The organism is Martelella radicis, from assembly GCF_014196625.1.
Classification (GTDB): Bacteria; Pseudomonadota; Alphaproteobacteria; order Rhizobiales; family Rhizobiaceae; genus Martelella; species Martelella radicis.
Window position 1 is genome coordinate 1 of record NZ_JACIDZ010000012.1, and the last position, 56605, is coordinate 56605.

General features: G+C 62.6%; 55 protein-coding genes (1 of these 55 cut by a window edge). 39 read left to right on the forward strand and 16 right to left on the reverse strand.

All coding sequences use genetic code 11. From position 1 onward, the window contains the following. Positions 1-295: 295 nt before the first annotated feature. Positions 296-2071, reverse strand: a complete 1776-nt coding sequence (locus GGR30_RS16400) for a TRAP transporter large permease (RefSeq protein ID WP_183488322.1) — start codon at positions 2069-2071, stop codon at positions 296-298. Beyond that, positions 2064-2642 carry a TRAP transporter small permease subunit gene (locus GGR30_RS16405; RefSeq protein ID WP_246413977.1) on the reverse strand — a complete coding sequence of 193 codons (579 nt, stop codon included), beginning with the start codon at positions 2640-2642 and terminating at the stop codon, positions 2064-2066. Before GGR30_RS16405 ends, GGR30_RS16400 begins: the two co-directional genes overlap by 8 nt. A 286-nt stretch (positions 2643-2928) precedes the next feature. Here GGR30_RS16405 and GGR30_RS16410 point away from each other — a divergent pair, with 286 nt between their 5' ends. From GGR30_RS16410 to GGR30_RS16430, 5 genes are all read left to right on the forward strand, one after another. Continuing rightward, positions 2929-3153 (forward strand): aa3-type cytochrome c oxidase subunit IV, encoded by a 225-nt coding sequence (locus tag GGR30_RS16410; protein WP_183488324.1) that lies wholly within the window; start codon positions 2929-2931, stop codon positions 3151-3153. Between the two features lie 98 nt (positions 3154-3251). After that, on the forward strand, positions 3252-4403 hold the full coding sequence (locus GGR30_RS16415) for a Re/Si-specific NAD(P)(+) transhydrogenase subunit alpha (protein ID WP_183488326.1): 1152 nt from the start codon (positions 3252-3254) through the stop codon (positions 4401-4403). Positions 4404-4441: 38 nt separating this feature from the next. Beyond that, a complete protein-coding gene (locus tag GGR30_RS16420) occupies positions 4442-4816 on the forward strand; it encodes a proton-translocating transhydrogenase family protein (protein WP_425488364.1) in 375 nt (124 codons plus the stop codon). A 12-nt stretch (positions 4817-4828) separates the two neighbouring features. Then, entirely contained in the window at positions 4829-6226 is a 1398-nt protein-coding gene (locus GGR30_RS16425; protein ID WP_183488330.1) for an NAD(P)(+) transhydrogenase (Re/Si-specific) subunit beta, read from the forward strand. A 141-nt stretch (positions 6227-6367) separates the two neighbouring features. Then, positions 6368-7144 (forward strand): extensin-like domain-containing protein, encoded by a 777-nt coding sequence (locus GGR30_RS16430; protein ID WP_183488660.1) that lies wholly within the window; start codon positions 6368-6370, stop codon positions 7142-7144. Positions 7145-7159: 15 nt separating this feature from the next. Here GGR30_RS16430 and GGR30_RS16435 read toward each other — a convergent pair whose 3' ends face one another. After that, positions 7160-7519, reverse strand: coding sequence for a SpoIIAA family protein (locus tag GGR30_RS16435; RefSeq protein ID WP_183488332.1), 360 nt, complete (start codon positions 7517-7519; stop codon positions 7160-7162). 159 nt (positions 7520-7678) lie between these two features. Then, positions 7679-8041: a SpoIIAA family protein gene (locus GGR30_RS16440; RefSeq protein WP_183488335.1), complete on the reverse strand. Its 363-nt coding sequence runs from the start codon at positions 8039-8041 to the stop codon at positions 7679-7681. Between the two features lie 210 nt (positions 8042-8251). Here GGR30_RS16440 and GGR30_RS16445 point away from each other — a divergent pair, with 210 nt between their 5' ends. From GGR30_RS16445 to GGR30_RS16455, 3 genes are all read left to right on the forward strand, one after another. Beyond that, positions 8252-8653 carry a DUF2325 domain-containing protein gene (locus tag GGR30_RS16445; protein ID WP_183488337.1) on the forward strand — a complete coding sequence of 134 codons (402 nt, stop codon included), beginning with the start codon at positions 8252-8254 and terminating at the stop codon, positions 8651-8653. Positions 8654-8894: 241 nt separating this feature from the next. Beyond that, a complete protein-coding gene (gene hmuQ, locus GGR30_RS16450) occupies positions 8895-9209 on the forward strand; it encodes a heme-degrading protein HmuQ (RefSeq protein WP_183488339.1) in 315 nt (104 codons plus the stop codon). Further along, positions 9210-9581, forward strand: a complete 372-nt coding sequence (locus GGR30_RS16455) for a bleomycin resistance protein (protein WP_183488341.1) — start codon at positions 9210-9212, stop codon at positions 9579-9581. Positions 9582-9591: 10 nt separating this feature from the next. On the opposite strand, the gene GGR30_RS16460 is transcribed toward GGR30_RS16455, so the two are convergent. Genes GGR30_RS16460 through GGR30_RS16470 form a run of 3 tightly spaced genes read right to left on the reverse strand, consistent with a single transcriptional unit; the run spans position 9592 to position 11167 of the window. Beyond that, positions 9592-9960 (reverse strand): DUF423 domain-containing protein, encoded by a 369-nt coding sequence (locus tag GGR30_RS16460; RefSeq protein ID WP_183488343.1) that lies wholly within the window; start codon positions 9958-9960, stop codon positions 9592-9594. Between the two features lie 3 nt (positions 9961-9963). After that, positions 9964-10356, reverse strand: a complete 393-nt coding sequence (locus GGR30_RS16465; RefSeq protein ID WP_183488345.1) for a group II truncated hemoglobin — start codon at positions 10354-10356, stop codon at positions 9964-9966. 46 nt (positions 10357-10402) lie between these two features. Then, positions 10403-11167 (reverse strand): DeoR/GlpR family DNA-binding transcription regulator, encoded by a 765-nt coding sequence (locus tag GGR30_RS16470; RefSeq protein WP_183488347.1) that lies wholly within the window; start codon positions 11165-11167, stop codon positions 10403-10405. A 247-nt stretch (positions 11168-11414) separates the two neighbouring features. On the opposite strand from GGR30_RS16470, the gene fba reads away from it, so the two are divergent. Beyond that, positions 11415-12479: a class II fructose-bisphosphate aldolase gene (fba, locus tag GGR30_RS16475; protein WP_183488349.1), complete on the forward strand. Its 1065-nt coding sequence runs from the start codon at positions 11415-11417 to the stop codon at positions 12477-12479. A 310-nt stretch (positions 12480-12789) separates the two neighbouring features. Here fba and GGR30_RS16480 read toward each other — a convergent pair whose 3' ends face one another. The 3 genes from GGR30_RS16480 to GGR30_RS16490 form a co-directional block, all read right to left on the reverse strand. Continuing rightward, a complete protein-coding gene (locus tag GGR30_RS16480) occupies positions 12790-13608 on the reverse strand; it encodes a carbohydrate ABC transporter permease (RefSeq protein WP_183488351.1) in 819 nt (272 codons plus the stop codon). After that, the gene (locus GGR30_RS16485; protein WP_183488663.1) at positions 13605-14498 is read right to left on the reverse strand and encodes a carbohydrate ABC transporter permease; all 894 of its coding nucleotides are present in this window, start codon (positions 14496-14498) and stop codon (positions 13605-13607) included. The genes GGR30_RS16480 and GGR30_RS16485 overlap by 4 nt, the downstream gene beginning before the upstream one ends. Before the next feature lie 135 nt (positions 14499-14633). Beyond that, positions 14634-15914, reverse strand: a complete 1281-nt coding sequence (locus tag GGR30_RS16490) for an ABC transporter substrate-binding protein (RefSeq protein ID WP_183488353.1) — start codon at positions 15912-15914, stop codon at positions 14634-14636. 207 nt (positions 15915-16121) lie between these two features. Here GGR30_RS16490 and GGR30_RS16495 point away from each other — a divergent pair, with 207 nt between their 5' ends. The 10 genes from GGR30_RS16495 to GGR30_RS16540 all read left to right on the forward strand — a co-directional run bounded on the left by GGR30_RS16495 (position 16122) and on the right by GGR30_RS16540 (position 28557). Beyond that, entirely contained in the window at positions 16122-17576 is a 1455-nt protein-coding gene (locus tag GGR30_RS16495; RefSeq protein WP_183488355.1) for an NAD(P)-binding domain-containing protein, read from the forward strand. 19 nt (positions 17577-17595) lie between these two features. Continuing rightward, the gene (locus tag GGR30_RS16500) at positions 17596-18627 is read left to right on the forward strand and encodes a questin oxidase family protein (RefSeq protein WP_183488357.1); all 1032 of its coding nucleotides are present in this window, start codon (positions 17596-17598) and stop codon (positions 18625-18627) included. 24 nt (positions 18628-18651) lie between these two features. After that, positions 18652-19842, forward strand: coding sequence for an amidohydrolase (locus tag GGR30_RS16505; protein WP_183488359.1), 1191 nt, complete (start codon positions 18652-18654; stop codon positions 19840-19842). Between the two features lie 3 nt (positions 19843-19845). Continuing rightward, positions 19846-21084: an amidohydrolase family protein gene (locus GGR30_RS16510; RefSeq protein WP_183488361.1), complete on the forward strand. Its 1239-nt coding sequence runs from the start codon at positions 19846-19848 to the stop codon at positions 21082-21084. Positions 21085-21168: 84 nt separating this feature from the next. After that, a complete protein-coding gene (locus tag GGR30_RS16515) occupies positions 21169-22167 on the forward strand; it encodes a LysR substrate-binding domain-containing protein (RefSeq protein ID WP_183488363.1) in 999 nt (332 codons plus the stop codon). A 179-nt stretch (positions 22168-22346) separates the two neighbouring features. Continuing rightward, positions 22347-23162 carry a creatininase family protein gene (locus tag GGR30_RS16520; protein ID WP_183488366.1) on the forward strand — a complete coding sequence of 272 codons (816 nt, stop codon included), beginning with the start codon at positions 22347-22349 and terminating at the stop codon, positions 23160-23162. A 4-nt stretch (positions 23163-23166) separates the two neighbouring features. Then, the gene (locus tag GGR30_RS16525) at positions 23167-24777 is read left to right on the forward strand and encodes a CocE/NonD family hydrolase (protein ID WP_246413980.1); all 1611 of its coding nucleotides are present in this window, start codon (positions 23167-23169) and stop codon (positions 24775-24777) included. Next, positions 24767-25792, forward strand: a complete 1026-nt coding sequence (locus tag GGR30_RS16530) for an ABC transporter ATP-binding protein (protein WP_183488370.1) — start codon at positions 24767-24769, stop codon at positions 25790-25792. Before GGR30_RS16525 ends, GGR30_RS16530 begins: the two co-directional genes overlap by 11 nt. Positions 25793-25819: 27 nt before the next feature. Then, on the forward strand, positions 25820-26872 hold the full coding sequence (locus GGR30_RS16535; protein WP_183488372.1) for an ABC transporter substrate-binding protein: 1053 nt from the start codon (positions 25820-25822) through the stop codon (positions 26870-26872). Further along, positions 26869-28557, forward strand: a complete 1689-nt coding sequence (locus GGR30_RS16540) for an ABC transporter permease subunit (RefSeq protein ID WP_183488374.1) — start codon at positions 26869-26871, stop codon at positions 28555-28557. Before GGR30_RS16535 ends, GGR30_RS16540 begins: the two co-directional genes overlap by 4 nt. 271 nt (positions 28558-28828) lie before the next feature. Here the strand turns inward: GGR30_RS16540 and GGR30_RS16545 are convergent, their stop codons facing one another. Next, positions 28829-29731 carry a LysR family transcriptional regulator gene (locus GGR30_RS16545; protein ID WP_183488376.1) on the reverse strand — a complete coding sequence of 301 codons (903 nt, stop codon included), beginning with the start codon at positions 29729-29731 and terminating at the stop codon, positions 28829-28831. 259 nt (positions 29732-29990) lie between these two features. Between GGR30_RS16545 and GGR30_RS16550 the strand changes: the two genes are divergently transcribed. The 5 genes from GGR30_RS16550 (at position 29991) to GGR30_RS16570 (ending at position 34478) form a co-directional block, all read left to right on the forward strand. Next, positions 29991-30419, forward strand: coding sequence for a cupin domain-containing protein (locus GGR30_RS16550; protein ID WP_183488378.1), 429 nt, complete (start codon positions 29991-29993; stop codon positions 30417-30419). Continuing rightward, positions 30419-31204, forward strand: coding sequence for a cysteine hydrolase family protein (locus tag GGR30_RS16555; protein ID WP_183488380.1), 786 nt, complete (start codon positions 30419-30421; stop codon positions 31202-31204). Before GGR30_RS16550 ends, GGR30_RS16555 begins: the two co-directional genes overlap by 1 nt. Next, positions 31201-31614, forward strand: coding sequence for an oxalurate catabolism protein HpxZ (gene hpxZ, locus GGR30_RS16560; protein WP_183488382.1), 414 nt, complete (start codon positions 31201-31203; stop codon positions 31612-31614). Before GGR30_RS16555 ends, hpxZ begins: the two co-directional genes overlap by 4 nt. Positions 31615-31726: 112 nt before the next feature. Next, a complete protein-coding gene (locus tag GGR30_RS16565; RefSeq protein WP_183488384.1) occupies positions 31727-32884 on the forward strand; it encodes an amidase in 1158 nt (385 codons plus the stop codon). Positions 32885-32891: 7 nt separating this feature from the next. Beyond that, the gene (locus GGR30_RS16570; RefSeq protein ID WP_183488386.1) at positions 32892-34478 is read left to right on the forward strand and encodes a gamma-glutamyltransferase family protein; all 1587 of its coding nucleotides are present in this window, start codon (positions 32892-32894) and stop codon (positions 34476-34478) included. Between the two features lie 3 nt (positions 34479-34481). Here the strand turns inward: GGR30_RS16570 and GGR30_RS16575 are convergent, their stop codons facing one another. Both GGR30_RS16575 and GGR30_RS16580 read right to left on the reverse strand, forming a co-directional pair. Next, entirely contained in the window at positions 34482-35444 is a 963-nt protein-coding gene (locus GGR30_RS16575; protein WP_183488388.1) for an NAD-dependent epimerase/dehydratase family protein, read from the reverse strand. 15 nt (positions 35445-35459) lie between these two features. Continuing rightward, a complete protein-coding gene (locus tag GGR30_RS16580) occupies positions 35460-36965 on the reverse strand; it encodes an amidohydrolase family protein (RefSeq protein WP_183488396.1) in 1506 nt (501 codons plus the stop codon). Positions 36966-37100: 135 nt separating this feature from the next. Between GGR30_RS16580 and GGR30_RS16585 the strand changes: the two genes are divergently transcribed. The 9 genes from GGR30_RS16585 to GGR30_RS16625 all read left to right on the forward strand — a co-directional run bounded on the left by GGR30_RS16585 (position 37101) and on the right by GGR30_RS16625 (position 45737). Next, on the forward strand, positions 37101-38084 hold the full coding sequence (locus GGR30_RS16585) for a LysR family transcriptional regulator (RefSeq protein ID WP_246413982.1): 984 nt from the start codon (positions 37101-37103) through the stop codon (positions 38082-38084). Between the two features lie 166 nt (positions 38085-38250). Then, positions 38251-39282, forward strand: coding sequence for an extracellular solute-binding protein (locus tag GGR30_RS16590; protein ID WP_183488398.1), 1032 nt, complete (start codon positions 38251-38253; stop codon positions 39280-39282). A 72-nt stretch (positions 39283-39354) separates the two neighbouring features. After that, complete coding sequence (locus GGR30_RS16595) at positions 39355-40203, forward strand: ABC transporter permease (RefSeq protein WP_183488400.1); 849 nt, start codon at positions 39355-39357, stop codon at positions 40201-40203. Next, entirely contained in the window at positions 40200-40994 is a 795-nt protein-coding gene (locus GGR30_RS16600) for an ABC transporter permease (RefSeq protein ID WP_183488402.1), read from the forward strand. Before GGR30_RS16595 ends, GGR30_RS16600 begins: the two co-directional genes overlap by 4 nt. A 13-nt stretch (positions 40995-41007) precedes the next feature. Further along, the gene (locus GGR30_RS16605) at positions 41008-41835 is read left to right on the forward strand and encodes a nucleoside phosphorylase (protein ID WP_183488404.1); all 828 of its coding nucleotides are present in this window, start codon (positions 41008-41010) and stop codon (positions 41833-41835) included. Beyond that, positions 41828-42931 carry an ABC transporter ATP-binding protein gene (locus GGR30_RS16610; protein WP_183488406.1) on the forward strand — a complete coding sequence of 368 codons (1104 nt, stop codon included), beginning with the start codon at positions 41828-41830 and terminating at the stop codon, positions 42929-42931. Before GGR30_RS16605 ends, GGR30_RS16610 begins: the two co-directional genes overlap by 8 nt. Continuing rightward, positions 42928-43863 (forward strand): carbohydrate kinase family protein, encoded by a 936-nt coding sequence (locus GGR30_RS16615; protein ID WP_183488409.1) that lies wholly within the window; start codon positions 42928-42930, stop codon positions 43861-43863. Before GGR30_RS16610 ends, GGR30_RS16615 begins: the two co-directional genes overlap by 4 nt. 3 nt (positions 43864-43866) lie before the next feature. Further along, positions 43867-44919 carry an ADP-ribosylglycohydrolase family protein gene (locus tag GGR30_RS16620; RefSeq protein WP_183488410.1) on the forward strand — a complete coding sequence of 351 codons (1053 nt, stop codon included), beginning with the start codon at positions 43867-43869 and terminating at the stop codon, positions 44917-44919. Then, the gene (locus GGR30_RS16625) at positions 44916-45737 is read left to right on the forward strand and encodes a creatininase family protein (protein ID WP_183488412.1); all 822 of its coding nucleotides are present in this window, start codon (positions 44916-44918) and stop codon (positions 45735-45737) included. Before GGR30_RS16620 ends, GGR30_RS16625 begins: the two co-directional genes overlap by 4 nt. A gap of 197 nt (positions 45738-45934) precedes the next feature. On the opposite strand, the gene putA is transcribed toward GGR30_RS16625, so the two are convergent. After that, positions 45935-49345: a bifunctional proline dehydrogenase/L-glutamate gamma-semialdehyde dehydrogenase PutA gene (gene putA, locus GGR30_RS16630; RefSeq protein WP_183488414.1), complete on the reverse strand. Its 3411-nt coding sequence runs from the start codon at positions 49343-49345 to the stop codon at positions 45935-45937. 113 nt (positions 49346-49458) lie between these two features. Between putA and GGR30_RS16635 the strand changes: the two genes are divergently transcribed. Further along, entirely contained in the window at positions 49459-49917 is a 459-nt protein-coding gene (locus tag GGR30_RS16635) for an Lrp/AsnC family transcriptional regulator (protein ID WP_183488416.1), read from the forward strand. Positions 49918-49936: 19 nt separating this feature from the next. On the opposite strand, the gene GGR30_RS16640 is transcribed toward GGR30_RS16635, so the two are convergent. Then, the gene (locus GGR30_RS16640; protein ID WP_183488419.1) at positions 49937-50542 is read right to left on the reverse strand and encodes an exopolysaccharide biosynthesis protein; all 606 of its coding nucleotides are present in this window, start codon (positions 50540-50542) and stop codon (positions 49937-49939) included. Between the two features lie 149 nt (positions 50543-50691). Here GGR30_RS16640 and GGR30_RS16645 point away from each other — a divergent pair, with 149 nt between their 5' ends. Then, the gene (locus GGR30_RS16645; protein ID WP_183488421.1) at positions 50692-50946 is read left to right on the forward strand and encodes a hypothetical protein; all 255 of its coding nucleotides are present in this window, start codon (positions 50692-50694) and stop codon (positions 50944-50946) included. Positions 50947-51136: 190 nt separating this feature from the next. Then, the gene (locus GGR30_RS16650; RefSeq protein ID WP_183488423.1) at positions 51137-51409 is read left to right on the forward strand and encodes a DUF7218 family protein; all 273 of its coding nucleotides are present in this window, start codon (positions 51137-51139) and stop codon (positions 51407-51409) included. Positions 51410-51419: 10 nt separating this feature from the next. Here the strand turns inward: GGR30_RS16650 and GGR30_RS16655 are convergent, their stop codons facing one another. After that, the gene (locus tag GGR30_RS16655) at positions 51420-51902 is read right to left on the reverse strand and encodes a MarR family winged helix-turn-helix transcriptional regulator (RefSeq protein WP_183488425.1); all 483 of its coding nucleotides are present in this window, start codon (positions 51900-51902) and stop codon (positions 51420-51422) included. Positions 51903-52116: 214 nt separating this feature from the next. On the opposite strand from GGR30_RS16655, the gene GGR30_RS16660 reads away from it, so the two are divergent. The 3 genes in view from GGR30_RS16660 to GGR30_RS16670 are tightly spaced (at most 10 nt apart) and all read left to right on the forward strand, a layout consistent with a single transcriptional unit that may run on beyond the window. Then, positions 52117-53892 carry an N-acetylglutaminylglutamine amidotransferase gene (locus GGR30_RS16660; RefSeq protein WP_183488427.1) on the forward strand — a complete coding sequence of 592 codons (1776 nt, stop codon included), beginning with the start codon at positions 52117-52119 and terminating at the stop codon, positions 53890-53892. 10 nt (positions 53893-53902) lie between these two features. Further along, on the forward strand, positions 53903-55726 hold the full coding sequence (ngg, locus tag GGR30_RS16665; RefSeq protein WP_183488429.1) for an N-acetylglutaminylglutamine synthetase: 1824 nt from the start codon (positions 53903-53905) through the stop codon (positions 55724-55726). Positions 55727-55729: 3 nt separating this feature from the next. Further along, a protein-coding gene (locus GGR30_RS16670; protein ID WP_183488431.1) for an osmoprotectant NAGGN system M42 family peptidase crosses the window boundary here: on the forward strand, positions 55730-56605 show its 5' portion. 318 nt of this gene lie beyond the right edge of the window; 876 of the gene's 1194 nt are visible here — the first part of the coding sequence; it begins with the start codon at positions 55730-55732; its stop codon lies off the right edge, out of view.

Sequence of the window (56605 nt, forward strand, 5' to 3'; positions counted from 1 at the left end):
ACGAAAAATCCTAACCCTTGCAAACGCAATGCTAAGAGATCAGACCATGTACAAACCAGCCTGAACAGGTACAAAACAATACAGTTGCCAGGGCCGTATGGCAAGGCCATCGCAGGCTGCGTTGCTGATTGCTGAGTCTTCGTCCTGCGGCCCTGGATCCCGGCTCAAGGCCGGGATGACGGCGGTGCGGGGATGGGGCGTTGGCAGCGTTGCGGTCCAAATATCCGCCGAAAAATGACAACACCCCGAAAGCGACCGCTTTCGGGGTGTCGTTTGTTCTGCTTGCGTAAGCGCCTCAGTTGAAATTCAGGCTCGGCGGATCATCGAGATTGAGGCCGTCGCCGTTCGAACCGCCGTCCGGATTGTCGCCGAAGTCGGGGAGCGCGAAGGGATCGCTCGTACCGCCGTCTCCGCCGCCGAAATCGAGGTTGAACGGATCGTCGACGCTGCCGCCGAAGGAGGGCATCTCGATCGTCACCGAATCGGGATCAACCGTCACGACCTCGTCCTTGTAGTGGGTGACGAGCTTCGGGAAGAAGATCACCGCCAGGATGGCGAGGAACTGGATCACGATATAGGGGATGATGCCCTTGTAGATCTGCAGCGTGCGCACGCCCTGCATGATCCGCCCCGTGCCCTTGTCCGTCCACTCGCCTGCCGGCGTGACCGAGCGCAGGTAGAACAGCGAGAAGCCGAAGGGCGGCGTCAGGAACGAGGTCTGCAGGTTAAGGCCCAGGATGATGCCGAACCAGATCAGATCGATCCCCAGCGCCTGCGCCGGCGCCACCAGAAGCGGCACCATGATGAAGGCAATCTCGAAGAAATCGAGGAAGCAGCCGAGGATGAAGACGATGATGGTGACGACGATCAGGAAGCCGTATTCGCCGCCCGGCAGGCCCGTCAGCAGTTCCTCGATCCAGACATTGCCGTTGATGCCGTAGAAGGTGAGGCTGAAGACGCGCGCGCCCATCAGGATCATCATCACGAAGGCGGAAAGCTTGGTCGTGCTGTCGAGGGCGTTCTTCAGCGACTTCAGGTCGAGCCGGCCCTTTGCGAGCGCCAGGATGAGTGCGCCGGTGGCGCCCATGGCGCCGCCTTCCGTCGGCGTCGCGATACCGAGGAAGATCGTGCCGAGCACGAGAAAGATCAGCGCCAGCGGCGGAACCAGGACAATGATCACCTGCTGGCTGAGCCGCGACAGGAGATTGAGCTTCATCCGGTCGTTGGCAATTGCCACCAGATAGACGATGACGACGCCGAAGACCATGGCCGCGACAAGCCGCCAGGCATCGCCGAGCCCGGTGAACAGGACATGATAGCCGAGGAAATAGAGCGCGACGGCAACCGCGATCATGACGAAGAGCGAGATGACGCCGCTGCCAAGCGTGCGTGCGGCCGCCGGCATGGCGGGTGCCGCCTTGGGGCGGACCATCGTGACGATGAAGACGTAGAGGCAGTAGGCGGCAATCACCATCAGCGAGGGATAGAGCGCGCCGACATACATGTCGCCGACCGAGCGGCCGAGCTGGTCGGCCATGACGATCAGCACGAGAGAGGGCGGGACGATCTGCGCCAGCGTGCCGGACGCGGCGATCGTGCCGGTGGCAAAGGAGCGGTCGTAACTGTAGCGCAGCATGACCGGCAGCGAGATCAGGCCCATGGCCATCACCGAGGCGGCAACGACGCCGGTGGTGGCGCCAAGAAGCGCGCCGACAAGCACCACGGCATAGGCAACGCCGCCGCGCACGGGGCCGAACAGCTGGCCGATCGTGTCCAGCAGGTCCTCGGCCATGCGCGAGCGCTCGAGGATGATCCCCATGAAGGTGAAGAATGGCACCGCCAGCAGCGTCTCGTTCGACATGATGCCGCCGAAGAAGCGGTCGGGGTGGGATTGCAGCAGCGGCCAGAACAGGGTGATCTCGGGCGAGATCGAGGAAAACTCGACGCCGAGCACGAAAAAGGCGAGCCCGCCGGCGGCGAGCGTGAAGGCGACGGGATAGCCCAGCAGCAGCATCGCCATCACGGTGATGAACATGATGGGGGCGAGGTTATGCGCGATCAGATTAATCATTCGGCATGTCCTCGGTCATCATGTGGGCGGCATTGCCGGCGTCCGAATAAAGCGCATCGTCTTCCTTGAGATGTCCGGAGAGAACGGCCGCGCGCTTGATGATTTCCGAAAAGGCCTGCAGCAGGAGCAGGATGAAGCCGATCAGAATGAAGGATTTCGCCGGCCAGAGGATCAGCCCGCCGGCATTGGTCGAATGCTCGCCGCTTGCAAAGGAGCGCCAGAACCATGGCCAGGCCAGATAGATCATCATCCCGGCAAAGGGCACGAGGAAGATGATATGCAGCACCAGGTCGATCCAGTCGCGGGTGCGTTTGCTCCACGATGAGGACAGAATGTCGATACGGATATGCTCGTTCTTCAAGAGCGCATAGGCGGCCGCCAGCATGAAGACGGCGCCGTAGAGATACCATTGCAGTTCCAGCATGGCGTTGGACGAAAGCGAGAAGAGCTTTCGGCTCACCGCATTGCCGGCGCTGACGAGGACTGCCACAAGGAGCAGCCAGGACACCGAATGTCCGATGAATTCATTCAGCCTGTCGATCGTACGGCTTATTGTTATCAGTGGTTTCATTGGGGCCTCCAAACCGTCCGACCTCCATAGTGGAAGTTGTCAAGGTCACGCAACATGCCTTTGGTACAATATGGGATGAAAACGGCCCTCATTTTGTATTTTTCCGTCGGTTCCGGCCGGTCGGACGGAAATGAATTTCTTTTCGGCGCGTTTCGCCTCCGCCAGGATGCCGCCGCATTGTTGCCCGCAGCGCGCCAGATGTGGTAATCGGAAAAAGGATCGGGACATATGTCCGGAAAATGGCTGGTGCCGGAGGCCGGCAACGCCGGACTGACAGGAGGGATTGATGCAGAATGTTGATACGGGCGCCACGAAGCCCGCGGACGAGATGGACTATGCGGAGCACGCGAACACCTACAAGCTTTTCCTGAACGGCGCCAAATACGGCACGGTCATCATCGGGGCGCTTCTGGTGGCCATGGCCGCAGGGCTTGTCGGTCCGTTCGGATTTATCAGCAGCTTGATCATTTTCATTCTCATCAGCGCGATCGGTCTTTATATTCTTCGCTGAGCGTCCGTCCGGACGTATCTTTTCCTTGAAACGCGGCATGACAGACGCATTGCTGCGGACCTCTGTCGCGCGTTTCGATCTGTCTTTGGGAGACAAGCTTGAGCAAGACATTATTTGTGCCGAAAGAGACGGCCTTCGCGGAAACGCGGGTGGCGGCCTCGCCCGACACAGTGAAAAAACTGAAAGCGCTTGGCCTTGATATCGTTATAGAGACCGGCGCAGGCTTTGCCTCGGGGATCGATGACGATGCCTTCAGGGATGCCGGCGCTGAAATCGCGGGCCTCGATGCCGCCGCCAATGCCGACGTGGTCTTCAAGGTCCGTCGGCCGGAACCCCACGAGTATGAAGCCTACAAGAGCGGCGCGATCGTCATTGCGATGATGGACCCCTACGGCAATGAGGAGGCGCTTGCCGCCATGGCCGGGAAGGGGATCTCGACCATTGCCATGGAACTGATGCCGCGCATTACCCGCGCCCAGTCGATGGACGTCCTGTCCTCGCAGGCGAACCTTGCCGGATACCAGGCGGTCATCGAGGCGGCGGCCGTGTTCGACCGCGCCATGCCGATGATGATGACGGCGGCGGGCACCGTTCCTGCCGCGCGCGTCTTCGTCATGGGCGCCGGCGTCGCCGGGCTTCAGGCCATCGCGACCGCGCGCCGGCTTGGCGCCGTGGTCTCGGCGACCGACGTCCGTCCCGCGGCCAAGGAACAGGTCGCCTCGCTCGGCGCGAAGTTCATCGCCGTCGAGGATGACGAGTTCAAGGCGGCCGAGACCGCCGGCGGCTACGCCAAGGAAATGTCGGACGAATACAAGGCCAAGCAGGCTGAACTGGTGGCCGCCCACATCGCCAAGCAGGATGTCGTCATCACCACCGCGCTGATCCCGGGTCGTCCCGCGCCGCGGCTCGTCACCCGTGAGATGCTGTCGGCGATGAAGCTCGGTTCGGTCGCCGTCGATCTCGCTGTCGAGCGCGGCGGCAATATCGAGGGCGCGGAAGCGGGCAAGGTCGCCACCGTCGAAGGGGTTTCGGTCATCGGCTACGTCAACCTGCCGGGCCGGATCGCGGCCTCCGCATCGCTGCTCTATGCCAAGAACCTGCTCACCTTCTTCCAGACGCTGGTCGACAAGGAGAGCGGCGCAATCAACATCAACCGGGAGGACGAACTCGTCGCCGCCACGCTTCTGACGCATGAAGGCGCGGTCGTTCATCCGAAATTCGGCGGCGCTGCCGCCGGGGGAGAGGCCTGATGGCTTTTGAAGATGTCACCAACTCCATCAACGAGGCCATGACCTCGCTGGAGCAGGCCAAGACCGCGCTCGGCAATTTCGAGGACGGCTCGCTGGCAGCCCTTGCCCACGGGGCAACGGGCGGCGCGATCGATCCCTTCGTCTTCCAGCTGGCGATCTTCGTGCTCGCCGTCTTTGTCGGCTATTACGTCGTCTGGTCGGTCACGCCCGCGCTGCACACGCCGCTGATGGCCGTTACCAACGCCATTTCCTCGGTCATTGTCGTCGGCGCGCTCCTGGCCGTCGGCCTTTCAGCGAGCGGTCTTGCAACCGGCTTCGGCTTCGTAGCGCTCATTCTCGTCGCTATCAATATCTTCGGCGGATTTCTTGTCACCCAGCGCATGCTGGCGATGTACAAGAAAAAGGAAAAGTAAGGCGGTTCGAACATGTCAGTCAATTTCGCAGCCTTGCTGTTCCTCGTATCAGCGGTTCTCTTCATTCTCGCGCTGCGCGGCCTGTCGCATCCCTCGACCAGCCGCAAGGGCAATATCTACGGCATGGTCGGTATGGCGATCGCCATCGGCACGACCCTGCTTCTGGCGCAGCCCGGTTTTTCGGCGCTGGTCTTCATCGTGCTGGCCCTGGCGATCGGCGGCGGCATCGGCGCCTATATCGCCCGCACCATTCCGATGACGGCGATGCCGCAGCTGGTGGCGGGCTTCCACTCGCTCGTCGGCCTGGCGGCCGTTCTGGTGGCTGCCGCCGCGCTCTATTCGCCGGAAAGCTTCAATATCGGCGTGCCGGATGACATTCATCTGCGCGCCCTGATCGAGCTTGCCATCGGCGCGGCTATCGGCGCGATCACTTTCACCGGGTCGATCATCGCCTTCCTGAAACTCGATGGTCGCATGTCCGGCAAGCCGATCATGCTGCCCGGCCGTCACGCGATCAATATCGCGCTTCTCGTGGCTCTCGTGGTCTTCGTGGTGTCGCTTTCGGCAACGGCGAGCCCGATTCATTTCTGGCTGATCGTCATCATAGCTCTCGTACTCGGCGTTCTCATCATCGTCCCGATCGGCGGCGCAGACATGCCGGTCGTGGTCTCGATGCTGAATTCCTATTCGGGTTGGGCGGCTGCCGGCATCGGCTTCACGCTCGGCAACATGGCGCTGATCGTGACCGGGGCGCTTGTGGGGTCGTCGGGTGCGATCCTGTCCTACATTATGTGCAAGGGCATGAATCGCTCGTTCATCTCGGTCATTCTCGGCGGCTTTGGCGGCGAGACGGCATCTTCGGGCGGCGGCGACCAGGTCGAGCGCAATGTGAAGACCGGCTCCGCCGACGATGCCGCCTTCCTGATGGAAAACGCCTCCAAGGTGATCATCGTGCCTGGCTACGGCATGGCGGTCGCCCAGGCCCAGCACGCGCTCAGGGAACTGGCCGATCTGCTGAAGGAGAAGGGCGTCGAGGTCAAATACGCCATTCATCCGGTTGCCGGCCGCATGCCGGGCCATATGAATGTGCTGCTCGCCGAAGCCAATGTCCCCTATGACGAGGTGTTCGAGCTGGAAGACATCAACTCCGAATTCGCCCAGGCCGATGTGGCCTATGTGATCGGCGCGAACGATGTCACCAACCCGGCCGCCCGCGACGACAAGACCTCGCCGATCTACGGCATGCCGATCCTCGACGTTGACAAGGCCAAGACCTGCCTGTTCGTCAAGCGCTCGCTCGGCTCCGGCTATGCCGGTATCGACAACGAGCTGTTCTACAAGGACGGCACGATGATGCTGCTCGGCGACGCCAAGAAGATGACCGAGGACATCGTCAAGGCGATGGACTGATCGGTCCAAACTGCGTTCCGACGCCCCGGTCTTGCAGAAGTCCGGGGCGTTTTCGTTTTCGCGGGCGCCCCGAAGCCCACGGAACCTCCCCATGCGCTCCGGCGTTCAACTCAGACGATTGATCATGAGGAAACTGCCGTGATGCTTGTCCGCCCGCTCTTTGTGTATCCGTTTCTCATTGTCGCGGGTCTTGCGACGATGAGCATGGATATGCCCGACAATCCGCCTGTGCCGGAACAGCGACCGGACGATCTTGCGACTGAAGCGCAGAGTGAGGCAGCGGAGCCCGCGGCGACGGCAACGGACGAAGAGGTGACGGAACAGGCCGCGCCCGAGGATCCGGCTCCACCGATGGAGGAGGCAGGCGAATTCGCCCGCTGCACGGCGGCCCTGACGGCGCTTGGCGTCGAATACGAGGTTCTGGAGACGATCGATGATCCCGGCCAGTGCGGGGTGGGGCGGCCGATCAAGGTCACCAGGGCGCTTGAAGGCGTGCCGCTCGAGCCGGCCGGCACGATGCGCTGCAAGACGGCGCTCTCGCTCGCCAATTGGCTGTCATCCTATGTCGGGCCGTCCGCCGAGATTGCGTTCGGCGCCGGTACGAAGCTGACGGAAGTGCGTCAGGCCTCCACCTATGTCTGCCGCAACCGCAACAGTCGCTCCGACGGCAAGATTTCCGAACATGCCAAGGGCAATGCCGTCGATATCCGCTCGTTGACCTTCTCCAACGGCAAGACCATCGACATGGTGCCGCGCAAGGAGGATGGCAGCTTCACCGGCGCCTTCCAGCGCACGGCAAGCGCGTCTGCATGCCTGTTCTTCTCGACGGTGCTCTCGCCCGGCAGTGATGCGACCCATCAGGACCATATGCATCTCGACGTCATCGAGCGCAGCCGGGGCTATCGCTACTGCCGGTGATGTTTTGCTGCGGGCTTACGCTGCGACCCAGCGTCTTGCCTCGTCGATGGCTTCGGGCTGAAACAGCTTCACCTTGGCCGGTATCAGCACGCCGAACATGTGGGCGATGCGCGCCAGAGCGTGATCGCCGGTGACGAAGGCGATCCGCTCGAAATCGAAGAAATGGCCAAGGCCGAACTTGGTGTCATCCCACATCGCCCTCGCCTCGACGCCCTCAAGATCATCGCTCGTGGCGATCAGACAGCGGATCTTGCCCTTGCCAAGGCGGCTTTCCAGCGCCGGGATGAGGATTGTCTCATAGTCCTCGGCCGTGACCTTGCCGCTCATGGTCCAGCCGACGATATTTGCGGGCAGGTCGTTCATCATTCTGATCATGGCACGTCTCCGGATTGAAAGACGCGACACAAACGCAATTTTGTGGCGAAATAACGCCGTCGCGGCTTGCTTCAATCCGGATCGACCCGTCGATTCAATATATTAGGGCGTCCTTTGTGCGTCCGAACGGACGCACGGCGCTCCAAGAGGCGTCCGCGCCTATTGTTCAAGCCAGGTGACGGCAGCGTCCTGCTGTTCGGGCTCGAACACCTTCACGTCCGCGTGAAACAGCATGCCGAACATCTGCACGGCCTGGGTGAAGCCGCGATTGTTGCTGACGATGGCGATGCTCTTGAAGTTCAGTGGTTCCGACCGGCGGAAGGGCTGGCCGCCGCCTGCAGAGCCGATATCGGAGCCTGCGAAGTCCGTTGCGGTCACCAGAAGCAGCCGCAGGCCACCTTCGGTGGAACTTTGTTCCTCCAGCGCGGGCAGCAACACATTCTGGTAGTCATTGGCGCTCAGCGCATTGTGGACGGTGAAGCCGATGATATTTTCCGGCAGGTCTTCGATCTTCTCGAGCATATAAGGCCTCCATTTTGCGTTTGTTTTAACGCGCCCGGCGCGGCAAGGCCAGTGAAAGAAGTTTGATCAATGCGTGCGGGGAGCTTCGGCCTGCCAAACGTCGCGCGATAAAACATGAGTGTGATAGTCATATTTATACTTTACCTTTTTTGTCATGTTTTATAGTGTCCTCCTGTCATCATCAAAACGGCAAGCGCCGGGAGGACGAAAATGGCGAAGAAAAACAAGCGGAAGGCCGGCAAGAGCCAGTCGAATGCCTATAACAGCGACGTTGCGCTCGTCGCCGATGCGCCTGAGGGGCTCAATGGTCGCAGTTTCCTTTATGTCGGTGGGCGGGACTGCCAGGTTGCCCATTTACGCGCGGTGGCGGACGATTTCGGCGCCGAACTGATCCATCATGACGGCGGGCTTCGCGAGGCGGTCTCGCGCATCGACAGGGTGCTGCCCTCGGTCGACTGTGTCTTCTGTCCGATCGACTGTATCAGCCATGATGCCTGCGTGCGCGTCAAAAGCGGCTGCAAGAAGTTCAAGAAGGCCTTCATTCCGCTGCGCAACGGCTCCAAATCCTCGCTGGAGCGGGCGCTTCAGACCATGAGCGAGCGCAATTCGTGATCAGCGGCGTTCTTGATGGTCGGGCGGTCGGCCTGATCGGGCTGCACCCGTGGCGAGGCTGCGGTTGTGTCACGATCAAAGGCGCAAGCCTGGCGAAACCGGGCGCCGCCGCCATCCTTCCCTTTGCCCCGCGAAAAGCCAGAAGACCGCCGCCCGGCGGCAAAAGCCCGGCCGAGGTGATTGACCTCGCCCGCCGGCGCAACCACATGCTATCTGCAAGACAAACCGCCTGAGGTGCCCCATGTATGTCGCGATGAACCGCTTCAAGATTGCCATCGGATCCGAGGATGAATTCGAAGCCGTATGGAAAGGGCGCGATTCGCGTCTTTCCGAGCTCCCGGGTTTCATCTCCTTCCATCTCCTCAAGGGCAAGACGTTTGAGGATGAGGGCTACACGCTTTATGCTTCCCACACCCTGTGGGAGAATGAGGAGGCGTTCACGGCGTGGACGAAATCCGAGCAGTTCCGTGATGCCCACAAGAACGCCGGCGAGCGCAAGGTGAATTATCTGGGCCATCCGGAATTCGAAGGGTTCAACAGCGTTGAGGGAGCCTGAATGGCCGATCCTGCCGACATTGCCGTATTGCCGGTCCTGCCGTCGCTCGATCTCGCCGAGACCAAGGCATTCTACACGGAAAAACTCGGCCTCTCCGAAGTCGTGCACGAGGATGGGACCTATCTCATCCTCAGGCGGCCTGGCATCGAACTGCATTTCTGGCTGACGGACGACCGCGGGCTTTGCGAGAACACCTCGATCTATATCCGCGGCGGCGGGATTGATGCGCTTCACGCCGAGTTCTCGATGCGCGGCATCGTGCATGAGCGCGGCTTCGAGGTGCGCGAATGGAACATGAAGGAATTCTACGTTTACGATCCGCACGGCAATCTGCTGCGGTTCGGGCGCATTCCGGGCGAGGAAGCGGAATAACCTTCGGGCTTCAGCCCTTGCGCGCGGGCATCAGGGCGGCAAGGGCGACCAGCAGCCAGCTTGCAATCACCGAGGTGCCGCCGATGGGGGCGGCCATGGGGAAGAAGCCGAAACCCAGATAGGCGCGCGCCACGAGGTCTCCGGCAAACATCACCGTTCCGAAAATCATCAGAATACCAGCGGCAAGAGCGGCTGCCGTGCGCATGGAAAGCAGGGCAAGGCCGATCAGCGCCGGTCCGTTGGCAAGGCAGACGAGGGCTGCGGAAAGCAGCACCGCGCTGTCGCCGTGATAGGAGGCTGCCGCGAGCATGATGCCTGCGGCCCCCGTGAGGCCGGCGAAGAACAGCAATATCCGGGCGGGGAGCGTCAGGGCGGTCATGGATCAGGCCTTGTTTTGCATGTGATAGGCGAGCTTTTCCACCGGCGGCAGGATGATTGCCCTCAGCTTCATGTCGGGCACGGTCTCTTCCAGCGCGCGGCGAAAGCACAACAGCCACTCGTCGCGCTCCTCCGGTCCGATCGGTGCTGGCATGTGGCGCATGCGAAGCCGGGGATGGCCGTGTTTTTCCACGTAGACCGGCGGTCCGCCGAGATAGCCTGTCAGATAGTCGCGGAACTTTGCCTCCGACCCCGAAAGATCCTCCGGGGGGATCGCCCGGCAATGGGCGGCTTCCGGGAGCGTGTCCATCAGTTCGTAGAAGCGGTGCGTCAGGCGCTCGACCGTGTCGGCCCCGCCAATGGCCTCATAGAGGCTGATCGTTTCTTTCGCGTCCATCGTTCGTCCGGCCGGCTCATTGCGTGTGAGCCCTGATGTAACCATTTCAGGCGGCGATGCAATGCAGCGAGACCCCTTTTTCGGTCAGCACCGCGCGTTGAGCCTCGTCCAGCTCGTCGCCCGTCAGCACGGCGGAGAAAGTCTCGAGGCCGGTGAGGAAGTGCAGGCCGGGGCGACCGAACTTCGTATGGTCGGCCAGAAGCACGCGGCGTTCCGCGCCCTTGACGATCAGCCGCTTGGTCTGGACCACTTCCGGATCCTGGTGAAAGGCCTCGCCCTCATAGATCGCCGAGGCCGAGATGAAGCTGATATCGGCGCGCAAACCGCGCAACGCGTCTTCGGTCAAAAGCCCGAAGAAGCCGTTGAACTTGCGGCTGTACTGGCCTCCGAGCGCCATCAGTTCGATGCCCGCCACGCCGGCGAGTTCCGAAATAACACTCAGATTGTTAGATATCACAGTCAACGGCAGGCGCTGCGGCAGATGCGTCGCGAGGTTCGCCGCTGTCGAGGAATCGTCGATCATCAGCGTCATGCCCGGCTCGATGAATGCGGCGGCTGCCGCAGCGATGCGAGCCTTCTCGCCGGCCGCGATCTTCTGGCGATAGCGGAAATCGGCCTGGAACATCGCCGAGGACTGAACCGAAGCTCCGCCGCGCACCTTGCGCAGTTGGCCTGAGGCCTCCAGTTCATCGAGATCACGATGCACCGTCATCTTCGAGATGCGGAAGCGCTGGCTCAATTCCTCCACGCTTGCAGCGCCGCGTTCCATCAGCAGCGCCATCATCGCCGCGCGTCTTTCGTCCGCTTTCAAAATCTTCTCCTCAGCCGGATGTTGTCGCCATTTTGATATAACACCAAGTATGGCGGTATATATCACATATAGAAACGATTAAAATAACATATAATATGATAATTATAAAATAATCTTGTGATTTCGTATTCCCGCATTATCATTCTCCCACAATAAAGCCTTGTGCCGCTGAAGCGGCTTGACGCTTGGCAATCACATTCGAACCTGCGTCGGCTATGGCGTTGGTCAGGCAACAGGAGAATTTGTTATGGCCCGGGTTACCTTGAGGCAATTGCTCGATCACGCCGCCGAATACGGCTATGGCGTGCCCGCCTACAATATCAACAATATGGAGCAGGGGCTGGCGATCATGGCGGCCGCCCAGAAGACCTCCTCGCCGGTGATCATCCAGGCAAGCCGCGGCGCGCGCGCTTACGCCAATGACCTGATCCTGGCGAAGCTGATCGACGGGCTGGCCGAACTCTATCCCGACATTCCCCTCGTCATGCATCTCGACCACGGCAATTCCGAGCCGACCTGCATGACCGCGATCCAGTACGGCTTCACCTCGGTGATGATGGATGGTTCGTTGAAGGCCGACGGCAAGACCCCGGCCGATTACGACTACAACGCCGGCGTGACGAAGCGTGTGTGCGACTTCTCGCATTGGGCCGGCGTTTCGGTCGAGGGCGAAATCGGCGTTCTCGGTTCGCTGGAAACGGGCGAGGGCGAGAAAGAAGACGGCCACGGCTTCGAGGGCAAGCTCGACCACGACCAGCTTCTGACCGATCCGGACCAGGCCGTCCAGTTCGTCAAGGATACGCAGGTCGACGCACTCGCCGTTGCCATGGGCACCAGCCACGGCGCCTACAAGTTCACCCGCAAGCCGGATGGCGAAGTGCTGGCGATGAACGTGATCGAGGAGATCCACCGCCGCCTGCCGGATACGCATCTCGTCATGCACGGCTCGTCCTCGGTGCCGGAGGATCTGCAGGAGATCATCAACAAGTATGGCGGCGAGATGAAGCCGACCTGGGGCGTGCCGGTGGAGGAGATCCAGCGCGGCATCAAGCACGGCGTTCGCAAGGTCAATATCGACACCGACAACCGCATGGCCATGACCGGCGCGATCCGCAAGGTCTTTGCCGAAAACCCGTCGGAGTTCGACCCGCGCAAATATCTCAAACCCGCCATGGAAGCGATGACCAAGCTTTGCATCGAGCGTTTCGAGGCATTCGGCACGGCCGGTCACGCGGAAAAGATCAAGCCGATCCCGCTGTCGGACATGGCCAAGCGCTACGCCGACGGCTCGCTGGCGCCGAAGATCGGCTGATCAGAGGTCGAAGACTGCCAACAAGTCGCCGCCTTTGGCGGCGGCTTCAGTTTGTTGACAAAGCATGTTTCAGATGCAAGCGCCTGCTCCCAATTCTCCGTCACCCCGGCCTTGAGCCGGGGTCCAGGGCCACAAAAACACCATTTGCCACAGTGCCTTAAGCGCGATGGTCCTCATTATTTGGCCCTGGATGCCGGCTCAAGGCCGGCATGACGGATGAGGGTGAGGCGCAGTCTGTCAGCAGCCTGACGCCGCCGCCCTTTGCAACAGCCTTTGCCGCTTCCAGGTCTCGCCATCGAAAAACCGGCCCTCAGTGGATCCCCTTGGTCAGTCCCTGCACGAAATAGCGGTTCAAAAACAGGATCACGACCACGATCGGGATGGTGGAGAAATGCGCCAGCGCGCCGAGCGTGCCCCAGGTGATGTCCTTGGTGCCATAGGCGGACAGAAGCGCGACCGAGAGCGGCTTTGATTCCAGCCGGGTCAGGAACATCGGGTAGAGGAAGTCATTCCAGGAAAACATCAGGCAGAACAGGACGCAGGCGATGATGCCGGCGCGAACGGCGGGCAGCGCCACCTTGAAAAAGGCGCCGAACTGGCTGCAGCCATCGGTCAGCGCCGCCTCTTCCAGCTCCGGAGGAAGCCCGCGAAAATAGGAAAACATCAGCCATGTGACGAAGGCCGAATTCAGCATCGAGTTGATCAGCACCACCGACATCCAGCTTCCGAGCAGGCCGATATCGCGCATCATCAGATAAAACGGAATGAGCGCCGCGACCGAGGGGATCATCCGGATCGCCATCAGGAAATAGGCGATGCCCATGGCATAGCGGCTTTTCGAGCGCGCCAGCGCATAGCCTGCCGGAACGCCAAGCGCCAGCGACAGGACCACGGAGCCCGCGGCGATCAGCACACTCGAACGCAAGAGGCTCCAGACATCGAACAGCCGGAAGATCGTGCGGAACTGGTCGAGCGTGGGCGAAAAGCCGAAGGTCGGCGGGATCGAGAAGATCGCGCTGGAGGGCTTGTAGGCCGTGGTCGCGAGCCACAGGAAGGGCGCCAGGAAAAACACCAGCATGATGATGAGAAAGGCGCGGCGACCCGCCTGAAACCAGAGCTTTGCCGTCATTTTCCGTTCGCCTTCTTGTCCGCGTGGCGGATCATCATCACGAAGCCCGCCGCAATCACCGCGATGATCAGCAGCGTCAGATTGGCAATCGCCGAGGCGCGGCCGATATTGAAGAATTCAAGTCCCTGCTTCACGGCGTGCAGCATCAGCGTGTTGGTGGCATTGCCCGGCCCGCCGCCGGTTGCCACATAGACCGTGTCGAACACGCGGAAGGCATCGACGGTGCGCAGGATCAGCGCCAGCAGCACCGCCGGCAGCATCAGCGGGATGACGATGATCCTAAGCTTCTGCAGGCCCGTCGCGCCGTCGACGGAGGCGGCTTCGAGGATGTCGGACGGCAGGGCCTTCAGGCCTGCGAGCAGGATCAGCGCCACCAGCGGCGTCCATTCCCACACATCGATGAAGATCAGGGTCGCAAGCGCGGCGTGCTGGTCGGCAAGAAGGCCGCGCGGGTCCGTCAGCCCCCATTCGGCGAGAAAATAGCCGATCATGCCGTAGTCGGCGGCAAGCAGTCCCTTGAAGATGAGGCCGACAACCAGAGGCGTGATGGTGACGGGAATGAGGATCAACGCCAGCGCGAAACGGTTGAAACGGTCATCGCGCCACAGCGCCAGCGCCAGCATGAAGCCGAGCAGCAGTTCAAAGAACACCGCGCCGACGGTGAAGATCGCGGTGTTGATCAGCGCCTGCCGGCTCACCGGATCGGTGATGATCTCGACATAATTGTCGAGCCCGGCGAATTTCGTCCGCTGCGGGCGGATCAGATTGTAGTCGTAAAGGCTGTACCAGATGCCCTGCGCCAGCGGCCATATGCCGACGACCAGAACATAGGCGACCACGGGAACGGCCATGACGACGAGAAACAGCTTTCGCCGGGTGGCGAAGGGCATGCCCCTGGGTTCGACAAGTTCAATGCCCGGATGATCTGCGATCGCACTCACGGCGCGTCTCTCCGATTTCATAATCCATGCGAGAGCCGGACCGCCCGGCATTGCGACAGGCGGTCCGGGAAATGCGGTATCCGATCAGAACAGGTCTTCGGCCTGCGCCTGTGCGGCGTCGAGCGCTTCCTTCGGATCGGCATCGCCGACGAGGACGGAGTTGACGGCCGTGCCAAGGAAATCCTGGATCTGCGGATATTCCGGAATGCGCGGACGATAATCATAATTGCCGTTCTCGAAGGTTTCGGCAAGCACCGGCAGGAACGGGAATTTCGCCATCAGGTCCGGATCGGTCATCTCGCTCTTGCGCAGGAAGCTTCCGGCGCCCATGAGGTTGAATTCCTTGTGGATCTCGGGGCTGGTCAGCCATTTGATGAAGGCCCAGGCGGCTTCCTGCTCTTCCGGCGAGACGTCGGCGTTGATCGCCATGCCCCAGCCGCCAATGCCGTAGCTCGGCGCCATGTCGCCCGAATGCGGCGCGGTGGTGATGGCGACGTCGTCAACGACCTTGGAGATTTCCGGATTGTAATAGCCCGGCGCGCCAACCGACCAGGTCTGCATCAGGGCTGCGACGCCCTGGCGGAAGCTTTCCTCGCGGCCGCCCCAGTCATAGCCGGCAGCGCCGGGAGGGGCCGCCTCGCGGAACAGATCGCGATAGACCTTGAGGCTTTCCACATTGGCATCGGAGTTGAGCGTCGGCATGCCGTCCTCGCCCATGATCGAGCCGCCCATCTCGCTGTTGTATTGCATCCAGTCCTGGGCGCTGGCCGGGCCCTTCTGGCCATTGGCGACAAAGCCGTAGAGACCGGCGTCGGGATCGGTCAGCTTTTCGGCGGCGGCGACGAATTCTTCCATCGTCGTCGGCGCTTCGAGCCCCGCTGCATCCAGCCGGGTCTTGTTATAGGCCAGCACATTGGCATAACCGGCGAAGGGGAAGGCGACCTGCTGGCCTTCGTAATTGCCGAGACCCATCATCAAATTGGGGTAGATGTCATCGACATCGATCTCGTCGGCGTCGCGTTCGATCAGTTCGGAAAGCTCGACCGAATAGCCGTTCTCGGCATATTCGCCGGCCCAGACGATGTCCATGGTGACGAGGTCGTAGCCCTCGGTATCGCCGATATAATCGGCGGTGGTCTTGGTCAGAAGCGAGCCGTAATCGAGGATGTCGACCTTGACGGTGGCACCGGTCTCTTCTTCGAATTTCGGCGCCAACTCGGCGATCACCGGCGCGAACTGGTCATTCTGCGAGGCGATGGTGAGTGTGATACCCGAAAAGGGCTTGTCCTGCGCAAGGGCGGTCGAGCCCATCAGGCAGGCGAGAAGCCCTGCCGTCGCGAGTTTTGCGGCGTCTGCGTTTTTCATACTGTTCCCCTTTATATCATGCATCTGTTGTTCTCATGAATGTCATGATCGATAAGCACTATACATCAAACAAAAACGCACTCAAGCGCACTTGACAAAAAAAGGATTCAGGGAAAAAATCACAAAAAAGAACATAATCGCCCAAAAATCAGACAATTCCGGCCGGATTTGCCTTGATTTTGAGCAAACGCCTGATCGGGAACCAGAATGCAGTGCCTATCCGACCTATCGCCGTCTTTTTCCGGCGGCCTTGAGCAGCGACTCGAACAGCTTGCCGCCCGTGCTACATGGGAGATGGAGTGTATCGAGGCCGAGGCGCCGGTGTGGTTGAAGAAGCCGGCAGACGCGGCTCATTATAATGTCGTGATCGTTGGGGCAGGGCTGAACGGCCTTTCTGCCGCCTTTGCGCTCAGGCGTCGCGGCATAGAGGGTGTTCTGGTCATCGATCAGGCCGCAGCCGGGCGCGAGGGGCCGTGGATCACGTCCGCGCGGATGAAGACATTGCGCTCGCCGAAGACGCTGGCCGGTCCTGATTTCGGCATTCCGAGCCTCAGCCCGCGGGCCTGGTATGAAGCCGTCTATGGCGCCGAGACCTTTGCCGGGCTTGAGAAGATCGGTCGCGAGGACTGGATGCGCTACATGCTCTGGTTCCGCCAGGCGAGCGGCGTGACGGTTCATAACGAAACCCGGCTTGAGGCCGTGGCCGAAGCGGAAGAGGGCGTGCGCCTGACGATTTCGGGCAATGCGGGGCTTCCCGGCGAGATCACCTGCCGCCGGCTGATCATGGCCAATGGCATGGATGGCTGCGGCGGGCCATATGTGCCGGAGAATGTCGCCGCACTTCCCAAGGCATTCTGGACGCATAGCGGCGAAGAGGCCGATGACGGTCATCTTAAGGGCAAGGATGTGGTCGTTCTCGGCTCGGCCACCTCCAGCTTCGACTGGGCCGTGACCGCGCTTGAGGCGGGCGCGCGCCGCGTGACCATGGTCGCCCGCGCAAAGGAACTTGCCTGCACCGAGGTGCTCGCATGGACCAATTTCCCCGGCTATCTCGGCACCTTTGCTGAATTGCCGGATGTAGAGAAATGGCGCTTTTCGCGGCATTATTATGATCTGAAGGTGCCGCCGACGCAGGACCAGTATGACCGCGCCACGTCCTATCCGAATTTCACGATGGAGCTTGGCAGCGGCATAAATGCGCTTGCCGTCGAGGACGGCCGCATCCGCGCCGAGACGAAGAATGGCTCGCTGATGGCCGATCATATTCTGCTGGGCACCGGCTACAGCGTCGATTTTTCCATGCGGCCGGAGCTTCTCCCCCTTGAGGGGCGTTTTGCCCATTGGCGCGACCGTTTCATACCGCCTGAAGGCGAGGAATGCCCGCCGGTCTTGCAGGCGCCCTATCTTGGGCGCACATTCGAACTGACGCCGATGGATGAGGCGCGCGACCGGTGGATCTCGCGCATCCACATGTTCAATGGCGGCGCGGTGCCGAGCCTCGGGCCGGTTTCAAACGGCATCACCGGGGTCAAATACGGCATTGCCCGCATCGCCGACGGCATGACGCGGGCCTTTTTCCTGGAAGACGCCGCGCGCTTCCGGGAAGAGCTTGCCGGCTATCGCGAACAGCATTTCAATCCGCGCGGAAGGGTCTCGGCCTGATAGGGCCGGGGAGGACAACATGACGACACCGCTGACACTCGATGCCGTGCTGGCCAAGGCCCAGACGCGCAGTTTCGAATTTCCCTACATGCTCGCCAATCACGTGCCGATGGTGCTGATCGCGCTCGATCGCCTTGGCGCCACGCCTGAGCGGCTCGACGAATGGTACGAGACCTATCGTGACGCCCATGCCGTGCCGCCGATCGCCGCCCCCGTCGCGCCGATCAATCCCGGCAACTGGCAGGAAGCGCTCGGCGACCGCGCCCGCGAGGCGGATTATCGCGGCTTTTTCGTCGGCGAGGTGCAGCGCCTCGGCATCGACAAGGCAATCCGCGCCTATCTCCCGGCGATGACGCTGGGGATTGCCGGAAGCGCGACGCATCCGCTGATGCGGCTTGCCTATGGCGTGTTGAAGAATGACGCCCGCGAGGTCGGCCACGCGCTTGGCTATTGGGCGGCGACCTATCTGCCGCTGCCGGGGCCGGGCAGGTTCGAAGCTGACACGGATGATCCGGCGGAGGTGCTCGCCGGCATCGCCGAGATCGAGGGCATCCGCGATTACGAGACGGAGACCGATCTGCTCTGGCACAACATCCGCGCTGTCGGCGCGCTTCCGGGGTTTGCCCCGGTGATCGATCGGCTGCGGTTTCACGACAACACGGTGCGGCGGATGACCGAGGTGTCGCTTGTTGCCTTCGCCTTCACGCTGGATTTCTCCGCGCTGCACGCGCTCACCGGCATGCACTGGATGCGCCTTATCACCCCGCATGTGGATGAGGACAAGGTCGAGCCGCTTTACCGCGCCTTCTGGCAGGTGATTGCCGCGCTCATTCCCAAGATCGGCTTTCCGGTCTTTCCAACGGCAGACCAGGTGCAGGAAATGCGCGAACGCGATGCCCCCGAATGGCCGGAGATCAAGGCGGCGGCCATTGCCTCCTATGACGAGCACGACGTCAGCTTGGCCTTCTCGGCTTCGGAAGAGCAGAAAGCATGGGGCGGCGACCGGCTCTACCGCGTTGCCGCCGCCCGCCGTCTTCGCCTGATCGACTGAGGCCTGATCGACTGAGGAAAGCCATTGCCTGCACATATCGCCGTTGAGAATATCCGCAATCACCGGGGTGAGCGCGTCACGCTCCTGGTTCGGGAGGGGCTTGTCGCCGGATTTGCGTCGGAAGGGACGGTTGATGTTCCCGATACGGCCGAGCGCTTCGACGGCGGCGGAAAGATGATCCTGCCGGGGCTTGTCGACGGGCATATCCATCTCGACAAGACGTTGATCGGCCTTCCCTTCATTCCGCATATTCCGGGCGAGACGGTAGCCAAACGGATTGCCGCCGAGCGCGAACTGCGCCGCACGGTCGCGCTTCCCGTGAGTGCGCGCGGCGGGGCGCTGATCGAGAAGATCGCCGCACTGGGAACGGTCGCCGTCAGAAGCCATGTCGATATCGACACCGAGATCGGGCTGAAGGGGCTCGAACAGGTGCTGTCGCTGAGAGAGAGCCACGGCCATCTGATCGAGATCGAGATCGTCGCCTTTCCCCAATCCGGCATTATCCGTGATCCGGGCACGGCAGAGCTGCTGCACGAGGCTGTCGCGGCTGGCGCTGACCTTGTCGGCGGGCTGGATCCGGCCGGCATCGACAAAGATATCGAGGGTCATCTCAATGCCGTGTTTGCCGTTGCCGAGAGGCACAATGTCGGCGTCGACCTGCATCTTCATGACGGCGGCACGCTTGGCGCTTTCGAACTGCGCCAGATTGCCGAGCGCACGATCGCGCTGTCGCTTCAGGGCCGGGTGGCCGTCAGTCATGCCTTCTGCCTTGGCGAGCTTGATGAAGCAGACTTCGGCAGGACGGCGGCGCTTCTGGCGCGCGCCGGCGTGTCGATCATGACCAACGGCCCGGGTCCCGTGCCGATGCCGCCGGTCAAGCGGCTGGCAGAAGCCGGCGTGCGCGTTTTCTGCGGCTCCGACAATATCCGCGATGCCTGGTCGCCCTTCGGCAATGGCGATCTGATCGAGCGCGCAGGCATCATCTGCGACCGGCAAGATTTCCGCGCCGATGATGATCTTGAGCGGGCCTTTGAGCTGGTGACCGAGGCGTCAGGCGCGATGCTCGGTCGGGCCGACCCGCTTTCCCCCGGCGCGCCTGCCGATTTCATTCTGGTCGATTGCGGCAGCATTGCCGAGACCCTGGCCGAGCGCCCCGTGCGCCGCACCGTCTTCAAGGCCGGTCGCAGGATCGCCGAAGCCGGGCGGCTGGTGTAGTTCATGGCGGAGATCGATTTCATCATCCGCAATGCCCGCCTCGCAGAACAAGAGACGCCGGTCGATATCGCCTTTTCCGGCAGCCGTATCGCATCTGTTGCAAACGGCATTACCTGCGATGCGCCCTCGTTCGATGCCGGCGGCAGGCTGGCCACGCCGGGGCTCACGGAAACCCATATCCACCTCGACAAGGCCGGGATTATCGACCGTTGCGCGCTCTGCGAGGGCACGCTTGCCGAAGCCGTGCGCGAAACCGCGAAGGCCAAGGCGGCCTTCACCGAGGCGGATGTCTACGCTCGCGCCGCAACGGTCGTCGAGCAGGCGATTTCGCATGGCACGACGCTGATGCGCACCTTCGTCGAGATCGATCCGCGCGCGGGCTTCCGCTCCTTCGAGGCGATCAAGGCGATCCGGCGCGATTATGCCGATGCCATCGAGATCATCATCTGCGCCTTTGCCCAGGAGGGGCTGACGAACGACCCGGGCACGGAGGAGATGCTGGCCGAGGCGCTGGCAAACGGCGCCGATCAGCTTGGCGGCTGCCCCTATACCGATGCCGATCCTGCTATCCATGTGACGAAGATCTTCGACCTTGCCGAGCGCTTCGGCGCCAATGTCGATTTCCACGTCGATTTCGACCTGAAGCCGGAGGGCTCCAATCTTGGTGCAATCATCGCCGAGACGAAGCGGCGCGGCTATCAGGAGCGCGTCTCCATCGGTCACGTCACCAAGCTTTCCGCGCTTGAACCGGACGCCTTTGCCGAAGCGCTTGCGGCACTTGCCGAGGCGGGCATCGCGCTGACCGTGCTGCCGGCGACCGATCTTTACCTCAATGGCCGCGAGTTCACGCATCTGGTGCCGCGCGGGATGACGCCCGGCCACAGGCTGATTGCGGCGGGCGGCATCGCCACGCTCTCCACCAACAATGTGCTGAACCCGTTCACCCCTTTCGGCGATGCCTCGCTGATGCGCATGGCCAATCTCTACGCCAATATCGCCCAGCTCGGCACGCCGGACGATCTTGCGACCGTCTACGACATGATGTCCGGGCAGGCGGAGCGGCTGCTGGGGCGAGAGCCCGCCGCCATCGTGGAAGGCGGACCGGCGACGGTGGTGCTGTTTGATGCGGAAAACCCGGCCGAGGCCGTGGCGAGGGTGGCGCCGGCCCTTTGCGGCTGGCGAAACGGGAAAAGGACCTTCGAGCGTCCGCCAGCCCGGATTTTCTGTTCATCGGGCGGATGAAACACGAGGGCGTGGCCGGATCGGCACGCAAATTGCATTAAGTCAGCTTGGGAGACCGTTTTGTGCATGTGAAAGGCGATTTGCATGATCACGGATCAGAACGGCACGATTGATGTCCGATTTTTACGCACGACCTTCCTTCTGTTGAGCGAACAGAACGTCTCGCGCGTCGCAGCCAGGCTCGGCCAGAGCCAGCCTTCCGTCAGCGCGGTGCTGAAACGCGCGCGCTTGGTTTTCGATGATCCGCTTCTGGTCAGGAGCGGGCAGGGCATGGCCGTGACGGAGCGGGGAGAGGCGGTGCGGACCTCGCTCGGCCGCATCCTGGCGGAACTCAGCGAGACGATCAGCCCGGAAGAGGCCTTCGATCCGGCCACCACCGCTTTCGCCATGCGGGTCTCGGCGATGAGCTGTTTCAACGGTTTTCTCATTCCGCCGATTGCCGAACGGCTGCGCAAGGAGGCTCCGGCCGCTTCGATCGACTTTTTTGCGCCCTCGGAAAATGACGATCTGACCGAGCAATTGAGTTCCGGAGCGTCCGATCTGCTCGTTGCCAACTGGCCGGCGCCACATGAAAGCCTGCGCTCCAGCACGATCTTCGATTGCGAGACCGCCTGCATCATGCGGGCCGATCATCCCTTTGCCGGAAACGGCAGCATGTCGTTGGACGATTACCTCGACCTGCCGCACCTCTCGCTCGGCTCGGTCGTGCGCCCTTCCTTCAGTCCCATCGGCGGACGGCTCAAGCAGCTTGGCGTCAACCGCCGGGTGGCGCTGTCCGTCCCCGAATATGCGCTGGTGCCGCCGGTGATCGCGCGCACCGACCTGATCTTCACGACGGCGCGGCCCTATGCCGAGTTCGTTGTGGACCGCTATCCGGATTACGGCCTCTGCGTCGTTCCCGCGCCGCGCGATTTTGGCAATATGCGGCTTTATCTCCTCTGGCACGAACGCGCGCACAAGAGCCCGGCCAATCGCTGGGTTCGCAATCTTATTCGTGATGTTTCAAGGCGTTACGGTGCGGATCTGGAAGCGCGGCCGACGCCTGCCGCCATGGCCGGTCTTGCCGAACTCGCGGCGGTATAAGCCGGAGCCTATACCGCATATAACTCACGGCGGAATTGCCGAACGTCAAATGCCATGATCATAATGTAGGCACAAATCGAAATTGCATAAAACTTAGTCCGGTTTATCTGCCGTGCCGAGCCTTGTTGCTCGCGCCGCCGGCGGAGCTTTGCCCGGACGATGGATGGAAGGAAGGCCAAATGCCGCTCAAATCGCACTGGTGGTGGGATCACACGACCAAGGACTTCACCGATATGGACATGTCGGAATTCGTCGCGATCCTGCCGGTGGCAGCCGTCGAGCAGCATGGCCCGCACCTGCCGGTCCGCGTCGATAGCGCCATCAATGCCGGGATCATCAATCGCGCCGTCGAGATCATGCCCGACGACATGAAGGTTCTGGTCCTGCCGATGCAGGCAATCGGCAAGTCGGTCGAGCATCTGGAATATCCGGGCACGCTGACGCTGTCCTACGAGACGCTCGCCCGCCTCTGGTTCGAGATCGGCGAGAGCGTGGCGCGCGCAGGCTGCAAGAAGATCATCTTCGCCAATTCCCATGGCGGCCAGCCGCAGGTGATGGAAATCGTCTGCCGCGAGCTTCGCATCAAATGCGGCATGTTCGCCGTCTCCTCATGGGTGTCCGACGGCGCAAGCCAAGCCGCACTCTACAGCGAGCACGAGCTGAAGCACGGCATCCATGGCGGCGAATCCGAAACCTCGACCATGCTGCATCTGCATCCCGATCTGGTCGACATGCAGTATGCCGATGACTTCCAGCCCATGTCGGTGGAGATGGAGCGCGGCAATCAGGTGCTGACGGCGGAAGGGCGGATCGGCTTCGGCTGGCAGACCCAGGACCTGCACCCCTCCGGCGCCTGCGGTAACGCCGCAGCTGCCGACGCTGAACGCGGCAAGATCCATGTCGAGCGTTCCGCTCAGAGCCTCGTGGCGCTTGCTGAAGAGGTTCTCGCCTTCCCGATGGAGCGGCTCACCCAGAAGACCATGTTCAAGGACTGATCGCTTGCTGGCCCGAAACCCGACATCTGCTGTTTCAAAGCGCGTCGAACACCTCACCCTGAAAGACGGTGTGGTGCTGGCGGCGGATGTCTATCGGCCGGCGGGCGAGGGGGGCTGGCCGGTTCTTCTGATGCGCCAGCCCTATGGCAAGGAAATCGCCTCCACCGTCGTCCTCGCCCATCCCTCCTGGTATGCCCGCCACGGCTACCTCGTGGTGGTGCAGGATGTGCGCGGCATGGGGGCGTCGGAAGGTGATTTCGATTGCCTGCGCCAGGAATTGAGCGATGGCGTGGAAACGGTCGCGTGGGCACGGGGCCTTGACGGCTGCAACGGAAAGATCGGGCTTTACGGCTTTTCCTATCAGGCGATCACGCAATATCTGGCGCTTGCCGGCGGCGCGAAGGTCGATGCCATGGCGCCGGCCATGGGGTCCTTCGCGCCGGAGAAGGACTGGGCCTATGAGGGCGGCGCGCCGCGCTATGCCGGCATGGTCGGCTGGGCGAAGCAGATGGCGTTGCTGAAAGTCGCCCATGACGGTGACCGCGAGACCCATGCCGCCCTGTCGACCCTGAGCGGCCTCGCGGAAATCGCGCGCTATCTCTGCGAACGCCCGGATCTCTCCCACCTCAGGCGCTGGCTCGACAATGCCGAACGCGACTGGGATCAGGTCTCCCCGGAGCGCCTGTTGAAGGACGCCCCGCTCGACATCCCGGTTCTGCATACCGGCGGCTGGTTCGACTTCATGCTGGAGGGCACGCTCGGCGCCGACAGAGCCTTTCGTGATGCATCGCCGAAGACGGCCCATCTTGCCGTCGGACCATGGACGCACATGCCATGGAACGGGGCGAGCGGCGCGGCCCGTATCCCGGAGGCGGAGACGTATTCGGTCGATCGCGCCAATATCGCCTTCTTCGATTTCTATCTGAAGGGCAAGGGCGCACCGCCGCGGTCGCTGACCCTCTTCGATATGGGCGCGAAGGTATGGACGCAACTTGATCAGTGGCCCGCGACGACGGAACGGACACTGGCTCTTACATCCGGCGGGCTTGCCGCCACCCTTGCCAATGACGGCAGGCTTGGCGATGAGCCGGGCAATGGCGAGGACGTGCTCGTCAGCGATCCCTTCCGCCCGGCGCCGCTTGTCGGCGGCCATGTCGGCGAGCCGTCGGGCTTCGTCGATCGGGCTCCGGCCGACGATCGCTCCGATGTCGCCGTCTACACCTCCGCGCCCCAGGCTTCACCCTTCACCCTTTGCGGGCCCGTCAGGGCCGACATCACCATATCGACGGAAGCACCGGTCTTCGATCTCGTTGCCACGCTCTCTTTGGTCACCCCCACCGGAAGCGCGAACGTGATCCAGACCGGCATTACCCGTACGAAAAACACGGGTGCGCCGGTGAGCGTCGGTTTGCGTGCGGCCTATGTCACAGTGCCGGCGGGCTTCAGCCTTCGCCTGTCGCTGCAGGCCGCCGCCTGGCCCGCCTTTTCTCTCCACGCACAAGACCCGGCAATGGCCGGCGGGCCGGATGCCAGCCCGCTGACGCTGGCGATCCGCCACGAAGCCAGCCGTCTCGTGCTTTCCGTTCTGAATGAGGACACCGCAAATGGCGCCTAAGCCCTATCTCACCCTCGACAATGTTTCGGCGACCTATGGCGATACAACGGCCGTTTCGGGCCTGACCATCGAAGTGCCCAAGGGCGAGCTTTTGTCGCTGCTCGGCCCGTCCGGCTGCGGCAAGACGACGACGCTCCGGATGATCGCCGGCTTCGTTGAGCCCTCGGGCGGCCGCATCATCCTCAACGACAAGGACATCAGCCACAAGCCGGTGCACAAGCGCAATATCGGCGTCGTCTTCCAGTCCTATGCGCTGTTTCCGCATCTGACCGTGATCGACAATGTCGGCTTCGGCCTCAGGATGCGCAACGCCTCGCGCGCCGAGTGGCGGGAGCGGGCGGCGAAGACGCTGGAAACCGTCGGCCTCAGCCCCTATGCCGACCGCTATCCCGGTCAACTTTCCGGCGGCCAGCAGCAGCGCGTTGCCCTTGCCCGCGCGCTGGTGATCGAGCCGGATGTGCTGCTTCTGGACGAGCCGCTGTCGAACCTCGACGCCAATTTGCGCGCCGATATGCGCAACGAAATCCGCTCGCTGCAGCAGCGTCTCGGCATCACCACCATCTTCGTCACCCACGACCAGTCCGAAGCGCTTTCCATGTCGGACCGCGTGGCGGTGATGAGCAAGGGCGTGATGAGCGAGATCGGCACGCCGCTTGCGCTTTGCGACCAGCCGAAGAGCCCGTTTACCGCGACCTTCCTCGGCCACCGCACGGTGATCGACGGCAAGGTGGAAAATGGCGTGTTTTCGGCCCCCGGCATCACCTGCGCCGGCGCTCCGGAAAAGGCCACCAAACTGGTGCTGCGCGCCTCAAGGCTGCGCTTCGGCCAGGAGAATTCCCCGCTTTCGGTTTCAGGAACGCTCGTCAATGCAGCCTATCTTGGCGAGACCTATGAAGCCGATATCCAGGCCGCCTGCGGCATGATCCGGCTTGTCGTTCCGTCCGACACGCCGCCGCCGCCGGTCGGCACTGCATGCCAGGTCACCGCCGAACCGGGCGGGACCACCTTTATCTAGAAAAACAAAACCAGGAGAACAGCTGTCATGAACATCAAGAGACGTTCCTTCAACAAACTCATTCTGGGCGGCGCCGCCACGCTTGCCGCTCCCTATTCCTTCGTTCGCGCGCAGACGCCGGACCCGAAGCCCGGTGACGAACTGGTCGTCGGCATCTGGGGCGGCACCCAGGAAAAGATCGTCAAGCAGTATATCGAGCCGGTTCTGGTCGACAAATACGGCTGCAAGATCTCCTATGTTCTGGGTGGTACCGTCGAGCGCCGTGCCCGCGCCTATGCAGAACGCGGCCGTCCGAGTTTCGACGTCCTCTACCTCAACATCTTCGAAAGCCGTCAGGCGGTGAAGGACGGCGTCACCCAGCCGGCAAGCGATGCGGTTGAAAACGCCCAGTACCTCTACCCGATCGCCCGCAAAGGCGGTTATGGCGTCGCCATCAACCCCTGCACCATCGTCTACAACAAGACCAAGGCATCCGCCCCGATCACGTCCTGGAAGGACATGTGGAAGCCGGAATGGCAGGGTCGCATCGCATGGCCGAACGGCCTCGGCGCCGAAGGCATTTCCGCGCTGATGATGTCGACGCTTTCCTGGTTCGGCGACCAGACCAAGATGGCGCCGGAAGGCTTCGACAAGGTCAAGGAACTGAAGCCGTTTGCCGCCATCCAGGGCAGCCAGGCGCAGCTCTTCGACATGTTCGACCAGGACATCGCCGACCTTTCGGTCGAGTTCGGCAGCTTCTGCGAAAAATACATCGAGGAACGCAATCCCGATTTCGCGCTGGCCAATCCGGAAGAAGGCAAGGCGCTGGCCATGAACGTCGCCTGCATCACCGAGGGCACGAAGAACCAGAAGCTCGCGGAAGAATGGGTCAACCTGCACCTGTCGCCGGAAGTCATGCAGGCCTATGCCAAGGAGATCTACTACTCCCCGACGGTCACCAACGCCGATATCCCGGCAGACATCCAGAGCAAGCTGATCATGCCCGACCAGATCGACACGCTCGTCGACTTCGACTGGGATTACATCAATGGCAACCGCAACAAATGGCAGTCCATCTACGACCGGGAGATCGCCGGATGAGGAAATGGCTTGGACCGGCGCTTTCAGCGCCGGTCACCATCTGGCTCCTGATCGCTTTTGCCGCGCCTCTTGTCGCGGTGGTATTCCTGTCGCTGCATGAATATTCCGACCCGTTCGGACCGCTGATCCAGTCGCCCTCGCTGCAGCAGTTCATCGATATCGCCTCCGACAGTTTCTACTATCGGGTCGTGTTCGAGACGATCTGGCTGTCGGTCGCGGTCACCATCGTCTCGGCGCTGCTTGGCTACCCCGTGGCCTACTGGCTGGCGCGCATGCCGGGCAAATACCGCGCCTTTGCCTTTGCCATCGTTCTCATTCCGCTTTTGACCAATGTGGTCGTGCGCTCGCTCGGCATCATTCTTCTGCTGTCGCCGGAAGGGCTGATCAACATCGTCACCGGCTGGTTCGGCATTCCGCCGGTCAAGACCATGCTGTTCAACCACGGCGCGGTGATCGTGGCGCTGACCCAGGTGTTCATGCCCTTCATGGTTCTGGCGCTTTACGACAATCTGCAGAACACTTCGCCGCGCGTGCATGAGGCGGCCCAAAGCCTCGGCGCCTCGCCCGCAATCCGCTTTCTGACGGTCGATCTTCCGCTGTCCCTGCCGGGGCTCAAATCCGGCATGATCGTCGTCTTCCTGATGTCCTCGACCTCTTACGTCTCCGCCACCATGCTGGGCGGCAAGAAGGTCTGGACCACCGGCATGCTGGTGCTGCAGGAAGCCATGCACAATCTCAACACGTCGCTCGCCGCAGCGCTTGCACTGGTGATGACCGTCACGGGCCTTGCCTTTGCCGTGCTGGCAACGCTGGCGCTCAACCGGCTGATGACCTGGCGCTACGGCGGCAAGAGCCGGCCGATCGCGCTGCCGCGCTTTGTCGAGCCGGTCGTCAATTTCGCCGGTCCGATTGTCTCCTGGCTGCTGTTTGCCGCCTCGGTCGTCCTGCTTCTGCTCCCGCTCGGCCTGGTTTTCATCCAGAGTTTCAACGATGTGGAACTGGCAACCGCCGCCGGTTTCCGCGGTTTCACGCTGCGCTGGTATCACGAGGTCTTCGTCTCCGGCTATTACACGGATTCCTTCATCGTCTCGGTCAAGGTGGCGCTGGCGGCTCTTGCCGTGTCGCTGATCATTGCGGTGCCTGCAGCCTTTGCGCTGGCGCGCTTTCCCTTCCGGGGCCGCTCGGCGCTGCTCGCCTTCTGGCTGCTGCCGCTGACGTTGCCGCATGTGGCGCTCGGCGTCGGCATGCTGAAGCTCCTGCAGATCTATGTGGCCGTGCCGGCCTTTATCGGCCTCGTGGCGATCCATGTCGTGGTCATCCTGCCCTTTGCCATCACGCTCCTGACGGCATCGGTGATTGGGCTGGACGAGGCACAGGAAGAGGCAGCGGCAAGCCTTGGCGCCAATGCCTGGAAACGCTTCCTGCTGGTGATCGTGCCGGGGTTGTTGCCGGGCCTGTTCGCCACCTCGATTGTCGGGTTCCTCTTAAGCTTCGACGAGGTGACGGTGACGAGTTTCCTCACCACGGCGCGGCTGACGACCCTGCCGGTGCGCCTCTACGCCGAAGCCTCCTTCGAACTGAGGCCGACAGCGCATGCGCTCTCCTCCGTGCTGATCCTGCTGACCATCGTGCTGCTCGCCGTCGTCGGCCGCTTCGTGCGGCTGGACAGGCTTTATGCAAGGTAGTGTAGTGGGTCGGGAATCCGATTTCCTCTTTTGCATAGGAGAAGTCGGATTTCGGTCAATGCATGCCATCGGCTCCCGTCTACCCTTTCTCCGTCATCCCGGCCTTGAGCCGGGGTCCAGGGCTAAGTCAAGGGGGCCTGCGTGATCATGGTCAGCATGGCCCGAGAGAAGACAACACAGGATGCCGGCTCAAGGCCGGCATGACGGGGTGTTTATGGAGGGCTGTGCCGTAAAAAGGTGCCCACCGTCTGACAAGGCATCAGGCTAGAACTCAATCCGCCATCTCCCGCATCACGGTCCGGATATTCTCCACGAACACGCTGGCAATTGCCGAAATATTGCGCCGCCCGCCGATCAGCATCAATTGCTGGGTTTCGGACTGGAACTCCCGCACCGGCACATAGACGAGCCGGCCCATGCGGCTTTCAAACGCGATATCGAAGGGCGTGAGGAAGGTGAGATAACCTTCGCTCATGGCGAGATGACGCATCATCTCGATCGAATTGGCCTCCACCGCGAATGACAGCTGCAGGTTTGCGCGGGAAAAGACCTGTTCGATATGCGGACGGATCGCCGTGGTCGGGTCGGCGCCGGCGACCGGATAGCCGACGCATTCGGACAGGCGCACGCTGGTGGAACGCGCCAGCGGGTGGTCGGGCGCGACCGCGATGCCCAGTCGTCCGACGGCGATCTCAAGAATACTGATATCCGCATCCGACGGAAAATCGAATCCCAGCCCCATATCGGCCTCGCCGGCGCGCACCGCGTTGCGGATATCATCGCCCGTCGTCATCAGCATCATCCTGACGCTGATGCCCGGATTGGCGCGCTGAAAACGGCCGACGGCGCGCGGCAGGAGGTTGGCGGCAAGGCCGCTCATCAGCGCGATCGTAACGACCCCGCGGCGCAAACCCTTCAGGTCCTCCATCATCGCCTCGGCGCGGTTCATGCCCTTCAGCGTCTCGCGCACATGGCCGATGAGGATTTCACCGGCCGCCGTCAGCGTCAGGCGCCTGCGGCTGCGGTCGAAGAGCTGGGTGTCCAACGCTTCCTCCAGCGCCGCGATCTGACGCGAGATGGCGGAGGCGGAGACATTCAGCCGTTCGGCCGTCTTGCGCACAGACCCCGTGCGGGCGACCTCGTCCAGATAATTGAGCAGGCGACCGTGGAGCATGGCGGATTCCCTATGTTGCCTTTCAGGCAACATTCTATGCGAAAATAAATGCTTTTAAAGCGACAAAAACTACAGCACCATAGCGTCAGTGCTGAAGGCGTCATGGGCCACCGCAAAGCGATTTTTCCCCAGCAGATGCGGCGGTTTCAGCCTTCGGTTCCGGCATGAGCGGTTAATTAAGGTCTCCCACCACCTTGAAATGCTCCGCGCCGCTCATGCCGGCCCCTGTTTGCGTCAGAAAAGAATTCCAGAGGGTCCCATGCTTACCTATGCATTCGAACAGGTCGAAAAGGCCGAAGTCTTCAAGATCGCGCCGACCGACACCAATTATTTCGCGATCCTGTTTGATCCGAAGAAGGACGAGATCGACAATATCTTCGTCATCGAGATATTCACCGTCGGCGGCGCGACGCCCCCGAACGAACACAGCCATGCGCATGAATTCTTCTATGTGATCGAGGGCGAGGGCATCGCCTCCAGCGACGGCGAGGAAATGCCGATCAAGAAGGGCGACGCGCTGATGCTGCGTCCGGGGTCTGAGCATGTGGTGAAGAATACCGGCTCCTCGAAGCTCTACACGCTGACGGTGATGACGCCGAACCAGGATTTTGCCGAACTGATCCGCTCCGGCGAGCGCGTGTCGCTTGATGCGGAAGACCTGAAGGTGCTGACCGGGAAGGCGGCCTGATGCGGAAAGACGCCGATGCCCTGCCGCTCGGCCCCTCGCGGCTGAACCGGTGGCAGGTTTCAAAAGGCCGTGTCGACATGATCCGGCCGCAGCCTGACCCGCGTCCGCTTGCCGTGAAGGATCAGGAGCGCGAGATCGTCTTCGATCTGAACCGCACGGCCATCATTGTCATCGACATGCAGAATGATTTCTGCCACCCCGATGGCTGGCTTGCCGGCATCGGGGTTGACGTGACGCCCGCGCGCGCGCCGATCGAACCGTTGCAGCGCCTGCTGCCCGGCTTGCGTGAAGCCGAAGTGCCGGTCATCTGGCTCAACTGGGGCAATCGGCCGGATAAGGCCAACCTGCCGCCCTCCACACTCCACGTCTACAAGCCCACGGGGCGGGAAACCGGCATCGGCGATCCGCTGCCCAATGGCGCACATGTTCTGGAAAAGGGCAGCTGGGCGGCGGCCGTGGTCGACGAACTGGAGATCGCGGAAACCGACATTTCCGTCGACAAGTTCCGCATGTCGGGCTTTCAGGATACCGAACTCGACAGCGTGCTGCGCAATCTCGGCGTCACCACCGTGCTCTTTGCCGGCGTCAATGCCGACCAGTGCGTGCTCTGCACGCTGCAGGACGCCAATTTCCTCGGCTATGACTGCATTATGGTGGAGGATTGCTCGGCAACCACCTCGCCGCAATTCTGCATGGACGCCACCCTTTACAACACACGCCAGTGCTTCGGCTTCGTCTGTTCCGCAGACGATATCGTCGCCGGCCTTTCACGAGCAGACGCATGACACAGCAAGACAAGGACGCCGCCGTTCAGCCCGTCAACCTTCCCGACGTTCTGGAAGAGGTCACCAGGCTTTGCGACCTCTACGAAAAGGCGCTGATGGACAACGACCTCGATACGCTGGACGCGCTGTTCTGGGATAGCGAGAACACGCTGCGCTACGGCGTTGGCGAGAACCTTTACGGCATTTCCGAAATCCGCGATTTCCGCAAGGGGCGCTCGGGCGGTTCGCCGCAGCGCGACGTCATCCGCCGCCAGATCACCACCTTCGGCAAGGACTGCGCGGTCTGCGACCTCGAGTTCCAGCGGCCGGGCGCTGCCGTTCGCGGTCGCCAGAGCCAGACCTGGATCCGCACGGCCAATGGCTGGAAGGTTGCCGCCGCTCATGTCTCGCTGATGGGCAATTCACATTAAAATCGATTAGCCGGTCTGTGTTCCGTCGCATCAACGTTACGCTTTGCGTTGCGTTTTCAACGACCTGCGTGCATGCTCCGGTTATCGATCTTCAAATTTCCGGGCAGGCTTCATGACGCAATCCATCGGTCCCTTTGTCGAACGCTTCGAACCTCCGATCACCGCCGAGGCGCCGGTTTCCGACCTGCTTTCGGGCCTCACCGTTGCGGTGAAGGACAATTTCGACATCGAAGGAACGGTCACCGGCGGCGGCAATCCCGAATGGGCCGAGGATCAGGCGCCTGCGGCCAGAAACGCCGCAGCGGTCCAGACCCTTCTCGACAATGGCGCCGCCCTTGCCGGCAAGGTGCATATGGATGAGCTTGCCTATAGCCTGATGGGGATGAATGCCCGGTTCGGCACGCCGGAGAACCCGGCGGCGCCTTCGCGCGTTCCGGGCGGTTCCTCTTCCGGCTCGGCCTCTGCCGTCGCGTCCGGCCTTGCCGATATCGGGCTTGGGTCGGATACGGGCGGCTCTGTGCGCCTGCCTGCCTCCTTCTGCGGCCTGTTCGGCTGGCGGCCGACCCATGGGCTGGTGCCGAGCGACGGCCTGTTGCCGCTTGCCGAAAGCTACGATGTGCCGGGTTTCCTCACCCGCGATCTCGAGACGCTCGAGACGCTTGGCGAGATCTTTGCGGGAGAGCAGGAAGTCGATGCGGATGTCCGGCTGGTCTACCCCACCGATGTCTGGCGCCTGTGCGAGGACGAGGCGGCCGCGGCGCTGAAGTCGGCGCTTCCGAGGGGAGACCGCAATGACAGCTCGCTTCTGCCGGGCGGGGACCTGAAGGCGTTGCTGCCTGTGTTCCGCACCCACCAGGGCTATGAGATCTGGCAGCATTTCGGGGCCTGGATCGAAAAGCGCGAGCCGGACTTTGGTCCCGGCATCCGCGAGCGTTTCGCCATGGCGGCGAAGATCACGCCGGAGGAATTCGAGGAGGCCAGGGCCAAGCGCGAGGCCTTCCGCGCCCATCTGGCGCGCGTGCTGCAGCCGGGCACCATCATGGTCTATCCGACCTCGCCGGGGCCTGCGCCGCTTCTGACGGCCGGCAACGACATCGTCGAAACCTTCCGCAACCGTGCGCTCGCCATGCTGGCAATCGCAGGCCATGGCGGTCTGCCGCAATTGTCCATCCCGATCGCCGCAAGCCAGGGCTCTCCGCTCGGGCTTTCGCTGGTTGCAGCACCCGGCAGCGACCTGTTGCTGATCGAAACGGCGAAACGCTTTATCTGAGGGTATCATGCTTCATTCCGCGACGGGCTTCGACGGAGCCTTCACCGCGCCGCATCGCGCTGCGGCGCTTGCCGGCCGCGACATCCTGCGTGCCGGCGGTACGGCGATGGAGGCGATGGTCGCTGCCGCCGCGACGATCGCGGTTACCTATCCGCACATGAACGGCATCGGCGGCGACGGTTTCTGGCTGGTCCACAGGCCGGGCCAGAAGGTCACCGGCATATCCGCCTGCGGACAGGCTGCAGGCCTCGCAACGCCGGAATGGTATGCGAACCACGGTTTTGAGAAGACTATGCCAACGCGCGGGGCCCTTGCAGCGCTCACCGTACCGGGCACGATCGGAGGCTGGGAAAAGGCGCTGTCGCTCGTGCCGGGCGAAAAGCGCCTGCCGCTCGAAGATCTGCTCTCTTCCGCAATCCATTATGCCGAAAACGGCATCGCGGTTACCGGCAATCAGGCGCAGTGCACGGCGGACAAGCTCGACGGCTTGCGCGATGTGCCCGGCTTTGCAGAGACCTTCCTGCTGGACGGCGCGTCCCCCAAGGCGGGCGACAGGCTCTGCCAGAAACCGCTTGCCGCGACATTGCGCAAGCTCGTGGTGGAAGGATTATCTTCCTATTATACCGGCGGCACCGCCCAAACCCATGCCGCTTTCCTTGAGGAAACCGGATCGCCGCTGCGTTTGGAGGATTTTGCCGCTTACGAGGCGCGCATCGTCGATCCGCTGCTCGTCGAGACATCGCATGGCCGGCTGATGAACATGATCCCGCCGACGCAAGGCATCGCCTCGCTGATGATCCTGGCGCTGTTCGATCGGCTGGGCGTTGCCGAGGGCGAGGGGTTCGACCATCTCCACGGTCTGATCGAGTCCACCAAGCAGGCCTTCTTCAAACGCAATGAAGGGCTGGGCGATCCGGATTTCATGGCCGAACCCGCCCAAGCCTGGCTCGCCGATGACCGGCTCGATGCGCTGGCCGCGAAGATCGACATGAAAGCGGCGCTGCCCTGGCCATACGAGCCGGCAGAGGGCGACACGATCTGGATGGGGGCAGCGGACCGTTTCGGCAATGTCGTCTCCTTCATCCAGAGCGTCTATTGGGAGTTCGGCTCCGGCCTCACCTGTCCCGAGACCGGCGTGTTTTTCCAGAACCGCGGCGCGGGTTTCTCGCTGTCTCCTGGGCCCAACCAGCTTGCGCCGGGAAAACGCCCCTTCCACACGCTGAACCCCGCGCTTGCGCATCTGAAGGACGGGCGCGTGATGGCCTATGGCACGATGGGCGGCGAGGGGCAGCCGCAGACGCAGGCCGCCGTGTTCTCGCGCCATGTGCAGTTCGGCGAGGATTTGCAGGCCGCCGTCACCGCGCCGCGCTGGTTGCTCGGCCGGACATGGGGCGAGGAGACGACGACGCTGAAGCTCGAGGCTCGTTTTGATCCCGCCCTTGTTGCTGCCCTGAAAGCGGCCGGCCACGATGTCGAGATGCTGCCGGAATTTTCCGATGCCGCCGGTCACGCCGGCGCCGTCGTGCTGCACGAAAATGGGCTGATGGAGGCGGCGACCGATCCGCGTGCGGATGGCCTGGCGCTGGTGGATTGAGGCTCAGGCCGGGAAACGCTTTCTGAGAAAGCCATCGATGAAATCCACGGCCCTTTCTTCCAGCAGCGGAAAGCCGAGATTTCGGGCCGTCTCGGCTGCAAAACAGGCCGGGAAATCCTGTGGTCCGTAGACCGGCGGATCGGTGCGGTCGATCAGCGACAACAAGTCCTCGCCCGCCCGTTCGGCAAGCGCTGCAAGCAGCACTTCGACCGTCAGCGAGACGCCGGGCATGACGAGCGCGCGTGCCTCAGCCGGGATCGGTCCTTCAAGGTTTGCCGCGTGGATGAGCTGCGCGACCGCCGTTTCCGGCGAGGCCAGCCAGTGGCGCACGTCGTCCGAGGCGGGAAGAACCGCGCGGCGACCTTCCAGCGGTTCACGGATGATGTTGGAAAAGAAACCGGAATTGCCATGGGTGGCCTCGCCGGGCCTCACCGCGATTGTCGGCAGGCGCAGGCAGATGCCGTCGACAAAGCCCATGCGCGAATAGTCGGCGATGATCGCCTCGCTCATCAGCTTCTGCGTGCCGTAGGAACTGTCCGGCCGGGGCTGAACCGCGTCATCAATGAGGGCCGGGAAGGGGGCGCCATAGACCCCGATCGAGGAGGCATGGACAAGGCGCGGGCAATAGTCATCGCCGGCAAGCCGGATCGCTTCCACAGTGGCCCGCACAGTATCGAAATTGATATGATATCCGATGGAAAAATTGCTGTCGGCCTGGCCCATGGCGGTGGCGGCGACGTGAAAGATCACGTCCGGTCGGGACGCCACCAGCCGGTCTATGGTTTCGAAATCCGCCGCATCCCCCGTCACCCAATGCGTGGCTTCCCCTTCGATATCGCTCTTGCGGATATCGGAGAGGATGAGCGCGTCAAGCCGCTCTCGGCCGAGCGCGCCGCGTGTAATCAGCGTACGGGCGAGACTGGCGCCGATCATGCCGGAGGCGCCGATGATGGCGACGGAGGCCATGGGCGATCTCCTCCCTTACACTTTCACACGCGGATAAAGGCCGATTTCGCGCGTCGTTGCCGTGTCGTACATCTGGTCGAGATAGGGCCGAACTTCGGCCGCACCCTTGCTCATTTCCGGGCAGTGGTCACGCTCGAATTTCGCAGCCGCCTCGGCGATTTCCCCACGCAGATCGTTCTCGTTGACGGTTGTGAGCTTGCGATCCTCCATCACCAGCTTGCCGCCGACGATCGAATGGGTGACGACATCGGAATTGACCGAGAAGGCGATCTTCTTGATCGGGTCATGCAGCGGCATGAAGCCCCAGTCGGTCTTGTCCATCAGGATGACGTCGGCGAGCATGCCTTCCTCCAGCGTGCCGACTTCCTTCTCCATAAGGCTGGAGCGGGCGGCAGACGTGGTTGCCATGTCGTAGACCTCATGGGCCGAGATCCAGTCATTGTAGTCGAATGTGCCGATTTTGTGCAGGCCGGCGGCCGCCTTGAAGGCGACGAAGATATCGGCGGTGTCGGCAGAGGCCACGCCATCGCAGCCGAGCGCGACATTGACGCCGGCATTCATCATCCGCCGCACCGGTGAAACGCCGGAACCGAGCTTCAGATTTGCCAGCGGATTATGCGTCGTCGAGCAGCGGGCCTCGCCCATCGTCGCGATGTCCTCATCGGTCAGCCAGATCGCGTGGTTCATGGTCAGGCGATGGGTCATCAGGCCCATATCCTTCAGGAACTGAACCAGCGTGCGGCCGTACTTCTCCTCGCCGGTCACGGCCTGGGTCTTGGTTTCCAGCACATGGCAGTGGACCGGCAGGTCGCGCGCTTCGGAAAGGCTTGCCACCTCCTGCAGCAGTTTCTCCGAGCAGCGTTGCGGCCCGCAAGGGCCGAGGATGATGCGCATATTGTCCTTGCCGTGCCACTTGCCAGACAATTCCTCGAACAATTCGATCTGCGCCTTCCAGTCGGGCGCGGGCATGGCATCGAGACGCGCTTTCATGTCCGCCGGTACGAGATCGCCGACGAAGGGCAGGCTGTTGCAATAGCTTTCGTCCCACATCGACGCGGTGATCCAGCCGCGCAGGCCTGCGTCGCGGAAGGCGGTCGCGGTCGCGTCGACGGCTTCCGGCGTGCCGGAGATGTTGATCACATCGTCCTGCAGCGTGGTGACGCCCGAGCGCAGCGAGATGATCGCGACCAGCATGGCGCGCAGATAATGCTCGCGCCAGCTCATCGCCGGCGAGCCGAAGGGCGGATAGACCTCCGACAGCCAGATTTCGAGCGGCAGGTTGTCATAACGGCCCATCTCGAAGCCCTCATTGGAATGCATGTGCGCATCGATGAAGCCGGGCATGACCAGCTTGTCGGTGGCATCGATCACCTGCAGGTCCTGAAAGGCGGCGGCGCGTGCCGAAAGATCACCGCCTTTGCCTATTATCCGGTCACCATCGATCAGCACATCGCCGCGCGCAAAGCTGTGCGCGCCGGTTTTCTGGTTGATGACGAGGCCGTTCTTGATCAGGATTGCCATGCTTTACTCCGTTTGGCCGCCGCTTTGTTCGGGCGGCATGAAAATTGCATAATTGTCTATCGGGGATGACGTTAAGCCGACCGGGGCGCCTGTGGTGGGGGCGAACCGGCGAGCCTTGTGAAAGGAATCCATGTTTTGGCCACACCAGCCGGAGACCACGGACTTGACCTGCGCCTGATGCGCATTCTCGACGTGCTGCTTGATGAATGCAGCGTCTCGAAGACCGCCACGATACTCGGACAGAGCCAGCCTTCCGTTTCGCTCGCGCTGAAGCGGCTTCGCGAAATTCTCGGGGATCCGCTGCTGGTGCGCTCCGGCGTGAAGCTGATCCCGACGGAGAAGGGCATTGCGATCCGCGCCCAGGTGTCCAACATCCTGCGCGAGATCGATGCGCTCGCCGTCTCCGAGGATACGTTCGATCCGGCGAGCTACAATCGCCGCTTCCGCGTTTACGCCGCCAATTGCCTCGGCACCTTCTTCATGCCGCGCATCGGTGAACTGGTGCGCCGCGAAGCGCCCAACATGCCGCTCGATTTCTGCACGATTCCCGAAGAATCCCGGATATTTACCGAGCTCGAGGAGGGGAAGCTCGACCTGGTGATCGGCAACTGGCCGCTGCCGCGCGACTACCTGCGCTTTGCGCCCTTGCTTGAGACCGATATCGTTCTCGTGATGCGCAACGAACATCCGCTCGCCGGCCGTTCCCGCATCGACCTCCAGGAATATCTGAACCTCGACCATCTTTCGCCGACGCCGCATACGAGCCCGGCCATCAGCCCCATCGACGGTCAGCTCGCCCAGCTTGATGCCAAGCGCGAGATCGCCATGTCGGTTGCCGAGTTCACGCTGGTGCCGCACATGCTGGCGCGCACCGATCTGGTGTTCACCAGCAGCCGCCCCTTTGCCGAGCAGATGGCGCAATCCGGCGCCTTCTCGGTTGTCGGCGCGCCGGCGGAACTCGCCCGGATGAGCTTTTACACGCTGTGGCATGAACGGTCGCATCTCTCCCCCGGCAATCAGTGGTTCAGGAAATTGTTGCGCCGGGTTGCCAAAGAGATAAGCGAATTCACACCCCATCCATCAAGTGAAACTTCGCCCGAAGCCATTAGTGGGAACTAATAGAGTCTATTGGGGCAAGGGGTCTTATGAAACGTCAATTCCTGCCGTTTAATTGGTTTCGAGAGAGCCGGTCTTCTGCGGACCTCTTCTTGACACACGGCAAGCGGCCGACCTGTCCGCGACCCGGGTTTCAGCCAATCAGACAAACAAGGGGAATTGGAACATCATGCTGAAGAAACTGACCACAGCCCTTCTTGCCGGCGCCATCGGCCTGCCCGCCGCCGGCGCCTTTGCCGCTGACGATTATTCCGGCCACACGCTCGTTGTCGGCGTCTGGGGCGGCGATATCGAGCGTCTGCTGCGCGAAAACGTTGCCGAGCCGATCGAAGAGGAAACCGGCGCTTCCGTCGAATTCGTCCTCGGCGGCACGGGCGACCGCATGGCCCGAATCTATGCGGAAAAGGACAATCCGACCATGGATGTCGCCTTCCTCAACATGTACGAGGCTCCGCAGGCGCTTTCCGATGGCATCGTTCTGCCGCCCGATCCGGAAACCGACATGTACAAGGCCATCTGGGACGGCATGAACAATGGCTGCTATGCCATGTCGCTGGTCGGCCTCGGCATTGCCTACAACAAGAACATCGTTGCCGAAGCGCCGGAATGGGAAGATATGTGGGACCCGGAATATAACGGCATGATTGCCGTTGCCCAGTATCCGGGTTCGGAGGGCGATGGCCTGATCGGCGTGGCCGCGCGCCTTGCCGGCGCCGACGAGCATGATCCCGATGCCGCTTTCGAAAAGCTTCAGGGCCTGAAGCCGATCGCCATGACCTACACCAATCTCGACGAGATCTTCGCCATGATGGATGCCGGCGAAGTGGCCATGGCGCCGATGATTTCCGGCTACGTGCTTTCCGCGCTGAAGGAACACCCCGATATCGGTTTCTCCTTCCCGACCGATCCCGGCCCGGTTCTGGTGCGCGACATGCTGTGCCTGGTCAAGGACAGCCCCGAGCCCGAACTCGCCGCAATGTTCGCCGAGAAGGCCCTCGGCGTTGCAAACCAGACCGATTACGCCGAGCAGATCTTCTTCGGTCCGACCAACTCCATGGTCGAACTCTCCGAGGAAGCCTCCGCCGACGTGATCGACACGCCGGAAGAGGTCGAAAGCCTGGTGCAGCTTGACTGGCCCTATGTGATCGAGCAGCGCAGCGACTGGACCCAGCGCTGGAACAAGGAACTGCTCGAGCAGTAAGCCCACGCCCCCTGCCGCCGCGCCGAAACCGGTGCGGCGGCATTTCGGTGACGCGGCAACCCGGTGATTTTCATGAACAAACGCGCGCTCATGCTGCTGATGCCGGCACTCATCCTGTCGGGCATCGTCTTTCTGCTTCCCTTCCTGTGGCTGTTCGTCACCAGTTTCCGGGTGCAGGGGGAAGGCTCGCTGTTGATGGCGGAAGGTTTTTCCGCGGCCAATTACGCCAGGCTGGTGTCCGATACATACTTCGCCGAGGTGTTCTTCCGCACAATCTGGATGAGCGCCGCGGCAACCGCGATCTCCCTTGTCATCGCGCTGCCGATGGCGCGCCAGATCGCCGTCAGCGCCGGCCGCGCCAAGGGGCTGCTGCTAGCCCTCATTCTGGTGCCGCTCGTCTCCGGCGCGCTGCTCCCCACACTCGGCATGCTGCATCTTCTTGGCCCGCTCGGGGTTATCAACTCCATCCTCAAGGACCTCGGCCTGATTACTCGCAGCGTCAAGTTCCTCGGCACGGTGCCGGGCGTCATCATCGGCCTGGTGCAGGCCTTCCTGCCGCTGATGCTGCTGCCGCTGGTCAACGCGCTTTCCCGCCTGCCGAAGGATGTGGAGGCCGCTGCCGAAACGCTGGGCGCGCCGACATTCATCGTCTGGCGGCGCGTCATCCTGCCGCTGATCGCGCCGGGCATCATTGCCGGCTCGGTGCTGGTGTTCTGCGCCTCGCTCACCTCCTTTGTCACGCCTCAGATCCTCGGCCAGGGCAAGATCGCCACCTTCGGCACCATGGCCTATCAGCAGGCCTCGCTTGTGCTGGACTGGCCGTTTGCCTCGGCAATCGCCGTGGTCATGCTGGCGATCCTCGCGCTCGGCCTTGCCATCGGCTCGTTTGCCTCGAAACTGCTCGCACGGAGGCCCGCATGAAGACCTATGGGTTCGCGGTTTCGGCCCGCTTTGTCTGGACCGTTCTCGCCTTCGTTTTTCTTCTGGCGCCGATCGCGGTGCTGATCTTCGCGTCCTTCGACGATGCGAGCTTCTTCCGCTTTCCGCCCAATACCTATTCGCTGCGCTGGTACGAGGCGGCCCTTGAGAGCCGTGAGTATAAAAGCGCGCTGTCGGTCTCGCTGCTGGTCGCAATCCTTGCAGGTTTCATCGCCGTCCTCTTCGGCGCCATGGCGGCCTTCGCGCTGGTGCGCTACCGGCCCGCCGGCGGGCGGATTGTCGAGGCGATCCTGATGACCCCGCTGGTGCTGCCGCTGATCGTCTGGGCGATTGCGCTTCTGCAGATCTATTCGCGTCTCGGCATGTCCGGCACACTGCCGGCACTGGTGCTCGCCCACGCGGTGATCACCATGCCCTTTTCCGTGCGCATCATGGTTTCCACCTTTGCCGATCTCGATCCGCTTCTGGAACAGGCCGCCGCCACGCTTGGCGCGTCACCCGGCCGCGTTGTCCGCCGCATCACCCTGCCGCTTGCCATGCCGGGGCTTGTCTCATCGGCTGCCTTCTCTGTGCTGATCTCCTTCAACGATGTGATTGTTTCCTCGCTGATTGCCGGCGCGCGCTGGATCACCTTTCCGGTCCGGCTTTACGCCCAGCTTCGAAGCCAGGGCATCGATCCAATCACGCTTGCCATCGGTTCGGCGATCGTCGCCTTCATCCTTGTCGCCGCGCTGATCGGCGAATTCATGTTCAAATGGTCACGCCGTCTTTGAGAAAGAAAGAACAATGTCCGAAGAATACCGCTATCTCAAAACCATGCCGCATTTCGTGCGCGACGGCGTGCCGCTGCTGACCGGCTTCAAACGCGACCGCATCGCCCCTTATGTGGTGCTCGCCGTCAAGGATCCGCTGGTCGTCGGTGACGGCGCGGAGGAGGACTCCCTTGCCGCCGCCCTCGACAACGCCGAAATCTCGGCAAAGACCGGCCTCTTCACCACGGTGACGGGCACTTATGACGGCGCGCCGATCTCGATCGTTTCCGGCGGCTCCGGTTCGCCCGAGGCGGAACTGGCACTGATGGACCTGTTCAACTTCACCGATTGCACCACCGTCATCCGCATTGGCGGCTGCGGCGCGTGGAGCCCGAAGGTTGGCGTCGGCGATATCGTCATCTCCTCCGGCGCGGTGCGCGACGAAGGTATGACCAAGGCGCATGTGCGTCCCGAATATCCGGCGGTTGCCGACTGGCAGGTGGTCGGCGCGATGAAGGCGGCGGCCGATGAGGTTGGCCATCCCTATCACATTGGCATCACCCGTTCGGGCGACAGCGAATATTGCGGCTGGGGCAAGCCGGGGCCGGGCGGCTATCTGCAGGAAGACCACAAGCAGATCATCGATTACTGGAGCCGCGCCGGCGTGCTCAACACCGACCGCGAGGCCGCCGCGATCCTGACGCTCTGCAGCCTTTACGGCCGGCGCGGCGGGGCCGTCTGCTCGGTCGGCGACAATGTGGTGACCGGCGAATTGCACAAATCCGGTTCCGGCCAGACGGCGGCGATCACGGTCGGGCTTACCGCGCTTGCAAGGCTTTTCCGGGAGGACGCCAATGGCTGAGAAGCACGCACCCGACCATCTGGTGATCCAGAAGGTGATGAAGCATTATGGCGGCGGCGGCGAGCCGGCGCTGAAAAGCGTGTCCCTCAATGTGCGCAAGGGCGAATTCCTGGCGCTGCTCGGTCCTTCCGGCTGCGGCAAGACCACCTTGCTGAAGATCATCGCCGGCCTTGAAAAGGCGACCGAGGGCCAGATGGCGCTGGCGGGCGAGGGGCTCGATGCCATCCCGACCTACAGGCGCGATATCGGCATTGTCTTCCAGTCCTATGCGCTGTTTCCGCACATGACGGTCGATGCCAATATCCGCTTCGGCCTCGACATGCGCGGCATCAAGGGCAAGGAGGCCGATGACCGCGTCGAAGAGGCGCTCGACCTGGTCAAGCTCGATGGGCTTTCGGCCCGCATGCCGAATGCGCTTTCCGGCGGTCAGCAGCAGCGCGTGGCGCTCGCCCGTGCGCTGGTCATCCGGCCGAAGCTTCTGCTGCTCGACGAGCCGCTTTCCAATCTCGATGCGGTGCTCAGAAAGAGCGTCCGCGTCGATATCCGCGAACTGCATGAGCGCATCGGACTGACGACGGTCATGGTCACCCATGACCAGGAGGAGGCGATGAGCATGGCCGACCGCGTGGCGGTGATGGCCAATGGCTATGTGCTGCAGCATGATACGCCCGAGACGATCTACGAGCATCCGGCATCCGCCTTCGTGGCAACCTTTGTCGGCAGCCCGCCGGCGATCCTTCTGCCGGTGGAAAAGACAGGCGAGGGCTACGGCATTGGCGGCACGGCCTTCACCCCATCGAGCTCACTCGCCGCCGCAATCGCGATGCAAAACGGCAAGCCGGTGCTGCTGGGGCTCCGCTCCGACCGGCTCTCCTTCGCCGATGAACCCGGTCCGCTGACGATCACCGGCGAGGTGCATTCCAGCGAATATATCGGCGGCTCCTGGCTGGTGCATGTGGCGCTCGGCGAACACCGTATCGCCGTGCCGACGCGCGAGCGCCCGCCGCAGTTCGGCGAAGTCGCCCATATCCGCATCGACGAGGCCGAGCCGCTGCTCTTCGATCCCGACACCGGCGCCAGGGTCGCGCACTCATGAACGGCGCGATCTATTGCCTCGGGCCGCTTGTGCTCGACCGGGTGCTGACCGTCGATGACCTGCCGGGCCACGACGAGAAAGCCTTCATCAAGAAAAAGGAAGAACGCGCCGGCGGTCCGCCGCTGAATTGCGCCTGGGCGCTGAGCCGGCTCGGCGAGGATGCGCGGCTGGTCTCCACAATCGGCGATGACGGCGAGGGCGCGATACTGATGCAGTGGCTCGCCGAGCGCGACATGAGCACCGAGGCCGTCGACGTGAAGGCCGACAGCGTCACGGCCTCCGCCACCATCATCGTCGATCGCACCGGCGAGAAGGCGATCCTGATCGATCCCGTTCCCGTCGAGACGCTGGCGGTGATCGGCGACCGTGTTTCGCTGCAGGCAGGCGATACGGTCGTCTCCAATTTCTTCCATCCGGAAGCCGTGGCGCGCATGTTCGATCGCGCAGCGAAAACCGGCATCGACCGGATGATCGATCTGGAATTGCCGGAGATCGAACGCTGGGGCTGGCAGGCGATGGAAAACATCCTGCCCTTCGCCTCGCTGGTGGTCACCAACCGACAGGTGCTGGAGGCTTGGATGGCGCGGACGGGCAATGATCGTCCGATTGGCGAAGCCGCTGAAGATCTGGCGCACTTTCTGTCCGGCGCGGGGGCGCGCAAGGCAGTCGTCACGCTCGGCTCGGGGGGACTGGTCGCAATCGATGGCGATGCAGTGTTCTACCTTGATGCCTTCAAGGTGACGCCGCGCAACACGACGGGTGCGGGCGATGTGTTTCTGGCAGGCCTTGCCACTGCCATGCGGCGCGGCCGCAAATTCGAAAAGGCGCTCGCCTTCGGCACGGCCGCTGCCGCGCATTTCCTGGAAACGGGACGGTGCGACGCTGCAGCCGCGGAAGCCCTGATGAAAGACAAGATGAAGGAAAGACTGTAGAAAATGGCTACCACGTCCAAAGCAATCGAGGCCGTGCTTTCGGCCGCCTGCGTCGCCGATGCGCTGGGAGCCGCCACCGAATGCATGCATCCCGACGAGATTATCCGGGTATTCGGCGGACCGGTGACGGCATTCCGCACGCCGCCGGAAAAATCCCCCTTCGCCAAGGGTCTCGCGCCGGGCCGGCTGACGGATGATGCGACGCAGATGCTGGCCATGGCCAAGCGCATCATCGGGCTTGAGCGTGCGCCGGTCTCCGCCGACGCGATTGCCGGCTTCATCGACTGGTCGCATGACGAGGAAATGTTCCAGCGCTTTGCCGGGCCGACCACCCGCATTGCAGTCGAGGCCATGCGCGCCGGCGCGCCCGCGGAAGCCGTCGCCACGCCCGAGACCTATTCCTGCATGTTCGGCACCTCTAATGGCGGGGCCATGCGCGCACCGACGGCAGGCTGTGCCGCCGCCGGCAATCTTTCCGAGGCCGTGCGCATTGCCTGCCTGATGTCGGCGCCGACGCACAACACCCAGATTGCCTATGCCGGCGCCTCCGCCGTTGCCGGCGCCATCGCCGTCGGGCTTTCGTCCGAGCGGTCGATGACGATTGTCGAGGCAGCGCTTGAAGGCGCGCGGCTCGGCGAGGTGGAAGCGCGCACAACCGGCCGCATCGTCGGCGGCGCAGGCGTTGCCCGCCGCATCGAGATCGCGGTCGAGATCGGTATCCGCTACAAGGCGGATATCGAGGCCGCGCGCGCCGAACTGATCGAGGTGATCGGCAATGGCGTTGCCATGTCCGAAGCCGTGCCGCATGCTTTCGGCCTTGTCGCCGCCGCTGACGGCGACCCGTGGACGGCAATCGTCGCTGCCGTCAATGGCGGTAATGACAGCGACACGATCGCGATGATCGCAGGCGCGGTTGCCGCTGCCTGGAACGGCGCGGCGGGCATTCCGGCTCAACTGGTCGAGGAGGTCTCGACTGTGAACGGGCTTGATCTGGCGGGCGTTGCCGAGGGGCTTGCGACATTCAATGAACAAGTGATTGCGGGAGAACACGCATGAAGCGCTATTGGCTGGAAATGACATCGCCGGACCATGCGGCGCTGCCGGAAAACACGGTGGCGGTTCTGCCTGTCGGCGCGACCGAGCAGCATGGCCCGCACCTGCCTGTCGGCACGGATTGCCTGATCAATAGCGGCATTGTCTCGGCCGCGCTCAACAAGCTTGGCGATGATGTTCCGGCCGTCGTCCTGCCGCTGCAGCCGGTCGGCGCGTCTCAGGAACATCTCGATTATGCCGGATCGCTCGCCCATCCCGCGCCCGATTTGATGCAATCCTGGACGCGGGTGCTTGATTGCGCGGTGCGCTCCACCGGGCTGAAACGCATCCTGATCTTCAACAGCCATGGCGGCCAGGCGGGGCTTCTGGCGACGGTCGCGCTCGATCAGCGCGTGCGCCACAATATCCTCGGCGCCTATGCCACCTGGTTTGAGGCCGGCTATCCGGAAGGGCTTTTCGCCGATGACGAGATCCGCACCGGCTTTCACGGCGGCGATATCGAGACATCGCTGATGCTGGCGCTGCATCCGGAACTGGTGGTGATGGAGAATCTTGGCGATTTCCGTTCTTCCGTCGATGAAATCGAAGCGGGTACGCAGCAGCTTTCCGCCAATCCCGGCGGCGGACGCGTCGGCGGCCTCGGCTGGAAGGCGCAGGACCTCAATGCCGATGGCGTGACCGGCGATGCGAGCCGCGCCACGGCGGAAAAGGGCAGGGCGTTGCTGGAGCACACGGCGGCAAGCCTTGCGGCGCTGATCACCGATCTGGCGAACGCCCCGATGCCGTCGGACAACTGGCCGCCGGAGAAGTACCGGGCTTGAGGTGAGGGCCTCGAGCGCATCGAACGCATGCTTGCTGAACCCGATCTCCCCCCTTGAGGGGGAGATGCCCCGACAGGGGCAGAGGGGGGTGAACACTATCCGAGAGCACGGAGCAGACGGCTTATGCCACATACCCCTCTCTGTCGCGTTCGCGACATCTCCCCTTCAAGGGGGGAGATTGATGTTGTCGGCTATTCTCACCCCGCCAGGAGGCTCGCATTGCCGCCCGATGCCGTGGTGTCGACGCAGAGGTGGCGTTCGTAGGCCACATGCGCCTTGTCCGGCATCGCGGTGATCAGCGGCAGGACGGGACCTGAACGTTTGGCAAGCGCTGCGGCAAAGGCCCGTGCCACGTCTTCGTCCCCCCACCAGAGAGCGCCGGAAAAGCCCTCAAGCGTCATCAGCCTTTCCGGCTCGACATGGCCGTCGACGGCAACGGCGCGACCGCCCAGCGCCTCGACGGCGGCCTTCTGGGCCGCGGCGATTTCCTTGCCGGGGCCGAGGCAGAGAAGCGGCGGGCGGGTGTAGAAGGCAAGCCGGTTGAGCTCGCCGGTAACGCCGGGCATCAGCTCCTCGCCGAGTTTTACTTCGGCAAGCGCCGACAGCATGGCCTCGACCGGTTTCATGTCGGCATTGTCCGTCCAGTCCTTACCGCCGCTCTGGCCTGCCTCGGGCGTCAGGAAGCGCGGCAGATAGTCGGGGCCGCCGGCCTTCGGGCCCGTGCCGGACAGTCCCTCGCCGCCGAAGGGCTGCGAGCCGACGACCGCGCCGATCTGGTTGCGGTTCACATAGATATTGCCGACACGGATGCTCTCCGACACGTCCTGCACCCGGTCGTCAATGCGGGTGTGGAGGCCGAAGGTCAGGCCGTAACCTCGGGCGTTGACCTTCTCGACAACCTTCTCCAGATCGCGCGCCTTGTAGGTGGCGACATGCAGAACCGGGCCGAAGATCTCGCGCTCCAGATCATCAATGCCGCTGACCCTGAGCATGGTCGGCGGGATGAACGTGCCGGTCTCCGGCGCCTTCAACTGATGGATGATGCTACCGGATTTTTCCTTGAGATAGGCGGCAATACCGTCACGCGCCTCGGCATCGATGACCGGGCCGACATCGGTGGAAAACAGCCAGGGGTCGCCAACGGCAAGTTCGTCCATCGCGCCCTTGATCATCTCGATCAGATGCTCGGCCGTGTCTTCCTGAATGTAGAGGCAGCGTAGCGCCGAGCAGCGCTGGCCGGCCGACTGGAAGGCCGAGGCGACGATATCGCGCACGGCCTGTTCGGGAAGCGCCGTACTATCGACGATCATGGCGTTGAGCCCGCCGGTTTCGGCAATCAGCGGCGTGCCGGGCGCAAGGTTTTCGGCAATCGATTTCTCGATCAGCTTGGCCGTGTCGATCGAGCCGGTGAAGACAGCGCCGGAAACGCGGCTGTCGGCTGTCAGCGCCGCGCCAACGGTGGGGCCGTCGCCGGTCAGAAGCTGGAGGGCCGATTTCGGCACGCCCGCCTCATGCAGGAGCTCGACGGCCTTGTGGGCGATCATCTGCGTCTGTTCAGCCGGTTTGCAGAGCACGCCATTGCCGGCCATCAGGGCCGCGGAAATCTGGCCGGTGAAGATCGCCAGCGGAAAGTTCCACGGGCTGATGGCGGAGATGATGCCGCGCGGGGCCCGCACCGTGTTCTCGCCCTCGCGGGCGTAATAGCGCAGGAAATCGACCGCCTCGCGCACCTCGCCGATGGCATCGGCAATGGTCTTGCCGGCTTCGCGGGCGAGAAGCGCGAACAACACGCCGTAGTTTTCCTCGTAGAGATCGGCGGCCTTGCGCAGCGCGGCGGCGCGCTCGGATGCAGGCGCATCCCAGGTGGCGGCGTCATCGAAGGCGCGGGCAACGGTCGCCTCGTCGGCCTCCAGCACCGTGCCGATTGTCTCGCCCGTTGCCGGGTTGGTGATGGTCACGGATTTGCCGGTCGGTTCGGAAACGGTGAGCGGCTTGCCGTCGGGAAGGGGGACGTCGCGCGCTTCCTCGATGGCGGCCAGCACGTCGTCCGCCGTCGTGTCCCAGCCCTTCGCCGCCACCCGGCCTTCGCCGAAGATATCGGCCGGCTTCTTCAGCGCCGCCGGCGGCTTGGCCGTCTTCACAGCCTCGAAGGGATCGCTGGCGACGGTTTCCGGTGCAATGCTGGTGTCGACGATCTGGTGGACGAAGGAGGAGTTGGCGCCGTTTTCCAGAAGGCGGCGTACCAGATAGGCAAGGAGATCGCGATGCGCGCCGACCGGCGCATAGATCCGGCAATGCCCGCCGGTTTCCTTCTTCACGATGTCATGCAGGCGCTCGCCCATGCCGTGAAGGCGTTGCAGCTCGTAGGGGCGGCCATCGGCGAGTTCCAGAACGGCGGCAATCGTATGGGCATTGTGCGAGGCGAATTGCGGGAAGATGCGGTCGCCCATCGAAAACAGCTTCCGCGCCAGGCAGAGATAGGCGACATCGGTGGCCGCCTTGGTGGAATAGAGCGGAAAGTCCGGCATGCCGTTGACCTGGGCAAGCTTCATTTCCGTGTCCCAGTAGGCGCCCTTCACCAGCCGCACATTGATCTTGCGGTCATAGCGCGTCGCCATGTCGTAAAGCGCGTCGAGAGCGGCATCGGCGCGCTTGCCATAGGCCTGGACGACGACGCCGAAACCATCCCAGCCGTCGAGCGCCGGATCGGCCATCACCGCATCGATCACCTTGAAGGAAAGCGCTAGACGGGCCTGTTCCTCGGCATCGATATGCAGCGCGATACCGGCGTGCTTTGCCTGAAAGGCGAGGCGTTTGACGATCGGAACCAGCTCCTCCATCACGCGCTCTTCCTTGGCGACTTCGTAACGCGGATGAAGGGCGGAAAGCTTGATCGAAATGCCGGGATTGTCGACGATCTTCTCGTGGACGGCGGCCTTGCCGATCGCCTTGATGGCGTTTGTGTAGTGGCGGTCGTAGCGCGCGGCGTCATCGGCGGTCATCGCCGCCTCGCCGAGCATGTCGAAGGAATAGGTAAAGCCCTGCTTCATGCGGCTGTCGCCGCGTTTCAGCGCGTCCTCGATGGTTTCGCCGAGCACGAACTGTCGGCCCATTTCCTTCATCGCGCGCAGGACGGCGGTGCGGATCACAGGCTCGCCCATGCGCTTGACGAGGCCGTGCAGCGTGGTGGCGATGCCGGGGTCGTTTCGGTCGTCCAGCACCTTTCCGGTCAGCATCAGCGCCCAGGTGGAGGCGTTCACGAGCGAGGAAGCGGCGGTGCCCAGATGGCTGTTCCATTCCGAAGGTGCGATCTTGTCCTCGATCAGCGCGTCCATGGTGAACTTGTCCGGCACGCGCAACATGGCTTCGGCCAGGCACATCAGCGCCACGCCTTCCCGTGTGGAAAGCCCGTATTCAGCCAGGAAGTGCTCCATCAGCGTCGGCTTGCTTTCCGAGCGGATGCGCCGGACCAGATCGGCGGCCCGCTTGCTGATCGCCTTGCGTTCGTCCGGGGTGATGTCCGCCCGTTCGCTCAGGGCTTTGAGAAACGGGGCATCGGGGGCGAATTTCTGCTCGGAACCGAGCGCTGGGAAGGTGTTTTTGGCCAAATTCTGCTCCTCGTTTTTTGCCAGACTAACGTCAATTGCGTGGACGATGCGACCAGTTTTCGATATTTATTTAGCCATTCGTAACAAAAAACAATGAAAACCAGGATCAGGCGATGGAAATCGATCCCATCAACCGGAAAATCCTCGAGGAACTGGTCGTTGACGCGCGCATCTCCATGACGGATCTGGCGCGCAAGGTCGGCCTGTCGAAGACCCCCGTCGCGCTCAGGGTCCGGCAGATGGAGGATATGGGACTGATCAAGGGCTACCGCGCCATGCTGTCGCCGATCAAGCTCGGTCTTACCCATGTCACCTATGTCACGGTGAAGGTCAGCGACACCCGGCAAAAGGCGTTGCAGCAGTTCAACGAGGCGGTGCGACAGATCCCGGAAATCGAGGAATGCTATCTGATCGCCGGCGGCTTCGATTACCAGATCAAGGTCCGCTCACGCGATATGGAGCATTTCCGCCGGATCATGGCGGAAGAGATTTCCGAGCTGCCTTTTGTCAGCTGGACGACGAGCTATGTGGCGATGGAAGCGGTTGTCGACCAGAGCTGGGTGGCCGTCTGACCTTTCTTCCTGCGGTGCGTCAGAGCGATGTCAGGATGCTGGTGACGGCCCAGATGACAACCCCCACGGGCGCAAGCGCCAGCAGCGCGAAAAGGCCGTCTCGGGTCAGCATCGAAAAGGCGATCAGCGTCACGGCGACGCCGATCAGCGACGACGAGAACGGAACGATCTCCATCAGCGGCATCACCGCGCCGAAGAGCGTGCAGGCAAGAGGCAGCACCATGATCAGCGGCGGCTTGAACAGGAAAGTCAGCCGCTTGCGGCTGATCCGGTCGACGAAGCGGGTAAACGGCAGGATCTTCTCCAGCCCGGCATGAAGGCTGGCGGTCTTCATCGTCCTGCGGCGGATCCAGCCGGGCAGCCAGATCTGCCTGTGGCCGACAAGCCGCTGTCCCGCGATCAGCATGATGATCAGGCCGCAGACGGTGGAAAGCCCCGGCACGCCGCTCAGGGGCGTGATCAGGATCAGAGCCGGCAGGATGAGAAGCGGAATGAAGGAGGCGTGGCCGAATGAACGCATCAGGTGTTCGACGGAGACGGTTCCGCCTCCGGTCTCTTCGATGGTGCGTTCGACGATTTCCGTCAGGGAACGGAATTCATGCTCGGCCGTATCGGCTTGTTCCAAGAAAAACTCCTGCCGCTATCGAGGGTGCATTTCGGTTCAAACGCCACGGACAGCGATCCGGTTCCCCCAATCCGCATCATCGCCCGCACCATTGATTTATCACGCCGGCTGTGCCCTGTTTATGAAAAGGACAAGCTTGAGAGGACAACATGTCGGAAGAACGTCTTGAGAGGCTCGAAGCGCAGATTGCGGCGCATCAGGAAGTATTGATCGCGCTCGCCGCCGCCCTTCCCGAAGGGGAGAACCGGGCGGTGTTCCGCGCCGCGCTGGACGGGCTCTTGACCGTCAAGGGGCAGGAGGAAGACCCGGGCTTTGATCCCGACAGCTCCTTTGCCTTCCAGTATCGCGTTGCCGATACCATCCGGGCCATCGTCGACGGCGCCGAAGCACGCTCGAAGCGCTAGTGCATCGGCCCGAAAATCGGAATCGATTTTCGGAAAGCACGATGCGTGGACTCAACAGGTTAGAGTGTCCTTTGTGCGTCCGAATGGACAAACGGCGCTCTAGACGCAAAGGGGCGCATCTGCCTGAATTCCGGGAACCTTCCGGCCGTTTGCGGCGTTTCGAAAGCGGTTCGAACGGAGGATCAGGACAATGCCCAGGACATCGCAAGACCAGCGCTCATCGATCAAGGATGAGGAAACCTATCAGGCCCTGCGCGATGACGGGGCCTCGAAGGAAAAGGCCGCGCGCATTGCCAACGCCAAGGCCAACAGCCGCATGAAGCCGTCGAAAAAGGGCGGCAAGTCAGAGCCTTACGAAGAGTGGACGCGCGACGACCTCTACGACCGCGCGCAGGTGATCGGCATCGAAGGCCGCTCGAAGATGGACAAGGGGGAGTTGATCGACGCTCTTCGAAGCCACTGAGGCGCGTCGCTCAGTGCTCTGAGTACCCGCTTTCGGGCTTGGTCGTCTCTTCCACGTCGAGAAGATCGGCCACGCGTCTGAACGAGGTGACGATGGAAAACTGCTCGTTCCGGTCAAAGGCGGAAAATTCCGCGGCGAAGCCGTCGGCAAAGAGCGAGGGCGTGCCTGCAAGCGTCTTCGAGCCCGCATCCGTCAGCACAGCCTGCACCTTGCGTCGGTCTGTCGAAGAGCGCTTGCGCTCGATCAGCCCCTTGGCCTCCAGCTTGTCGAGAATGGTCACCGTCGTTGCCGGGCTCAGGTCGGCCTGTTTCGAGATCGCCGCCGTGGTCAGCGCGCCCTGGTCGGCAACGGCCTGCAGTACGACGATCTGCGGAATGGTCAGCCCCGTCTCGCGACCGATACGTTTCGAGCGGATGTCGATCGCATGCGCGATGCGGCGGATGGCCTTCATCACGGCTTCGGCGTTCTTCGATGTCAGATCCTCGTCCTTCATGCGATCAGTCAATTACAACAGAAATGATTTGAACTCAAATGATTTTTGTTGTAACCAAATAGCAACCCAGAAGCGCGGGCTTCCGCCCGCAACGCAATTTCGCCGCGCGGCCTGACCGCAGACGGCGACGAGACAATCGAATATGCGCCTGTTCTGTGGAGACCTCCCTTGCTTCTCAGGCCCGGCGCCAAGGACAGGAGCGATCGGCCAGAACATGTGTGGTATTGCCGGAGAAATCAGATTTGACGGAACGCTTGCGGACGCCGAAGCCGTCGCCCGCATCACCGAGGCACTGGCCCCGCGCGGGCCGGATGGCAGCGGCATTCTCGGCCGCGGCAATTATGCCTTCGGCCATCGCCGCCTGAAGATCATCGATCTCTCCGAGAAAGCCGCGCAGCCGATGACCGATCCCGAACTCGGTCTGACGATCGTGTTCAACGGCTGCATCTACAACTATCCGGAATTGCGCAAGACGCTGGAGGAAAAGGGTTACCGTTTCTTCTCCACCGGTGACACGGAAGTCATCCTCAAGGCCTATCACGCCTGGGGCCGTGATTGCGTCAAGCATTTCCACGGCATGTTCGCTTTTGCCGTGATCGAGCGAGACAGCGGCAGGGCGATGATCGCGCGCGACCGGTTCGGCATCAAGCCGCTCTATTATACGACAAGCGGCAAGAACATCCGCTTCGCCTCCACGCTTCCCGCACTTCTGCGCGGCGGCGGCGTCGACAAGACTGTCGATCCCGTGGCGCTGCATCATTACATGAGTTTCCACGCCGTCGTGCCGCCGCCGCACACGATCCTGAAGGGCGTGCGCAAACTGCCGCCGGCGACGACCCGCTGTTATGAACCCGACGGTTCCTTCGAGGATATCCGCTACTGGGCGCCGCCGCATCAACGCGACCCGGCAACGTCGGGGCTTTCGCGCGAGGAATGGCGCGACCGCGTGCTGGAGGCGCTGCGCACCGCCGTTCGTCGCCGTATGGTGGCCGACGTTCCGGTTGGCGTGCTCTTGTCCGGCGGCGTCGATTCCTCGATCATCACCGGGCTTCTGGCCGAGGAAGGGCAGAAGGACCTGATGACCTTTTCCATCGGCTTTGAGGAAGCCAATGGCGAGAAGGGCGACGAATTCAGTTACTCGGATCTCGTGGCCGAACGCTTCGGCACGGATCATCACAAGATCTTCGTGCCGTCCTCGGAGCTGATGAGCGCTCTGCCGGACACGATCAACGCCATGTCGGAACCGATGGTCTCCTACGACAATATCGGCTTTTTCCTGCTGTCGCGCGAGGTGTCCAAGCACATCAAGGTGGTGCAGTCCGGCCAGGGCGCGGACGAGATCTTCGCCGGCTACCATTGGTATCCGCCGCTTGAAAATTCCAACGATGTCGTCGGCGACTACGCCAAGGGCTTCTTCGACCGCGACCATGCCAAGCTGTCGCGTCATCTCTCGCCGGAGTGGCTGGCCGAAGAAGACGTCAGCCGCGCCTTTGTCGAGAGCCACCTGATGGCGCCGGGCGCGGAAGGTCCGGTTGACCGCGCGCTTCGCCTCGACAGCCAGGTCATGCTGGTCGACGATCCGGTCAAGCGCGTCGACAACATGACCATGGCCTGGGGACTTGAGGCGCGCGTGCCGTTCCTCGATCACGAGCTTGCCGAACTGGCGGCCACCATCCCGCCGGAATTCAAGCTCAATGACGGCGGCAAGGGCGTGCTGAAGGACGCCGCCCGTCTTGTCGTGCCGCATGAGGTGATCGACCGCAAGAAGGGCTATTTCCCGGTGCCGCAGCTCAAATACATCTCGGGCGAGTATCTCGACATGGTTCGTGATACGCTGACGAGCCAGGTCTCCAGCGAGCGCGGCCTGTTCAACAAATCCTATCTCGATGACCTGTTCATCGATCCGATCGGTCACATCACGCCGCTGCGCGGTTCGGAGCTGTGGCAGGTGGCGCTTCTGGAAATGTGGTTGCAGTCTCACGAGATTTGAGGAAAAGCCGATGAGCTCGGAAAAGGGGCCGAAGGATCACCCGGAGCACCGCAACCGCGATGCCTATTCCCACCGCCTGAAGAAGATGCGGACCCAGGGCATGAAGCCGCCGATCAACAGCGGCGATGACAGCGGGGTGATGAAATCGGATGTTTCGATCGATTGCGGCTGGGGCCGGATCGTCTTCGGCCAGACCTTTTCCGACGCCAAGCTGCTGATCGAGACCTTGCGGGCCGAGGTGCCGGACCACCGCGATATCGCCATCTATGTGCGCGATCCGCATGTGGTGCTGGCCAACGCGCCGCAGGAAGTGTTCCTCGATCCCTCGCACACCTACCGGCTCGATCTTTCGACCTATCGCGCCGCGCCCTCAAAGCCGCCGCAGGGCTTCTTCATCCGCCGGCTGACATCGGAAATCGATGCCCAGGCGATCAACCGCATCTATGCCGCGCGCGGCATGGTCGTGGTGCGGCCGGACTTTTTTTGGCGTCAGCGCGATGCCCGCTCGATCGTCTATTTCGTCGCCGAGGACGAGCATACCGGCAATATTCTGGGCACGGTCACCGGAATCGACCACGGCCGGATCTTCAACGATCCGGAAAAGGGCGCGTCGCTCTGGTGCCTGGCAAGCGACCCCCAGGCGCGCCAGCGCGGCATCGGCGAGGCGCTGGTGCGCAGGCTGGCCGAGCATTTCCTCGCGCGCGGCGCTTCCCACCTCGATCTCTCGGTGCTGCATGACAATGTGCCCGCCATCAAGCTTTACGAAAAACTCGGCTTCAAGCGGGTGCCGTTCTTCACCGTCAAGCGCAAGAACCAGATCAACGAGAAACTGTTCACCGGGCCTGAACAGGAAGACTACGAGGCGCTGAACCCCTATGCCCGGCTGATCGTCGCCGAGGCGCGGCGGCGCGGCATTTCGGCGGAGGTGACCGATGCAAAGGGCGGCTTCTTCCGCCTTTCCTATGGCGGCCGCTCGATCCACTGCCGCGAAAGCCTGACGGAACTGACGACCTCCGTCGCCATGTCGATCTGTGACGACAAGTCGGTGACCCGCCGCTTCGTCGAGGAGGCGGGCGTGCGCGTGCCGCGCCAGATGACGTCCGACGCCGGCGAGGAGGCGATTGCCGGTTTTCTTGAGGAGGCCGGTCCGCTGGTCGTCAAACCGGCGCGCGGCGAGCAGGGCAGGGGCATTTCCGTCGGCGTCACCACGCCCGAGGAAGTGCGCGATGCGGTGGAGGCTGCCAAGGCCTATTGCGATACCGTGCTGATCGAGGAGATGGTCGAGGGCGAGGACCTTCGTCTCATCGTGATCAACTATCGCCTCGTGGCCGCCGCCGTGCGCCGTCCCGCGCATATTATCGGCGATGGCCGCTCGTCCATCGAGCAACTGATCTCGGCACAAAGCGCGCGCCGCAGTGCCGCGACCGGCGGCGAATCCTCGATTCCGCTTGATGCCGAAACCGAGCGGACGGTCCGCAGCGCCGGCTACACCTTCGCCGACGTGCCGAAGGAAGGCGAGGAGATCCGGGTCCGCCGCACCGCCAATCTGCATACCGGCGGCACGATCCATGACGTGACCGATATCGTGCATCCGAAGCTTGTGGATGCCGCGATTTCCGCAGCCCGCGCGATCAATATTCCGGTCGTGGGGATTGATTTGATGATCAAGTCGCCCCAAAACCCTGATTACGCATTTATCGAGGCCAACGAGCGCCCGGGGCTTGCCAACCACGAGCCGCAACCGACGGCCGAACGGTTCGTCGATCTGCTGTTCCCCCTGTCCATGCCGGCAGGGGCCAGGGCTTCAGCCCGCGAGGCGCAGAAAAACGAGTGAGTGATGCAAAGACTGACGATTGATTCCGAGTACCTGTCCGACATTCTGAAATCGCTGCTCGCGATCCCCTCGCCGACAGGCTACACCGATCCGATCGTCCGCTTCGTCACCGGAGAGCTTGAGAAGCTTGGCCTCTCCGTTGAATTGACCCGCCGAGGCGCCATCCGGGCCGTGCGCCGGGGCGTGGACAGCCGCGGCGCGCGTGCCGTCGTTTCCCATGTCGACACGCTTGGCGCGCAGGTGAAATTCCTGAAGGACAATGGCCGGCTCGAACTGGTGCCGATCGGCACCTGGTCGGCGCGTTTTGCCGAGGGCGCGCGGGCGACGCTTTTCACCGAAAAGGGCGCCTATCGCGGCACCATCCTGCCGCTGAAGGCCTCCGGACACACCTATAACAACGAAATCGACGAAATGCCGATCGGCTGGGACTATGTCGAGCTGCGCGTCGATGCCTTGAGCCGCGACGAGGAGGATCTCGACAGGCTGGGCATCGAGATCGGCGATATCGTCGCCATCGACCCGCAGCCGGAATTCCTCGACAACGGCTTCATCATCTCCCGCCACCTCGACAACAAGGCCGGCGTGGCGCTGATGCTTGCTGCCTTGAAGGCGATGCAGGATGCGAATGTCGAAACGCCGGTTGCCAGCCACTGGCTGTTCACCATTGCCGAGGAAGTCGGCGTCGGCGCCTCCTCGATCGTCGCGCCGGAGGTTGCCTCCATGGTCTCGGTTGACAACGGCACATCTGCACCGGGGCAGAATTCCTCCGAGTTCGGCGTCACCATCGCCATGGCCGACCAGACCGGGCCCTTTGACTGGCATCTGACCAAGAAGCTGGTTGATGTCTGCAAGTTCAACGATATCCGCTACCAGAAGGAC

Excerpts from the sequence above, each read along its gene's own strand:
- GGR30_RS16600 (WP_183488402.1), top strand. The coding sequence starts at position 40,200 with ATGAAGACCTATGGGTTCGCGGTTTCGGCCCGCTTTGTCTGGACCGTT.
- hmuQ (WP_183488339.1), top strand. The coding sequence starts at position 8,895 with ATGTATGTCGCGATGAACCGCTTCAAGATTGCCATCGGATCCGAGGAT.
- GGR30_RS16570 (WP_183488386.1), top strand. The coding sequence starts at position 32,892 with ATGCTTCATTCCGCGACGGGCTTCGACGGAGCCTTCACCGCGCCGCAT.
- GGR30_RS16530 (WP_183488370.1), top strand. The coding sequence starts at position 24,767 with ATGGCGCCTAAGCCCTATCTCACCCTCGACAATGTTTCGGCGACCTAT.
- GGR30_RS16430 (WP_183488660.1), top strand. The coding sequence starts at position 6,368 with ATGCTTGTCCGCCCGCTCTTTGTGTATCCGTTTCTCATTGTCGCGGGT.
- GGR30_RS16565 (WP_183488384.1), top strand. The coding sequence starts at position 31,727 with ATGACGCAATCCATCGGTCCCTTTGTCGAACGCTTCGAACCTCCGATC.
- GGR30_RS16465 (WP_183488345.1), bottom strand. The coding sequence starts at position 10,356 with ATGGACGCGAAAGAAACGATCAGCCTCTATGAGGCCATTGGCGGGGCC.
- GGR30_RS16625 (WP_183488412.1), top strand. The coding sequence starts at position 44,916 with ATGAAGCGCTATTGGCTGGAAATGACATCGCCGGACCATGCGGCGCTG.
- GGR30_RS16435 (WP_183488332.1), bottom strand. The coding sequence starts at position 7,519 with ATGATCAGAATGATGAACGACCTGCCCGCAAATATCGTCGGCTGGACC.
- GGR30_RS16400 (WP_183488322.1), bottom strand. The coding sequence starts at position 2,071 with ATGATTAATCTGATCGCGCATAACCTCGCCCCCATCATGTTCATCACC.
- GGR30_RS16445 (WP_183488337.1), top strand. The coding sequence starts at position 8,252 with ATGGCGAAGAAAAACAAGCGGAAGGCCGGCAAGAGCCAGTCGAATGCC.
- GGR30_RS16495 (WP_183488355.1), top strand. The coding sequence starts at position 16,122 with ATGCAGTGCCTATCCGACCTATCGCCGTCTTTTTCCGGCGGCCTTGAG.
- GGR30_RS16645 (WP_183488421.1), top strand. The coding sequence starts at position 50,692 with ATGTCGGAAGAACGTCTTGAGAGGCTCGAAGCGCAGATTGCGGCGCAT.
- GGR30_RS16490 (WP_183488353.1), bottom strand. The coding sequence starts at position 15,914 with ATGAAAAACGCAGACGCCGCAAAACTCGCGACGGCAGGGCTTCTCGCC.
- GGR30_RS16580 (WP_183488396.1), bottom strand. The coding sequence starts at position 36,965 with ATGGCAATCCTGATCAAGAACGGCCTCGTCATCAACCAGAAAACCGGC.
- ngg (WP_183488429.1), top strand. The coding sequence starts at position 53,903 with ATGAGCTCGGAAAAGGGGCCGAAGGATCACCCGGAGCACCGCAACCGC.
- GGR30_RS16590 (WP_183488398.1), top strand. The coding sequence starts at position 38,251 with ATGCTGAAGAAACTGACCACAGCCCTTCTTGCCGGCGCCATCGGCCTG.
- GGR30_RS16650 (WP_183488423.1), top strand. The coding sequence starts at position 51,137 with ATGCCCAGGACATCGCAAGACCAGCGCTCATCGATCAAGGATGAGGAA.
- GGR30_RS16500 (WP_183488357.1), top strand. The coding sequence starts at position 17,596 with ATGACGACACCGCTGACACTCGATGCCGTGCTGGCCAAGGCCCAGACG.
- GGR30_RS16515 (WP_183488363.1), top strand. The coding sequence starts at position 21,169 with ATGATCACGGATCAGAACGGCACGATTGATGTCCGATTTTTACGCACG.
- GGR30_RS16480 (WP_183488351.1), bottom strand. The coding sequence starts at position 13,608 with ATGACGGCAAAGCTCTGGTTTCAGGCGGGTCGCCGCGCCTTTCTCATC.
- GGR30_RS16510 (WP_183488361.1), top strand. The coding sequence starts at position 19,846 with ATGGCGGAGATCGATTTCATCATCCGCAATGCCCGCCTCGCAGAACAA.
- GGR30_RS16605 (WP_183488404.1), top strand. The coding sequence starts at position 41,008 with ATGTCCGAAGAATACCGCTATCTCAAAACCATGCCGCATTTCGTGCGC.
- GGR30_RS16540 (WP_183488374.1), top strand. The coding sequence starts at position 26,869 with ATGAGGAAATGGCTTGGACCGGCGCTTTCAGCGCCGGTCACCATCTGG.
- GGR30_RS16635 (WP_183488416.1), top strand. The coding sequence starts at position 49,459 with ATGGAAATCGATCCCATCAACCGGAAAATCCTCGAGGAACTGGTCGTT.
- GGR30_RS16455 (WP_183488341.1), top strand. The coding sequence starts at position 9,210 with ATGGCCGATCCTGCCGACATTGCCGTATTGCCGGTCCTGCCGTCGCTC.
- GGR30_RS16550 (WP_183488378.1), top strand. The coding sequence starts at position 29,991 with ATGCTTACCTATGCATTCGAACAGGTCGAAAAGGCCGAAGTCTTCAAG.
- GGR30_RS16485 (WP_183488663.1), bottom strand. The coding sequence starts at position 14,498 with ATGCCCTTCGCCACCCGGCGAAAGCTGTTTCTCGTCGTCATGGCCGTT.
- GGR30_RS16520 (WP_183488366.1), top strand. The coding sequence starts at position 22,347 with ATGCCGCTCAAATCGCACTGGTGGTGGGATCACACGACCAAGGACTTC.
- GGR30_RS16535 (WP_183488372.1), top strand. The coding sequence starts at position 25,820 with ATGAACATCAAGAGACGTTCCTTCAACAAACTCATTCTGGGCGGCGCC.
- GGR30_RS16420 (WP_425488364.1), top strand. The coding sequence starts at position 4,442 with ATGACCTCGCTGGAGCAGGCCAAGACCGCGCTCGGCAATTTCGAGGAC.
- GGR30_RS16660 (WP_183488427.1), top strand. The coding sequence starts at position 52,117 with ATGTGTGGTATTGCCGGAGAAATCAGATTTGACGGAACGCTTGCGGAC.
- GGR30_RS16575 (WP_183488388.1), bottom strand. The coding sequence starts at position 35,444 with ATGGCCTCCGTCGCCATCATCGGCGCCTCCGGCATGATCGGCGCCAGT.
- GGR30_RS16425 (WP_183488330.1), top strand. The coding sequence starts at position 4,829 with ATGTCAGTCAATTTCGCAGCCTTGCTGTTCCTCGTATCAGCGGTTCTC.
- hpxZ (WP_183488382.1), top strand. The coding sequence starts at position 31,201 with ATGACACAGCAAGACAAGGACGCCGCCGTTCAGCCCGTCAACCTTCCC.
- GGR30_RS16460 (WP_183488343.1), bottom strand. The coding sequence starts at position 9,960 with ATGACCGCCCTGACGCTCCCCGCCCGGATATTGCTGTTCTTCGCCGGC.
- GGR30_RS16610 (WP_183488406.1), top strand. The coding sequence starts at position 41,828 with ATGGCTGAGAAGCACGCACCCGACCATCTGGTGATCCAGAAGGTGATG.
- GGR30_RS16440 (WP_183488335.1), bottom strand. The coding sequence starts at position 8,041 with ATGCTCGAGAAGATCGAAGACCTGCCGGAAAATATCATCGGCTTCACC.
- GGR30_RS16405 (WP_246413977.1), bottom strand. The coding sequence starts at position 2,642 with ATGAAACCACTGATAACAATAAGCCGTACGATCGACAGGCTGAATGAA.
- GGR30_RS16655 (WP_183488425.1), bottom strand. The coding sequence starts at position 51,902 with ATGAAGGACGAGGATCTGACATCGAAGAACGCCGAAGCCGTGATGAAG.
- GGR30_RS16615 (WP_183488409.1), top strand. The coding sequence starts at position 42,928 with ATGAACGGCGCGATCTATTGCCTCGGGCCGCTTGTGCTCGACCGGGTG.
- GGR30_RS16545 (WP_183488376.1), bottom strand. The coding sequence starts at position 29,731 with ATGCTCCACGGTCGCCTGCTCAATTATCTGGACGAGGTCGCCCGCACG.
- GGR30_RS16620 (WP_183488410.1), top strand. The coding sequence starts at position 43,867 with ATGGCTACCACGTCCAAAGCAATCGAGGCCGTGCTTTCGGCCGCCTGC.
- fba (WP_183488349.1), top strand. The coding sequence starts at position 11,415 with ATGGCCCGGGTTACCTTGAGGCAATTGCTCGATCACGCCGCCGAATAC.
- GGR30_RS16555 (WP_183488380.1), top strand. The coding sequence starts at position 30,419 with ATGCGGAAAGACGCCGATGCCCTGCCGCTCGGCCCCTCGCGGCTGAAC.
- GGR30_RS16595 (WP_183488400.1), top strand. The coding sequence starts at position 39,355 with ATGAACAAACGCGCGCTCATGCTGCTGATGCCGGCACTCATCCTGTCG.
- GGR30_RS16410 (WP_183488324.1), top strand. The coding sequence starts at position 2,929 with ATGCAGAATGTTGATACGGGCGCCACGAAGCCCGCGGACGAGATGGAC.